The organism is Variovorax sp. Soil_C_17 (genome assembly GCF_057657265.1).
Map to the genome: position 1 here is coordinate 224,129 of NZ_JBDGIT010000003.1, position 54,386 is coordinate 278,514.

At 68.5% G+C, this 54,386-nt stretch carries 58 protein-coding genes (2 of these 58 running past the window's edge); 21 read left to right on the forward strand and 37 right to left on the reverse strand.

Going from position 1 to position 54,386, the window contains the following annotated elements:
• The 18 genes from AC3A6Y_RS16145 to AC3A6Y_RS16230 all read right to left on the reverse strand — a co-directional run.
• Positions 1-42, reverse strand: the beginning of a protein-coding gene (locus AC3A6Y_RS16145; RefSeq protein WP_487869252.1) for a hypothetical protein. It extends 228 nt beyond the left edge of the window; the window shows 42 of its 270 coding nt (coding positions 1-42); its start codon is at positions 40-42; its stop codon lies beyond the left edge, outside the window.
• Positions 39-659, reverse strand: coding sequence for a formate dehydrogenase FDH3 subunit beta (gene fdh3B, locus AC3A6Y_RS16150; protein WP_487869253.1), 621 nt, complete (start codon positions 657-659; stop codon positions 39-41). The genes AC3A6Y_RS16145 and fdh3B overlap by 4 nt, the downstream gene beginning before the upstream one ends.
• Before the next feature lie 98 nt (positions 660-757).
• A complete protein-coding gene (locus tag AC3A6Y_RS16155) occupies positions 758-3,745 on the reverse strand; it encodes a formate dehydrogenase subunit alpha (protein ID WP_487869254.1) in 2,988 nt (995 codons plus the stop codon).
• 10 nt (positions 3,746-3,755) lie between these two features.
• On the reverse strand, positions 3,756-3,980 hold the full coding sequence (locus AC3A6Y_RS16160; RefSeq protein WP_487869255.1) for a formate dehydrogenase: 225 nt from the start codon (positions 3,978-3,980) through the stop codon (positions 3,756-3,758).
• Between the two features lie 113 nt (positions 3,981-4,093).
• Positions 4,094-4,711, reverse strand: coding sequence for a TorD/DmsD family molecular chaperone (locus tag AC3A6Y_RS16165; protein ID WP_487869256.1), 618 nt, complete (start codon positions 4,709-4,711; stop codon positions 4,094-4,096).
• 114 nt (positions 4,712-4,825) lie between these two features.
• Entirely contained in the window at positions 4,826-6,904 is a 2,079-nt protein-coding gene (locus AC3A6Y_RS16170; RefSeq protein WP_487869951.1) for a 4Fe-4S binding protein, read from the reverse strand.
• Positions 6,864-7,496, reverse strand: a complete 633-nt coding sequence (locus tag AC3A6Y_RS16175; RefSeq protein ID WP_487869257.1) for a DUF3306 domain-containing protein — start codon at positions 7,494-7,496, stop codon at positions 6,864-6,866. The genes AC3A6Y_RS16170 and AC3A6Y_RS16175 overlap by 41 nt, the downstream gene beginning before the upstream one ends.
• Complete coding sequence (locus AC3A6Y_RS16180) at positions 7,489-8,076, reverse strand: DUF3305 domain-containing protein (protein ID WP_487869258.1); 588 nt, start codon at positions 8,074-8,076, stop codon at positions 7,489-7,491. Before AC3A6Y_RS16180 ends, AC3A6Y_RS16175 begins: the two co-directional genes overlap by 8 nt.
• A 70-nt stretch (positions 8,077-8,146) precedes the next feature.
• Positions 8,147-8,566, reverse strand: a complete 420-nt coding sequence (locus tag AC3A6Y_RS16185) for an FHA domain-containing protein (RefSeq protein WP_487869259.1) — start codon at positions 8,564-8,566, stop codon at positions 8,147-8,149.
• A gap of 143 nt (positions 8,567-8,709) precedes the next feature.
• Positions 8,710-10,965 (reverse strand): LamG-like jellyroll fold domain-containing protein, encoded by a 2,256-nt coding sequence (locus AC3A6Y_RS16190; protein WP_487869260.1) that lies wholly within the window; start codon positions 10,963-10,965, stop codon positions 8,710-8,712.
• Positions 10,966-11,136: 171 nt separating this feature from the next.
• Positions 11,137-14,064 carry a formate dehydrogenase subunit alpha gene (fdhF, locus tag AC3A6Y_RS16195; RefSeq protein ID WP_487869261.1) on the reverse strand — a complete coding sequence of 976 codons (2,928 nt, stop codon included), beginning with the start codon at positions 14,062-14,064 and terminating at the stop codon, positions 11,137-11,139.
• Entirely contained in the window at positions 14,061-15,860 is a 1,800-nt protein-coding gene (locus tag AC3A6Y_RS16200) for an NADH-ubiquinone oxidoreductase-F iron-sulfur binding region domain-containing protein (protein ID WP_487869262.1), read from the reverse strand. The genes fdhF and AC3A6Y_RS16200 overlap by 4 nt, the downstream gene beginning before the upstream one ends.
• A 90-nt stretch (positions 15,861-15,950) precedes the next feature.
• Positions 15,951-16,907: a LysR substrate-binding domain-containing protein gene (locus tag AC3A6Y_RS16205; protein ID WP_487869263.1), complete on the reverse strand. Its 957-nt coding sequence runs from the start codon at positions 16,905-16,907 to the stop codon at positions 15,951-15,953.
• A gap of 10 nt (positions 16,908-16,917) precedes the next feature.
• A complete protein-coding gene (gene apbC, locus AC3A6Y_RS16210) occupies positions 16,918-18,009 on the reverse strand; it encodes an iron-sulfur cluster carrier protein ApbC (RefSeq protein WP_487869264.1) in 1,092 nt (363 codons plus the stop codon).
• 66 nt (positions 18,010-18,075) lie between these two features.
• The gene (locus tag AC3A6Y_RS16215; RefSeq protein ID WP_487869265.1) at positions 18,076-18,570 is read right to left on the reverse strand and encodes an RES family NAD+ phosphorylase; all 495 of its coding nucleotides are present in this window, start codon (positions 18,568-18,570) and stop codon (positions 18,076-18,078) included.
• Positions 18,567-19,136, reverse strand: a complete 570-nt coding sequence (parS, locus tag AC3A6Y_RS16220) for a type II RES/Xre toxin-antitoxin system antitoxin (protein ID WP_487869266.1) — start codon at positions 19,134-19,136, stop codon at positions 18,567-18,569. Before parS ends, AC3A6Y_RS16215 begins: the two co-directional genes overlap by 4 nt.
• Before the next feature lie 180 nt (positions 19,137-19,316).
• Complete coding sequence (locus AC3A6Y_RS16225) at positions 19,317-19,856, reverse strand: DUF1697 domain-containing protein (RefSeq protein ID WP_487869267.1); 540 nt, start codon at positions 19,854-19,856, stop codon at positions 19,317-19,319.
• Positions 19,857-19,866: 10 nt separating this feature from the next.
• On the reverse strand, positions 19,867-20,541 hold the full coding sequence (locus AC3A6Y_RS16230) for a YceH family protein (protein ID WP_487869268.1): 675 nt from the start codon (positions 20,539-20,541) through the stop codon (positions 19,867-19,869).
• A 115-nt stretch (positions 20,542-20,656) separates the two neighbouring features.
• On the opposite strand from AC3A6Y_RS16230, the gene metG reads away from it, so the two are divergent.
• The 3 genes from metG to AC3A6Y_RS16245 are packed head-to-tail and all read left to right on the forward strand — an operon-like array spanning position 20,657 to position 24,697.
• Positions 20,657-22,735, forward strand: coding sequence for a methionine--tRNA ligase (metG, locus tag AC3A6Y_RS16235; protein WP_487869269.1), 2,079 nt, complete (start codon positions 20,657-20,659; stop codon positions 22,733-22,735).
• A gap of 26 nt (positions 22,736-22,761) precedes the next feature.
• Positions 22,762-22,971, forward strand: coding sequence for a hypothetical protein (locus AC3A6Y_RS16240; RefSeq protein WP_487869270.1), 210 nt, complete (start codon positions 22,762-22,764; stop codon positions 22,969-22,971).
• A gap of 49 nt (positions 22,972-23,020) precedes the next feature.
• Positions 23,021-24,697, forward strand: coding sequence for a SulP family inorganic anion transporter (locus AC3A6Y_RS16245; protein WP_487869271.1), 1,677 nt, complete (start codon positions 23,021-23,023; stop codon positions 24,695-24,697).
• Here AC3A6Y_RS16245 and AC3A6Y_RS16250 read toward each other — a convergent pair.
• Positions 24,694-25,203 carry an outer membrane protein assembly factor BamE gene (locus AC3A6Y_RS16250; RefSeq protein WP_487869272.1) on the reverse strand — a complete coding sequence of 170 codons (510 nt, stop codon included), beginning with the start codon at positions 25,201-25,203 and terminating at the stop codon, positions 24,694-24,696. The genes AC3A6Y_RS16245 and AC3A6Y_RS16250 overlap by 4 nt on opposite strands.
• 168 nt (positions 25,204-25,371) lie before the next feature.
• Here AC3A6Y_RS16250 and AC3A6Y_RS16255 point away from each other — a divergent pair, with 168 nt between their 5' ends.
• The 8 genes from AC3A6Y_RS16255 to AC3A6Y_RS16290 all read left to right on the forward strand — a co-directional run bounded on the left by AC3A6Y_RS16255 (position 25,372) and on the right by AC3A6Y_RS16290 (position 31,519).
• Positions 25,372-25,578 carry a DUF3460 family protein gene (locus AC3A6Y_RS16255; RefSeq protein ID WP_487869273.1) on the forward strand — a complete coding sequence of 69 codons (207 nt, stop codon included), beginning with the start codon at positions 25,372-25,374 and terminating at the stop codon, positions 25,576-25,578.
• Between the two features lie 108 nt (positions 25,579-25,686).
• Complete coding sequence (locus AC3A6Y_RS16260) at positions 25,687-26,484, forward strand: segregation and condensation protein A (protein ID WP_487869952.1); 798 nt, start codon at positions 25,687-25,689, stop codon at positions 26,482-26,484.
• A 21-nt stretch (positions 26,485-26,505) separates the two neighbouring features.
• Entirely contained in the window at positions 26,506-28,092 is a 1,587-nt protein-coding gene (nadB, locus tag AC3A6Y_RS16265; RefSeq protein ID WP_487869274.1) for an L-aspartate oxidase, read from the forward strand.
• Between the two features lie 161 nt (positions 28,093-28,253).
• The gene (panD, locus tag AC3A6Y_RS16270) at positions 28,254-28,655 is read left to right on the forward strand and encodes an aspartate 1-decarboxylase (RefSeq protein ID WP_487869275.1); all 402 of its coding nucleotides are present in this window, start codon (positions 28,254-28,256) and stop codon (positions 28,653-28,655) included.
• A 74-nt stretch (positions 28,656-28,729) separates the two neighbouring features.
• Positions 28,730-29,614 (forward strand): 3-methyl-2-oxobutanoate hydroxymethyltransferase, encoded by an 885-nt coding sequence (gene panB, locus AC3A6Y_RS16275; protein ID WP_487869276.1) that lies wholly within the window; start codon positions 28,730-28,732, stop codon positions 29,612-29,614.
• Positions 29,615-29,622: 8 nt separating this feature from the next.
• Positions 29,623-30,453 (forward strand): pantoate--beta-alanine ligase, encoded by an 831-nt coding sequence (panC, locus tag AC3A6Y_RS16280; protein ID WP_487869277.1) that lies wholly within the window; start codon positions 29,623-29,625, stop codon positions 30,451-30,453.
• A 7-nt stretch (positions 30,454-30,460) separates the two neighbouring features.
• Entirely contained in the window at positions 30,461-31,099 is a 639-nt protein-coding gene (queE, locus tag AC3A6Y_RS16285) for a 7-carboxy-7-deazaguanine synthase (protein ID WP_487869278.1), read from the forward strand.
• 42 nt (positions 31,100-31,141) lie between these two features.
• Positions 31,142-31,519: a 6-carboxytetrahydropterin synthase gene (locus tag AC3A6Y_RS16290; RefSeq protein ID WP_487869279.1), complete on the forward strand. Its 378-nt coding sequence runs from the start codon at positions 31,142-31,144 to the stop codon at positions 31,517-31,519.
• A 114-nt stretch (positions 31,520-31,633) separates the two neighbouring features.
• On the opposite strand, the gene pabB is transcribed toward AC3A6Y_RS16290, so the two are convergent.
• From pabB to AC3A6Y_RS16325, 7 genes are all read right to left on the reverse strand, one after another.
• A complete protein-coding gene (pabB, locus tag AC3A6Y_RS16295; protein ID WP_487869280.1) occupies positions 31,634-33,415 on the reverse strand; it encodes an aminodeoxychorismate synthase component I in 1,782 nt (593 codons plus the stop codon).
• Positions 33,415-34,542, reverse strand: a complete 1,128-nt coding sequence (nadA, locus tag AC3A6Y_RS16300) for a quinolinate synthase NadA (protein ID WP_487869281.1) — start codon at positions 34,540-34,542, stop codon at positions 33,415-33,417. Before nadA ends, pabB begins: the two co-directional genes overlap by 1 nt.
• A gap of 3 nt (positions 34,543-34,545) precedes the next feature.
• Entirely contained in the window at positions 34,546-35,424 is an 879-nt protein-coding gene (gene nadC / locus AC3A6Y_RS16305) for a carboxylating nicotinate-nucleotide diphosphorylase (RefSeq protein WP_487869282.1), read from the reverse strand.
• A 40-nt stretch (positions 35,425-35,464) separates the two neighbouring features.
• Positions 35,465-36,460, reverse strand: coding sequence for an NAD(P)H-dependent glycerol-3-phosphate dehydrogenase (locus tag AC3A6Y_RS16310; RefSeq protein WP_487869283.1), 996 nt, complete (start codon positions 36,458-36,460; stop codon positions 35,465-35,467).
• 28 nt (positions 36,461-36,488) lie between these two features.
• Positions 36,489-36,953, reverse strand: a complete 465-nt coding sequence (secB, locus tag AC3A6Y_RS16315) for a protein-export chaperone SecB (RefSeq protein WP_487869284.1) — start codon at positions 36,951-36,953, stop codon at positions 36,489-36,491.
• Between the two features lie 115 nt (positions 36,954-37,068).
• Positions 37,069-37,329: a glutaredoxin 3 gene (gene grxC, locus AC3A6Y_RS16320; RefSeq protein WP_487869285.1), complete on the reverse strand. Its 261-nt coding sequence runs from the start codon at positions 37,327-37,329 to the stop codon at positions 37,069-37,071.
• Between the two features lie 47 nt (positions 37,330-37,376).
• On the reverse strand, positions 37,377-37,784 hold the full coding sequence (locus tag AC3A6Y_RS16325) for a rhodanese-like domain-containing protein (protein ID WP_487869286.1): 408 nt from the start codon (positions 37,782-37,784) through the stop codon (positions 37,377-37,379).
• A gap of 73 nt (positions 37,785-37,857) precedes the next feature.
• Here AC3A6Y_RS16325 and gpmA point away from each other — a divergent pair, with 73 nt between their 5' ends.
• The 3 genes from gpmA (at position 37,858) to AC3A6Y_RS16340 (ending at position 40,961) form a co-directional block, all read left to right on the forward strand.
• Entirely contained in the window at positions 37,858-38,601 is a 744-nt protein-coding gene (gene gpmA, locus AC3A6Y_RS16330; protein WP_487869287.1) for a 2,3-diphosphoglycerate-dependent phosphoglycerate mutase, read from the forward strand.
• 103 nt (positions 38,602-38,704) lie between these two features.
• Positions 38,705-40,147 (forward strand): S41 family peptidase, encoded by a 1,443-nt coding sequence (locus AC3A6Y_RS16335; RefSeq protein WP_487869288.1) that lies wholly within the window; start codon positions 38,705-38,707, stop codon positions 40,145-40,147.
• Positions 40,148-40,199: 52 nt separating this feature from the next.
• Positions 40,200-40,961 (forward strand): HesA/MoeB/ThiF family protein, encoded by a 762-nt coding sequence (locus AC3A6Y_RS16340; protein WP_487869289.1) that lies wholly within the window; start codon positions 40,200-40,202, stop codon positions 40,959-40,961.
• A 38-nt stretch (positions 40,962-40,999) separates the two neighbouring features.
• Here the strand turns inward: AC3A6Y_RS16340 and AC3A6Y_RS16345 are convergent, their stop codons facing one another.
• Both AC3A6Y_RS16345 and AC3A6Y_RS16350 read right to left on the reverse strand, forming a co-directional pair.
• Positions 41,000-42,988 carry an AsmA family protein gene (locus tag AC3A6Y_RS16345; RefSeq protein ID WP_487869290.1) on the reverse strand — a complete coding sequence of 663 codons (1,989 nt, stop codon included), beginning with the start codon at positions 42,986-42,988 and terminating at the stop codon, positions 41,000-41,002.
• A 26-nt stretch (positions 42,989-43,014) separates the two neighbouring features.
• Positions 43,015-43,221 carry a hypothetical protein gene (locus AC3A6Y_RS16350; protein WP_487869291.1) on the reverse strand — a complete coding sequence of 69 codons (207 nt, stop codon included), beginning with the start codon at positions 43,219-43,221 and terminating at the stop codon, positions 43,015-43,017.
• A gap of 340 nt (positions 43,222-43,561) precedes the next feature.
• Between AC3A6Y_RS16350 and AC3A6Y_RS16355 the strand changes: the two genes are divergently transcribed.
• The gene (locus AC3A6Y_RS16355; RefSeq protein ID WP_487869292.1) at positions 43,562-43,966 is read left to right on the forward strand and encodes a response regulator; all 405 of its coding nucleotides are present in this window, start codon (positions 43,562-43,564) and stop codon (positions 43,964-43,966) included.
• 71 nt (positions 43,967-44,037) lie between these two features.
• On the opposite strand, the gene AC3A6Y_RS16360 is transcribed toward AC3A6Y_RS16355, so the two are convergent.
• Complete coding sequence (locus AC3A6Y_RS16360; protein WP_028249172.1) at positions 44,038-44,670, reverse strand: response regulator; 633 nt, start codon at positions 44,668-44,670, stop codon at positions 44,038-44,040.
• A gap of 107 nt (positions 44,671-44,777) precedes the next feature.
• Here AC3A6Y_RS16360 and AC3A6Y_RS16365 point away from each other — a divergent pair, with 107 nt between their 5' ends.
• The 6 genes from AC3A6Y_RS16365 (at position 44,778) to AC3A6Y_RS16390 (ending at position 48,329) form a co-directional block, all read left to right on the forward strand.
• Complete coding sequence (locus AC3A6Y_RS16365) at positions 44,778-46,154, forward strand: CHASE3 domain-containing protein (protein ID WP_487869293.1); 1,377 nt, start codon at positions 44,778-44,780, stop codon at positions 46,152-46,154.
• Positions 46,155-46,325: 171 nt separating this feature from the next.
• Entirely contained in the window at positions 46,326-46,487 is a 162-nt protein-coding gene (locus AC3A6Y_RS16370) for a DUF1328 domain-containing protein (protein WP_083944504.1), read from the forward strand.
• Positions 46,488-46,545: 58 nt separating this feature from the next.
• Positions 46,546-46,920, forward strand: a complete 375-nt coding sequence (locus tag AC3A6Y_RS16375; protein WP_106556537.1) for a hypothetical protein — start codon at positions 46,546-46,548, stop codon at positions 46,918-46,920.
• 38 nt (positions 46,921-46,958) lie between these two features.
• Positions 46,959-47,339: a hypothetical protein gene (locus tag AC3A6Y_RS16380; protein WP_487869294.1), complete on the forward strand. Its 381-nt coding sequence runs from the start codon at positions 46,959-46,961 to the stop codon at positions 47,337-47,339.
• Positions 47,329-47,787, forward strand: a complete 459-nt coding sequence (locus AC3A6Y_RS16385; RefSeq protein WP_487869295.1) for a hypothetical protein — start codon at positions 47,329-47,331, stop codon at positions 47,785-47,787. The genes AC3A6Y_RS16380 and AC3A6Y_RS16385 overlap by 11 nt, the downstream gene beginning before the upstream one ends.
• Positions 47,784-48,329, forward strand: coding sequence for a ferritin-like domain-containing protein (locus tag AC3A6Y_RS16390; protein WP_487869296.1), 546 nt, complete (start codon positions 47,784-47,786; stop codon positions 48,327-48,329). The genes AC3A6Y_RS16385 and AC3A6Y_RS16390 overlap by 4 nt, the downstream gene beginning before the upstream one ends.
• Before the next feature lie 87 nt (positions 48,330-48,416).
• On the opposite strand, the gene AC3A6Y_RS16395 is transcribed toward AC3A6Y_RS16390, so the two are convergent.
• From AC3A6Y_RS16395 to AC3A6Y_RS16430, 8 genes are all read right to left on the reverse strand, one after another.
• Positions 48,417-49,238 carry a DUF429 domain-containing protein gene (locus AC3A6Y_RS16395; protein WP_487869953.1) on the reverse strand — a complete coding sequence of 274 codons (822 nt, stop codon included), beginning with the start codon at positions 49,236-49,238 and terminating at the stop codon, positions 48,417-48,419.
• Between the two features lie 24 nt (positions 49,239-49,262).
• Positions 49,263-49,685, reverse strand: a complete 423-nt coding sequence (locus AC3A6Y_RS16400) for a BLUF domain-containing protein (protein WP_487869297.1) — start codon at positions 49,683-49,685, stop codon at positions 49,263-49,265.
• A 5-nt stretch (positions 49,686-49,690) separates the two neighbouring features.
• The gene (gene folE, locus AC3A6Y_RS16405) at positions 49,691-50,425 is read right to left on the reverse strand and encodes a GTP cyclohydrolase I (protein ID WP_487869298.1); all 735 of its coding nucleotides are present in this window, start codon (positions 50,423-50,425) and stop codon (positions 49,691-49,693) included.
• Positions 50,426-50,494: 69 nt separating this feature from the next.
• Positions 50,495-51,268: an endonuclease/exonuclease/phosphatase family protein gene (locus AC3A6Y_RS16410; RefSeq protein WP_487869299.1), complete on the reverse strand. Its 774-nt coding sequence runs from the start codon at positions 51,266-51,268 to the stop codon at positions 50,495-50,497.
• Complete coding sequence (nudB, locus tag AC3A6Y_RS16415; RefSeq protein ID WP_487869300.1) at positions 51,265-51,741, reverse strand: dihydroneopterin triphosphate diphosphatase; 477 nt, start codon at positions 51,739-51,741, stop codon at positions 51,265-51,267. Before nudB ends, AC3A6Y_RS16410 begins: the two co-directional genes overlap by 4 nt.
• 23 nt (positions 51,742-51,764) lie before the next feature.
• Entirely contained in the window at positions 51,765-53,576 is a 1,812-nt protein-coding gene (gene aspS, locus AC3A6Y_RS16420) for an aspartate--tRNA ligase (protein WP_487869301.1), read from the reverse strand.
• A 31-nt stretch (positions 53,577-53,607) separates the two neighbouring features.
• Positions 53,608-54,228, reverse strand: a complete 621-nt coding sequence (locus AC3A6Y_RS16425; protein WP_487840639.1) for a DUF502 domain-containing protein — start codon at positions 54,226-54,228, stop codon at positions 53,608-53,610.
• Positions 54,229-54,243: 15 nt separating this feature from the next.
• Positions 54,244-54,386: the final stretch of an FmdB family zinc ribbon protein gene (locus tag AC3A6Y_RS16430; protein ID WP_487869302.1), read on the reverse strand. It continues 223 nt past the right edge of the window; 143 of the gene's 366 nt are visible here — the last part of the coding sequence; the start codon falls outside the window, past its right edge; it ends in the stop codon at positions 54,244-54,246.

Below are 54,386 nucleotides of genomic sequence, written 5' to 3' on the forward strand. Positions count from 1 at the left end.
CACGGCCGCCGCCATGGCCGCGAACCGGGTCGCGCGCCTCATTTCGTGCTCCCGTTGGTCGGCGTGCCGGCCTGCTTCGAGCCATAGGCCGTGCCCCAGCCCCACACCTCCGCGCCCTTGCCGCGGTGCAGCACGCGGGTGCGGAAGATGTCCGCCACCACGTCGCCGTCGCCGGCGAGCAGCGCCTTGGTCGAGCACATCTCGGCGCAGGCCGGAAGCTTGCCCTCGGCCAGGCGGTTGCGGCCGTACTTCTCGAACTCGGCCTGCGAGCCGTTGGCCTCGGGGCCGCCGGCGCAGAAGGTGCACTTGTCCATCTTGCCGCGCGCGCCGAAGGTGCCCTGGGCCGGGAACTGCGGGGCGCCGAAGGGGCAGGCGTAGGAGCAGTAGCCGCAGCCGATGCACACGTCCTTGTCGTGCAGCACCACGCCCTCTTCCGTGCGGTAGAAGCATTGCACCGGGCACACGGCCATGCAGGGCGCGTCGGAGCAATGCATGCAGGCCACCGAGATCGACTTCTCGCCCGGCACGCCGTCGTTGAGCGTGACCACCCGGCGGCGGTTCACGCCCCAGGGCACCTCGTTCTCGTTCTTGCAGGCGGTGACGCAGCCGTTGCATTCGATGCAGCGCTCGGCATCGCAGACGAATTTCATTCTTGCCATGGCAATGCCTCCTGCCGAGCCGCCTCAAAGGAGGCGTGCGCCCCCTCGGGGGGCAGCGAATACACGAAATGATGAGCGTGGGGGCACATAGTCTTGCCTTAGGCCTTTTCGATGTTGCAGACCGTGGTCTTGGTTTCTTGCATCATGGTCACGCTGTCGTAGCCATAGGTCGTCGAGGTGTTGATCGCCTCCCCGCGCACCACCGGCGCCGCGCCCGCCGGGTAGTAGGGCAGCATGTCGGCCCCCTGCCAGCGGCCGGAGAAATGGAAGGGCATGAAGACCGTGTCGGGCCCCACCCGCTCGGTGACCAGCGCCTGCACGTTGAGCTTGGCGCCGGTGGGCGTGTGCACCCAGGCGCGCTCGCCGTTGCGGATGTTCTTCTCGGCCGCGACCTTCGGATTGATCTCGACGAACATCTCCTGCTGCAGCTCGGCGAGCCAGGGGTTGGAGCGGGTCTCCTCGCCGCCGCCCTCGTACTCGACCAGCCGTCCGGAAGTCATGATGTAGGGGAACTTCTCGGCGACCTTGTCCGCGATGTTCTTCTGCTGCACGCTCTTGTAGAGGGTGGGCAGGCGCCAGAAGGCCATCTTGTCGTCGTGCGTCGGGTACTTGGCCATGAGGTCGGGCCGGGTGCCGTAGAGCGGCTCGCGGTGCTGCGGGATCGCATCGGGGAAGTTCCACACCAGCGCGCGCGCCTTGGCATTGCCGAACACGTGGCAGCCGTGGTTCTTCATGGTCACGCGGATGATGCCGCCCGAGTTGTCGGTCTTCCAGTTCTTGCCCTCGGCCTTGGCCTTCTCGGCATCCGTGAGCTCGTCCCACCAGCCGAGCTTCTTGAGCAGCACGTGGTCGAATTCCGGATAGCCGGTGGTGATCTCGGCGCCGAGCGAGTGGGAGCCGTCCTCGGCCAGCAGGTTCTTGCCGTTGCGCTCCACGCCGAAGTTGGCGCGGAAGTTGCCGCCGCCGTCCATCACGTGCCTGGAGGTGTCGTAGAGATTGGCGCTGCCCGGGTGCTTGAGCGCAGGCGTGCCGTAGCAAGGCCAGGGCAGGCCGAAGTAGTCGCCCGACAGGTCGTAGCCGTTGACCTTGTCCTTGCCCGACTTGGCGCGCAGGGTCCGCACGTCGAAGGCGCCCATGTTGCGCATGTGGGCCTGCAGCCGCTCGGGGCTTTGTCCCGTGTAGCCGATGGTCCAGCAGCTGCTGTTGATCTCGCGCAGGATGTCGTCGGGGATGGGCTCGTCCATGCCCTTGACCTTCTGCATCTTGTAGTTCTTGCTGAGCTCCTTGCCGAAGCCCAGCCGGTCGGCGAACTGCTGCATGATCATGTGGTCGCTGCGGCTCTCCCACAGCGGCTCGATGACCTTCTCGCGCCACTGCAGCGAGCGGTTCGAGGCGGTGACGGAGCCGCTGGTCTCGAACTGGGTGCAGGCCGGCAGCAGGTAGACCGCGCGATTGGGATTCAGGTCCTCGGGCCGGCCCGGCATGGCGGCCATGGCCGCGGTCGCCGAGGGGTACGGGTCGACCACCACCAGCAGGTCCAGCTTGTCCATGGCCCGCTTCATCTCGAGGCCGCGGGTCTGCGAGTTGGGGGCATGGCCCCAGTAGAAGACGCCGCGCAGGTTGGCGTCCTGGTCGATCAGCTCGTTCTTCTCGAGCACCCCGTCGATCCAGCGCGAGACCGTGATGCCCGGCTTGCTCATCATCGCGGGCGAGGCAAACTGCTTCTTGATCCACTCGAAGTCCACGCCCCAGACGGAGGCGAAGTGCTTCCAGGCGCCCTCGGCGATGCCGTAATAGCCGGGCAGCGAATCGGGGTTGGGCCCGACGTCGGTGGCGCCCTGCACGTTGTCGTGGCCGCGGAAGATGTTGGTGCCGCCGCCCGACTTGCCGACGTTGCCCAGCGCCAGCTGCAGGATGCAGGAGGCGCGCACGATGGCATTGCCGATGGAGTGCTGGGTCTGGCCCATGCACCAGACGACGGTGCCGGGCCGGTTCTCGTTGAGCCAGGTCGCGACCTTCAGCACCTGGGCCTCCTTGACGCCGCAGGCCTCCTCGACCTTGTCGGGCGTCCACTTGGCCATCACGTCGGCGCGCACCTCGTCCATGCCGAAGACGCGGTCATGGATGTACTTCTTGTCTTCCCAGCCGTTCTTGAAGATGTGGTACAGGATGCCGAAGAGGAAGGGGATGTCGGAGCCCGAGCGGATGCGCACGTACTCGTCGGCCTTGGCTGCGGTGCGGGTGAAGCGCGGGTCGACCACGATCACCTTGCAGCCGTTTTCCTTTGCGTGCAGCAGGTGCAGCATGCTCACCGGATGCGCCTCGGCCGCGTTGGAGCCGATGTACATCGCCACCTTCGAGTTGCGCATGTCGTTGTACGAATTGGTCATGGCGCCGTAGCCCCATGTATTCGCAACGCCCGCGACGGTGGTCGAGTGGCAGATGCGCGCCTGGTGGTCGCAGTTGTTGCTGCCGAAGAAGCTGACGAACTTGCGCAGCAGGTACGACTGCTCGTTGTTGTGCTTGCTGGAGCCGATCCAGTAGACCGAATCGGGCCCGCTGGCCTGGCGCAGCTCCTTGAGCCTGGCGGTGATCTCGTCGAGCGCCTGATCCCAGCCGATGCGCTGGTACTTGCCGTCGACGAGCTTCATGGGATAGCGCAGCCGGTACTCGCCGTGGCCGTGCTCGCGCAGCGCGGCGCCCTTGGCGCAGTGGGCGCCCAGGTTGAGCGGCGAGTCGAACACCGGCTCCTGCCGGACCCAGACGCCGTTCTCGACCACGGCGTCGGAGGCGCAGCCGACCGAGCAGTGGGTGCAGACCGTGCGCCGAACCTCGATCTTGCCGGCGCCGACGGCCGCCGGCTTGCCCTCGGCGGCCTGCGTCTTGCGCATCAGCGTGAGCTGGCCGGCGGCCAGGCCGACGCCCACCCCCAGGCCCGAGCGCCGCAGGAAGGCACGCCGGTCCATGGTCGGCAAGGCGTTCGCGAGGCCGCGCCGCAGGCTGTGGACGAAGGGCGAGGCAGCGGATGAAGAATGAAGCGGTTCGCCGTCGCGCGGGACGGCGGTCGACTTGCGTGTCAGCAGCATGGTGGTGTCTCTAGGCCGAAGTGGTCTGGTAGTAGCGCTTGACGTGTTCGCTCAGCGTGTAGCCGCCACCCTTCTCGGGCGCGGGCTTGGGAGCGGGAGTGGCGGCGGAGGCTGGCGCCTCGACGACCTTGGGCAGCACCGTGACGGCTGCTGCGGCTGCGCCGACGGTGGCGGCGCCCAGAAAGAAACCTCGGCGGGATGCCGGCTTGGCGCCGGCGATTTGGCTGTCCTGCATGTCGACTCCAGGAATGGCTCGGTAAAACGAGATATGAAACCAGTTACATATCTTTGGATACTAGTCCAGACCCTAATAGGGCGGCAAATACGACACTTCAAAGCCCCTCGGGGCTAAGTCAGCATGTCGAAGCCCTGGGCCTCGACCTCGGCGAAGGCCCGGGTCAGCGCCGCCAGCGCGGCATAGAAATTCGCCTTCGGATGCTGCGCCACCGCATCGCACATGGCCGGCAGCCAGGGCTGCACGTGGGCGGCGAAGAAGGCTTGCTGCTGCGTGAGGTTGGCCACCGCCACGTCCTCGCCTGCAATCAGGTAGCGCATGACCTCGAACAGGCAGGCCACGTGGTCTTCGGTCTCCGGGACCGCCTGCTCGCGCGCCAGGCCCAGCCGGTCGAGGTCGGCACGCAGGCGCGCCAACGGCTTGTCGTTGAGGAAGCCGCTCAGGTAGTGCGAGCCGAACAGGTAGACCTCCGGCTTGCCGATGCCGCCGAAGAGCGCGTCGTACTCGTCGCGCGCCGAGGCCGCGTCGAGGCCGCGCGCTGCGCCGACCACCTCGCGCCAGGGCTCCTCCAGGAAGGCGCCGGCGGCCGGCGCCTCGGTGGGTGCGACCTGAAAGGCGGCGAGCAGCTCGTCGTCGGGCGCCGCATACCAGAGCCGCGCGAGCAGCCCATAAAGCTCGGCGCGCGCGAGCTCTTCGTCGAGGGCGGAAGTGGCCGGGAAACTGGCGCTCATCAAAAAACCTCCGCGCAAGGCGCTGCGGTATTCGCCTCGGGAACGGCCCTGCGGATCATTGAGAACCTCCGCGCAAAAGCGCTGCGGTATTCGCCTTGGGAACGGCCCTGCGGCTCATAGCTGCGTGATCTTCATTTCGTCCGCGGCGCTGTACAGGTCGATGACCCGGCAGTCGCTGCACATCTTGAGGCGCTCCAGCGCTTCGCCCTGGAACATCGCATGGCCGGCCAGCTTGCCGAGCATGGCCTCGATCGCCTTCTCGGTGCCGAAGGGCTTGTCGCAACGGATGCAGCGCCAGGGCTTCGCCTCGTTGAGGACCACCGGCTGGCTGCGCTCGGGCGCGACGAGCAGCCGGGGCACGAGCGAGATGGCGTCCTCGGGGCAGGTGCCGGCGCACAGGCCGCACTGCACGCAGTTCTTCTCGACGAAGCGCAGCTGCGGCGCGTTGGGGTTGTCCTGCAATGCGCTGGCCGGGCAGGCGCTCACGCAGGCCAGGCACATGGTGCACTTGTTCTTGTCGACCTCGATGGCGCCGTAGGGCGAGGCCGCCGGCAGCGCGATGGCCAGCGGCGCCTCAGGGGCGGCCTTCCTCGCCGGCGCGGCATCGACCAGGTGATCGAGCGCCAGTTCGAGCGTGCTGCGCTTCTCGGCGCCGACCGCGTAGCGCGCCGGCACCGCCGGCCGCTGAGGCTGCGCGCGGGGCAGCTCGGCCAGCGCGCTGTCGAGCGCCGCGGGCCGGCTCGCCTCGATCAGCCGGAAATGCGTGCCGGCGTAGCCCAGGCCCGCGAGCACGGCCTGCGCGATCGCCATCTGCTCGCGCAGCGCCTCGACGTAGGCCGGCGCCTCCTCGCCGGTCGCCAGCACCGCCACCTGCGAGGCGCCGAAGGCGATGGCGCTCAGCCACAGGTCGATGCCGGTGCTGGCGGCATGCCACAGGCCGACCGGGATGACCTGGGCCGGCACGCCCCGCGCACGGCCGAGCCGCGCCTCGCGGCCCAGCTGCTCGATGAGGGCCTGCCCGCCTTCCCGGCCATGCAGCAGCAGCACGGCATCGCGCCCGCCTGCCACGGCATAGGTGGCAAGCAGCGTGCGCAGCTTCGTGCCCTGGTCGGGCGCATGCGGGTAGGCGTAGGCCAGCGCGCCGGTCGGACACACGGTGGTGCAGGCGCCGCAGCCCACGCAGAGGTTCGGGTTGACGACGATGCGCTGGCGCGCCTTGTCGCTGCTCACGGCATGGGCCGAGCAGACCTCGATGCAGGCCTTGCAGCCCACCTGCTCGTTGCGGCTGTGGGCGCAGAGCTTCTGCCGGTAGTCGAAGAACTTCGGCTTCTCGAACTCGCCGACCAGTTCGCGCAGCTGCAGCAGGGTCGAGGGCGCCTGCGCATTCGCCAGGCCGCCGCGCAGGTGGAAGTAGCCCTGCGGCGGCGCGTGCCAGTCGATCAGCGGCGCCTCGCCCAGGTCGAGCACCAGGTCGAAGGCGCCCTCGAGGGCTTCGGCGGGGCGGCTGAAGTCGATGGCGCCGGCCACGGTGCAGGCCCGCTCGCAGTCGCGGTGCGACTGGCACTTTGCGTTGTCGATCTGGTAGTCCAGGCCGATGGCCTGCTCGGGACAGGCCGCCACGCAGGCGTTGCAGCGGGTGCAGAGATCGAGATCGATGGCGTTGTCGCGCGTCCAGCGCAGCTGGAAGGCGCCGAGCCAGCCGGCGAGCGCATCGATGCGGCCGGCGACCACCGGCCAGCGGCGCTCCTGCGCGCCGCCCGCGCTGCCGGGGCCGCGCGAGAAGATCGTGACTTCCAGCGTGTCGGCCAGCAGCGCCGCCACGCGCTCGGCCTCGTCGAGCGCGCCGACCACCAGCAGCCGGCCCTGGCTCTTGTAGCTCACGATGCCGACCGGCTCGGGCTCGGGCAGGCGGGCCTGCGCGAGCAGCGCGGCGATCTTCGGGCTGGCGCTCGCCGCATCGCGGCTCCAGCCGCCGGTCTCGCGGATGTTGACGAAGCGGATCGGCGACTCGGCCCCGGGCGTCTGCCGTGCGAGCTCGCCGAACAGGCGCTTCTCCTGCGTGCAGGCCACGATCACCTCGTCGCCGGACTGGATCGCACGCTGGAAGGCCGGCGCCTCGCGGCGGCACAGGGTGGAGTGGAGGGGCAGTGTCTCAGCCAGGGCCGCGCCGAGGGTCTTCGGCTCGAGTGGCATCGTCTTGTTGCAGTCGCAGATCAGCGTGGTGGTCATCGGTTTCTTGGCTGGCCGGCTGCGCATCGGTGGCAACCGGTTGGCTGGGAACGGGGTCCGTGGAGACCGACTCTGCCACGTCCGCGCTTGCGTTGTTCTCAGGGTCTTTGTCAGGCTGCTCGTCGAACAGCTTCATGAATTTCGCGCTGGCCATCTGGCGCAGCACGCTCTCGGGCACCGGGGTCGAAACGGAATAGTCGTCGATGTAAGTGTCCAGACCATCCATGACGTTGAAGTGCGGGTCGGCGAACAGCTTCCTGAGGGCGGCGTTCTTGACCTCGGGCGCGACGTTGCCGGCAAGAAAAGGCTTGAAGTCGGATTCGGGCGTGAGCGCCTGTGCATCGGTCAAGGTCGGTGCCGGCGGCAGTTCCCCCTCCCCCTCCGAGGGAGGGTTGGGGTGGAGGTGCGCAGCCTCCGCAGCGGGCGCAGCCTCGGCAACAACGGGCACAGGCTCCGCACGCGCTTTCACCGGCACGACCGGCTCCTCCGGTACCGCCTCCCCTTCCTTCACCTGCTGCTTGCGCCGCGACCACCGCTCGAAGAAGCCCTCAGACATCGCCCGCCCCCCGCCCGCGCTTCTTCTCCGTGGACACGCTCGCCGCATTGCCGAAACGATCCACCAGCGGCTTGAAGCTCTGCGGCCGCTGCCGCCGCCTGGGCTCGGCCTCGTGGTGCTCGTCGACCCAGGTGCGCAGCCATTCCACCACTTCGGGCGGCGCCGGCACTTGCTCGACCGTCTCCTGCGCATCGAGCCAGCGGCCCGCCTCGCTGTAGCTCAGCGTCACCACCACCGGCCGGGCGATCGGCTCCGCGGCCACCGTGGCCTCTTCTTCGAGGCGCCAGAGCACGAACCAGCCGGGCGCCGGCGTCGTCGCGTTGAGCCGGTAACCGTCGGTGTCATCGCGAAACAATTCGACCTTGAAGCCCGGGTGCAGCCAGCGCTGCACCTCGTCGTCCTGCTGCAGCAGCCGGGGGACGCTGCCGAAGCCCGGCTCGTCGGGCATGACCCCCTCGAGCATCCAGCGCCAGGGCTGCCAATGGCTGGAGGGCCCGTGCAGTCGCTCGCGCCGCATCACGACGGCGACGTCGAGCGAGGGGCGCGTGCCGTCATCGGCAGGGCTGGTGGGCGGATTCATGCGCCTGACGATAGCTCAACCGCCGCGTGGACACGCCGCTGCGGCTATTGGCCGTCGGGAGGCCGCCCATTCAGGGCAGCAGGGACAAGGACTCGCGCTTGCGCGGGCGCACCCAGGTCCGGCGCGGCTCCGCATCGAGCTTGTGCAGGTCGCCCGGCATGGTCACCAGCCGCAGCGCCTCGGCCGGCGGCAGCATGGTGGTGCTGTAGAGAAAGCGCAGCTGGCAATCGCCGATCGTGATCGCATCGCCGTTGCCGAGCGGCCGGGTGCCGATCACCCGCTCGTCGTTGAGGTAGGTCCCGTTGCGGCTGCCGAGGTCGGCGAGCAGGTAGCGGTCGCCCGTCCATTCGATGAGCGCGTGCCGGCGGCTCACCGTGTCGCTGTCGATGCACACGTGGTTGCCGGCGGCGCGCCCGATGGTCGCGGACGGGCCGGCGATGTTGACCTGACGCACGCTGCTGTGGCGGGCCAGGACGATGAGTCTGGGCATCCTTTGCTCCTGTTATTCGTTCAACTGCCAAGGAGCTTAATGGCCGGGCGCGATCTCGATGCCTGCAAACAGAAGCATCAAAACCCCCTACTTCGGTCTTGGTTCGTACCCGCGTGAAGAAGTTGGCGCGCGCCGCTCGCGGCTCAGGCGGCGAGCACCGCGATTTCTGCGGCGCTCAATGCGCCGCTGTGGATGCGCAGGTCCTGCATGCGCCCGTTGAAGCAGGGGTCGGCGCCGTACTGCGAGCGGCCAAGCCAGTTCTGCGTGGTGTCGCCGAGCTGCCAGGGCGCGAGCGCGATCGCGTTGTTGCTGCCGGCGGCCACGCCGTCGACGTACAGCGTGCCGGTGGTGCCGGACAGCGTCACGGCGAGATGCACCCAGCGCCCGGTGGGCAAGGCGGGCGCCAGGATGTTCTGCTCGCCGTACCAGGTGGTGCCGGTGACGGTGAAGCGCATCGCGCCGCCACTGTCGCGCGGCAGCAGGGCGAGGTAGGCGATGTCGCTGGAGCCGAAGTCGAACACGCGCGTGTTGGTGGCGGCGGTGTTCCAGTAGACCCACAGCGCGATGGTGAAGTCGCCGAGGTCGGAGAGCACGCCGGTGGGCAGCGCAAGGTGGCCGCTGCTGCCGTCGAGCGCCAGTGCGTTGCCGCTGCTGCGGCCTGCGCCCCAGCTTGCGCCTGGCTTCAAACTGCCGTGCCGGGCATTGCCGCTGACATCGATGGCCGTGGTTCCGCTGGCCGCGTTCAGCGGCAACTGCACACGCAGCTCGGTCGGCAGGGCTGCACGCGCCACGTTGGATACGCTGCTTTCGCCGCCGGCGCTCACCGCCGTGACGACGTAGTACCAGACGCCGTGGCCCGGCGTGTCGGTGCAGGTGCAAGGGTCGGCGACGCTGGCGACGGTGGCGAAAGGCCCGTTCGCCGAGCTGCCGCGCTTGACCTTGTAGCTCGTCGCACCCGCGCTGCCCCACCACGACATCAGCACCTGGCCGGCGGTGACATGGGCGCTGAGGCCGCTCGGCGGCGTGCCCGCCGCTGCGGGGTCACGGCTGTAGGTCAGCGTGCCGAAGCTCGGCTGGTCGCCGCCCCACTCGCTGCGCTCCGGACGGATCTGGGCGGCGATGGCGGCCACCCAGGGCGCTGCCAGGCCCTTGCGATTGACGTAGTGGTTGTAGATGGACTCCCAGGCCGGGCGCAGGTTGGGCTGCCCAGCCGTCGACACCACGGTGAAGCTGCCCTGGCGGTTGACGTAGGTCGAGAAGGGCGGCGAGTAGTACTGGCCGTTGCCGTCCTGCAGGTTCGACTTGGCCACGTACTCGGCGCCGGCCAGGAAGCGGTTGTTCCAGTATCCGTACAGATCTTCGCCCTGGTTCCACGCCATCTCGCACAGCAGTCCGGTCAGGGCCATGCCGAGCGTGGCGTGGCCCTGGTCCCGGCCGCTTTCCTGCCACTGGCCCAGATAGCCCGGATGGAGCATGTAGACGTTGTGCGCCGCGGCGCCATTGCCGCGGCCGGTCTTGTAGTAGGCGATGGCCTCGTCGTGGAGATCCTTGCGATCGCAGAAGACGCCGATGGCCAGGATGCCGCAGATGTTGCAGAGATCCCAGTTGGCCCAGTAGTTGGTGATGTTCGCGCCGTTGTGGTCGAGCAGGAAGCTGTGGCACAGCGGATAGAACACCTCCAGCAGCAGCTTCTGGAAGCGCGCCACGCCTTCGGCCGTCCAGCCCGCGTAGCCGCGCATCATCTCGGCCGCATTGGCCCATTGGTAGCCGTAGATGCCTGCGGCAAGGAAGCGGTCGGCATTGCCGGTGAGCGTGGTCATCGTCGACGACCAGGCATCCAGGTACTGCACAGCCAGGTCCGCATAAGCGGTGTTGCCGGAGACCTTCCAGCGCAGCGCGAACTGGTAGGCGCGCTCCATGTCCTCGACCATCGTGCGGTGGTTCTCGCCGTCGCCGCCCCGCACCACGGTGGCCAGCGGCACGGGCGCGCGGCCCAGCTGGGCACGGCTGCTGGCGGTGAGCGCGTTCCAGCCGCTGAGCCAGGGCTGGGCGCCGGCCGCCACCTTGGTTCGCATGCGTTCGAAATCGGCGTCGGTGTGCAGCAGGCCGGGGTGGACGAACTTGCGCGCCTCTGCGAGGGGCTCGGAACTGTTGGTGGCCGTGGCTTCGGTGGCTCCGGTGGTCCCATTCGCTTCGGTTGCGGTGGTTCCGGCCGTCGAGGTCGATGGGGTCGCCGTCGTGTTCTGCGCGGCCGTGGCGCCGGCGCTCACGCCGAATCCCCCGCTCCCACCCCCATCGCCGCAGGCCGCGGTCCCCAGCGCGGCGAAGCTGGCTGCGCCCACGCAAAAGATGCGGCGGTTCAATGAAACGGTGTCGTCGTCGTTTTCGGGCTGGTGCACGTTGGGCTTGGCATGGTTATGCTGGATAAGTTACTCCCAGCAACATACATGCCACCGCGGCCGCCATGGTCGACGCCCACCGAAGCGCGCATGGCACGCATGCCGCGGCGCGACAGGCAGCGTCAGAAAGACGCTCGATACGCCAAAAATGTCACAGCAGCATGCCGCTTTTCACAGCACCGCCGGCGTTTCCGTTCTTTCGACCGCCCCGGTCCCGTAGCCCGCGGCGGCCACCGGCTCGCCGCCCGGCAGCACCTGCACCGCGCAGTACTTGAACTCGGGGATCTTGCCCATCGGATCGAGCGCGGCATTGGTCATCAGGTTGGCGGCGGCCTCGTAGTAGGCGAAAGGCACGAAGACCGTGCCGTTCGGCGTGCCGTCGTCGCGCCGCACGTGGATCGCGACTTCGCCGCGGCGCGAGCGGATGGTGATCACGTCGCCGGCCTGCAGACCCAGCGCATCGAGGTCGCCCTGGTTCATCGAGGCGGTGGCCATGGGCTCCAGCGCATCGAGCACCGTGGCGCGTCGCGTCATGCTGCCGGTGTGCCAGTGCTCGAGCTGGCGGCCGGTGATCAGCACGAAGGGGTACTGCGCATCGGGCCGCTCGTCGGCCGGGATGATGTCCGCCGGCACCAGCTTCACGCGGCCGTCCGCGGTGGGAAAGTGGTCGATGAAGACGGTCGGCTGGCCCGGGTCCTCGTCAGTCAGGCAGGGGTAGGTCACGCTGGACTCGCGCTGCAGCCGCTCCCAGCTGATGCCGCTGATCGCGGCATGCATGGCCTGGCGCATCTCTTCATAGACGGCCGCCACGCCGCATTCCTCGCCTTCGTAGTTCCACCTCAAGCCCATGCGCTGCGCGATCTGCTGGATGATCCAGAGGTCTGGCTTCGCCGCACCCGGCGGGTCGAGGGCGCGCCTGCCCAGTTGCACCATGCGGTCGGTGTTGCTCACCGTTCCGGTCTTCTCGGGCCAGGCGCTGGCAGGCAGCACCACGTCGGCCAGCCACGCGGTCTCGGTCATGAAGATGTCCTGCACGACCAGGTGCTCCAGGCTCGCGAGCGCATGGCGCGCATGGTTGAGGTCCGGGTCGCTCATGGCCGGGTTCTCGCCCATGATGTACATGCCGCGGATCTTGTGCGGATCGTCCTGCGGCGCCAGCGCCTTGTGCATGATCTCGACCACCGTGTAGCCGGGCTTGTCGTCGAGCGGCACGCCCCAGAAGTTCTCGAACCACGCGTGCGCGCCCGGTTCGTCCACCCGCTGGTAGTTGGGGAACATCATCGGAATCAGCCCCGCATCGCTCGCGCCCTGCACGTTGTTCTGGCCGCGTAGCGGATGCAGGCCCGAACCGGGCTTGCCGATCTGGCCGGTGACCGTGACCAGCGCGATCAGGCAGCGCGCGTTGTCGGTGCCGTGCACATGCTGGCTGATGCCCATGCCCCACAGCACCATCGCGCCTTTCGCGGTGGCGAAGGCCCGCGCCACCTCGCGCAGCGTCTCGGCGGGGATGCCGCAGATCGGCGCCATGGCCTCGGGGCTGTAGCCCTTGACGTTCTCGCGCAGGGCCTCGAAGTTGCTGGCGCGATCGCGCACGAAGGCTTCGTCGACCAGGCCCTCGTCGATCACCGCGTGGATCAGCGCGTTGAGCATGGCCACGTCGGTGTCGGCCTTGAACTGCAGGGTGCGCCAGGCGTGCCGGCCGATGTCGGTGACGCGCGGGTCGGCCAGCACGATCTTCGCGCCGCGCTTGGCGGCGTTCTTCATCCAGGTGGCGGCCACCGGATGGTTGGCGGTGGGGTTGGAGCCGATGACGAAGATCAGCTCCGCATGCTCCACGTCGTTGACCTGGTTGCTCACCGCGCCCGAGCCCACCCCTTCGAGCAGCGCCGCCACGCTGGAGGCATGGCACAGCCGCGTGCAGTGGTCGACGTTGTTGCTGCCGAAGCCGATGCGCACCAGCTTCTGGAACAGGTAGGCCTCCTCGTTGCTGCCCTTGGCGGAACCGAAGCCGGCCAGGGCCTTGTTGCCGTGCGTGTCGCGCAGGTCCTTGAGCTTGCCGGCCGCGAGGGCGAGCGCTTCTTCCCAGGTGGCCTCGCGGAACGCGTCTTGCCAGTCGCCGGGCCGCGGCGCATCGCTGAAGTCCTTGGGCACGCCGGGCTTGCGGATCAGCGGCACGGTCAGGCGCTGCGGATGGTGCGCATAGTCGAAGCCGAAGCGGCCCTTGACGCACAGCCGGCCATGATTGGCCGGGCCGTCGCGGCCGTCGACGCTGACGATCCGGGCCTGTTCATCCTTGATGTTGTAGGTGATCAGGCAGCCCACGCCGCAGAAGGGGCAGACCGAATCGACCTTGCGGTCGACCCGCTGCGAGCCGATGTGGCTCTTGGGCATGAGCGCGCCGGTGGGGCAGGCCTGCACGCATTCGCCGCAGGCCACGCAGGTGCTGTCGCCCATGGCGTCGTCGAGGTCGAAGACGATCTTCGAGCCGGCGCCGCGCAGGGCGTAGCCGATGACGTCGTTGACCTGCTCCTCGCGGCAGGCGCGCACGCAGCGGTTGCACTGGATGCAGGCGTCGAGGTTGACGGCCATGGCGGGGTGGGAAAGGTCGGGCTGCGGTTGCTCGCGGCGCAGGGCCTGGAGGGCGGGGCGGACCTCCACCTGAAGACGCTCGGCCCATTCACTGAGTTCGCCGTGCTGGCCGACCGGCGGGAGCGTGCCCCCACCCCGACCCTCCCCCTCCGCAACATCCGCATCGTTCCACTTGTAGCCTTCGTCCGGCATGTCCGACAGCAGCATTTCCACCACCATCCGCTGGCTCTTCAATGCCCGCTCGCTGGTGGCCTGCACCTCCATCCCGGCGGTCACGTTGCGGCAGCAGCTCGGCGCCAGCACGCGCTCCCCCTTCACCTCGACCACGCAGGAGCGGCAATTGCCATCCGCCCGCAGCCCTTCCTTGTAGCAAAGCCGCGGGATCTCCACCCCGTGCCGCTGCGCAGCCTGAAGGATGCTCTCCCCCTCGAAGGCCTGCACCGCACGCCCGTCGAGTTTGATCTCTACGGTCTGCGGCATCAGTTCGGCAAGTTTGGCCGGCGCGTTCATGCGATCTCCCCGGGAAAGTACTTCTGCACGCAGCGAATCGGATTCGGCGCCGCCTGCCCCAATCCGCAGATCGAGGCATCGCCCATGACCTGCGCCAGGTCTTCCAGCGTGGCCTGGTCCCACACCGGCGCCTCCATCAGCGCCGCCGCCTTGGCGGTGCCGACGCGGCAGGGCGTGCACTGGCCGCAGCTCTCGTGCTCGAAGAAGCGCATCACGTTGCGCGCCGCGTCGCGCGCCCGGTCATGCTGGCTCAGCACGATGACGGCGGCCGAGCCGATGAAGCAGCCGTGCGGCTGCAGGGTGTCGAAGTCCAGCGGGATGTCGCCCATGCGGGCCGGCAGGATGCCGCCCGAGGCACCGCCGGGCAGGTAGGCGTAGAGCTCGTGGCCGTCCAGCATGCCGCCGCAATACTCGTCGATCAGTTCCCGAACCGTGATACCCGCGGGCGCGAGCTTGACGCCGGGCTGCTTCACCCGCCCGCTCACGCTGAAGCTGCGCAGCCCCTTGCGCCCGTGGCGGCCGAAGCCGCTGAACCACTGGGGGCCCTTCTCGACGATGTCGCGCACCCAGTAGAGGGTCTCGAAGTTGTGCTCCAGCGTGGGCCGGCCGAACAGGCCCACCTGCGCGATGTAGGGCGGGCGCATGCGGGGTTCGCCGCGCTTGCCCTCGATGCTCTCGATCATTGCGGACTCCTCGCCGCAGATATAGGCGCCGGCGCCGCGCCGCAGCTCGATGCGCGGCAGCTCGCAGGGCGGATCGGCCTGAAGTTTCGCGAGCTCGGCCTCCAGCAGTGCGCGGCAATCGTGGTATTCGTCGCGCAGGTAGATGTAGCAGGCCTGCGTGCCCACCACCTGCGCTGCGACCAGCACGCCCTCGAGGAAGCGGTGCGGATCGCGCTCCAGGTAGACGCGGTCCTTGAAGGTGCCGGGCTCGCCCTCGTCGATGTTCACCGCCATCAGACGCGGCGCCGGCTGCTCGCGCACGATGCGCCACTTGCGCCCGGCCGGAAAGCCGGCCCCGCCGAGTCCGCGCAGGCCGGAGTCTTCCATCGCCTGGAGCACGGCCTCGGCTTCCCGCTCGCCGTTGACCAGCGCAGCCGCGAGCGCATAGCCCCCGTTGGCGCGGTACGTGGCGTAGTCGGTGAAGGCCGGCAGCGCCTGCACCGCATCGAGCGGCGGCGTCACGCTTTTCTCGGTGAAGGCCGCGGGCAGGAAATGCCCGGTCTCGCGCGGCGCCGGCATCGATTCGAGCGCCTGCAGGATCTTGTCCGCGTCGGCCATCGGCACGGCGCGCTGGTGCACCGCCGCGGCGGGCGCCTGCTCGCAGCGGCCGATGCAGGGCGCAGCGATCACGCGGACATCGTCGCGGCCGGCGGCGCCCAGCAGCGCGGGCAGCCGTGCCAGCAGATCCTGCGCGCCGGCCAGCTCGCAGGCCAGGCCGTCGCACACGCGCACCGTGATGCGGGGCGCCTGCTCGTCGCCGCGCAGGATCTCGAAGTGGTGATAGAAGGTCGCGACCTCGTAGACCTCCGCCATCGGGATGTTCGTCAGCGAGGCCAGCGCCACCAGGTGCCGGTCGTGCAGGCCGAGGCAAGCGTCGTTGAGCCGGTGCAGGTGCTCGATCAGCAGGTCGCGCGGGTGGCCGCCTTCGGGCCTGGGGCCGATGAGTGCGCGCACCTCGTCGAGCGCCGCGGCCTCGGGCTGGCGCCCCTTGAGCTTGCTCTTGCGGCGGATGCGCTCGCGCAGCTGGTCAGGGGTGGCGAGGGGGATCGCCGTGATCGCATTGGAAGAATTCATTGCCTGGTCCGCCGACACGGATTGGGTGTGCCTGCCCGACTGTGGCGCGCCTTGCCGTTTTCGGCAAATTGCATCGGCGCATGGGGCGATTCAAGAAATAAATGATGCGGTGCCGCGGAGCGACCCGCTGTGCGCCGCCACTTCCTGCTGCCATTCGGAGCTCTGGATCAGCGCCAGCGCCGCCTCCAGGGCGCGCGAAGGCCGCACCGCCGTCTGGGTCATGAAGCCGATGGGCGTGCGCACCTCCGGCGCCACCAGCGGCAGCGCTTCCAGCCCGCCGTGGCTGCGGATGGCATCGACCATCGCGCCGGGCAGCACCGCGCAGACCTCTCCGGCGCCGACGCTGAGGGCCAAGGTCAGCACCGAATTGGTCTCGATGGCGGGCGTTACCGTCACGCCCGCCGTCGCGAAGGCCTGGTCGAGGATGAAGCGGTTGTGCATTTCCGGCGTCAGCAGGCACAAGGGCAGCTTCGCCGCCTCGGCCCAGCCGATGGGCTCGCCGATTTGCAGCGCCTGCGTGCGGGCCGAGCGGCGCACCAGGAAGTAATGCTCGATGCTCTGCGGCCAGGCCGTGAGCTTGACTTCGCGCACGTGCATGCGCTCGGTGTAGCCCAGGGCGATGTCCAGCGACAGGCTTTCCAGCCCGGTCTCGAGCTCGACGGAGCTCATCGACAGCACGGTGGGCGCGATGCCCGGATGGCGCGCCTGCAGCCGCCCGGCAAAGCGCGTGAGGATCGGGATCGCCGTGGGCACGGCAGCCATGCGCAGGCCGCCGCGCGGGTGCGCCTCCTCGCTCTTGAGCAGCTGCTGCAGCACCTCGTTCTCGTGCAGCATGCGGTGCGCGGCGGCCAGCACCGCCTCGCCTTCGTGCGTGAGGCCGGCGTAGGTGCGCCCGCGCTTGACGATCACCACGCCGAACTCACCCTCCAGCGCCCGCAAGGCGTTCGACAGGGCCGGCTGCGTGATGTAGCAGGCCTGCGCGGCGCGGCCGAAATGGCGGTGCTCGCTCAGCGCGACCAGATAGCGCATCGAGGCGAGCAGGTTCATGCAGGCAGCATCAAGTGTTCTTGCTGACGGTGATGGTCGGGAACTTGGCGGAGAAATCCTTGGCCTTCTCGGCGATGCCCACCGCGACCCGGCGCGCGACCGCCTTGTAGATGCCCGCGACCTCGCCGTCGGGATCGGCCACCACCGTCGGCTTGCCGCTGTCGGCCTGCAGCCGGATGTTGATGTCCAGCGGCAGCGCGCCCAGGTAGGCCATGTCGTATTGCTCGGCCATCTTCTTGCCGCCCTCGGCGCCGAAGATGTGCTCCACGTGGCCGCAGTTGGAGCACACGTGCACCGCCATGTTCTCGACGATGCCGAGGATGGGCACGCCCACCTTCTCGAACATCTTGATGCCCTTCCTGGCGTCGAGCAGCGCGATGTCCTGCGGGGTGGTCACGATCACCGCGCCGGTCATCGGCACGCGCTGCGACAGCGTGAGCTGGATGTCGCCGGTGCCGGGGGGCATGTCGACGATCAGGTAGTCGAGGTCCTTCCAGTTGGTCTGGCGCAGCAGCTGCTCCAGCGCCTGCGTGGCCATCGGGCCGCGCCAGATCATGGCCTCGTCCTGGTCGACCAGGAAGCCGATGGACATCACCTGCACGCCGTGGTTCTCCAGCGGCTCCATGGTCTTGCCGTCCTCGCTCTCGGGGCGGCGCGAGATGCCCAGCATCATCGGCTGGCTGGGGCCGTAGATGTCGGCATCGAGCAGGCCGACGCTGGCCCCCTCGGCCGCCAGCGCGAGCGCGAGGTTGGCCGCGGTGGTGCTCTTGCCGACGCCGCCCTTGCCCGAGGCCACGGCGATGATGTTCTTGACATTGGGCATCAGCTGCACGCCCCGCTGCACCGCATGGCTGATCACCTTGGTCGCGATGTTGGCCGAGACGTTCTCCACGCCCGGCACGGCCTTCGCCGCCGCCACCAGCGCCTTGCGCAGCGCCGGCAGCTGGCTCTTGGCGGGATAGCCGAGCTCGATGTCGAAGGAGACATCGCCCTCGTGGATCTGGAGGTTCTTCAGCGCCTTGGTGCTGACGAAGTCCTTGCCCGTGTTGGGGTCGAGGACGGTCTTGAGCGCTTCGGTGAGCGCCTGGGGTGTAACGGTCATGGGGGCTCCTGATGGCCGGTAGTCTAGTGCGGCGCCGGGGCGACGCTCGGCAGCGACGGCTTCACCCTACAGGGAAGCGGACGCTCGGACGCCCAGGCGCTGGTCGAAGAACCAGGGCCTGAGCTTGGTCGCCTCGAGCTTGCCGGCGTCCGGATGCCTGGGATTCACGAGGACGTTGAACTCCTCCGGAACGATCACCGACGGGACCAGCAGCAGCGCCGACTCGAGGCCGGCCAGCCACCGGTCCCCGGCCTGCACGGACACACGGCCCTCGGGGATGGCGCTCCAGCCGACGGGCAGCGCGTCGGGCGCCAGGGACTGGCGTTTTGCCCAGACCTCGTCGGGCACGTCGATCCTGACCAGGAAGCGATTCAAGGGGAAGCCGGACAGGTTCAGGTGGACGATCGTTTCCAGGCAGGCCAGCGCAATCGAGCCGGCGCCATAGACGACCGGGGTCCCTGGCCTGTTCCAGCGCCCGCCTGTCTTCTCCGCGCCCTTGCCGCCCATGTCGTCGGCGGTGTACTCCCGGGTGTCGGCTGCGATCCGCCAGACCGGCGTCACGAATACGCGCCCGACACGGCGCGGTCGAGCAGGTTCGAGACGATCGCCTGGCCCTCGGCAGTGTCCATGAGCTCGCCCGGCTTGCGGCCCCCGAGCGCGCCCAGCGGCTGGGCCAGCCACTGGCCGACCCATTCGGCCGCATTGAAACCGGCCGGGTCCCCCGACTCCTCCACGATCGCCTGGGCCTGCCCCACCAGCCGGGCGATGCCCAGGACGCGCGAGGACTCGTCGCTGGACAGGGCCTTGCCCTCGCGGAGCTTGCGATCGATGGTGGCCCGGGGCAGGCCCAGTGTCTGGTAGAGGCTGTCCTTGCTGATGCCCATGGCCTTGGCCACGGTCACGGCCATCTGCGCCGGCACGCCGGCCTTGACGAGTTGGACGCGCTCCAGGGGGTCATAGCGGAATACCGTGTCGAAGTACCTGGGGCCGCCCGTGCCCCTGCCGACAAAGGCGGTCATCTGTCGCTCGCGCGCCTGCACGACCGTGGCCTTGGCCGTGGCGCCGTAGCGGAACCGTGATTGCCGGACCTGTTTGGTCCCGGCAGCGGCCATGCCTTTCGTCGTCATGATTGCGCTCCTTTGAGCAGAGATTATTGCTCAAACGGGCGCCATGGGAACCAGAGACAACGCTCCTTCGAGGCGAGTTCGCCGGGATGGCGACGGGCGCTGGTGGCGTTCAACTCGCCGAGGTCGGGCGCCTCTTGCGTGGAGCAACGCGCGGCGCGTTGCCGAGCGCTCCGGGGGCAGCTAGCCGTAGCGCGCGACCAGCCGCACGACCGTGTTCCACGCCCGCGTGCTCGCCGGCGTTCCCAACAGTTTTTCCAGGAAGGCATTGGGGCTGCCCGGCGTACTGCCGACGACGCGGGAGACGCTGAAAACCTCACCCTCGGTCGCGCTCAGCAACACGACGTCCTCGCGCCTGGAGACCAGCGGCAACGCAGGCAGTGCCGGATGCTTCGCATCCAGGAAGGTGATGCAGACCTCGTAGACGCTCTCGCGATCGACATGCGCAAAGTGGTCGAGATCGACCAGCCCCGCCAGGTGCTCGACGCTGCGCAGGAAGCCCGGCTCGCGCAGGCCGCATTCGCCGGCCATCGTCTGCGAGGCCTGGGCCAGCACCTTGCGCGCCGTGGTCTTGTTGCGCGCCTCGAAAACCAGCGTGCCGTTGGTGAGGAAGGAGGCAGCCGCCTCGGCGCCGGCCGCCAGGAAGGCGGCTTCGAACTGCGCCCGTGTGGGACAGCGCGGTCGGCCCAGGTTGAGGTTGCGGAAGAAGACCGCGTGCTTCATGCGCGGGGCTTCAGGCCTGGTCCGCGATGCCAAGTTCCGAGCAGATGCGCGCGGTCAGCGCCTTGAGGGCCGCGATCTCGGTCTCGAGCCGGGCGACGTTGAGCTTCAGGGCTGCCACTTCGCCGAGCGAAGCATCGCCGCGACTCGCCGGCGCTCCCCCCGTCTCCAGCATCTGCTCCGACGGCGGGCCGGAGAGCAGGTGCATCCAGCGGTTCTCGCGCGCCCCCGGCAAGCGGCCCAGCTTCACGACCAGCGCGCCGGCCGGCCGCTCGGCCAGCTCGTCGAGGAAGGCCTCGACCGAGGAGATGTCGGCGAAGTTGTGCATGCGCTCGCTGGCGATGCGCAGCTCGCCGGCGGTCTGCGGGCCGCGCAGCATCAGCACGGTCAGCAGGATGGTGGACTGGGAGGGCACGCGCAGCACGCGCTCGATGTTGTGCTCGTAGCGCGAGACGCGCCCGCCGCTCGACTCCATGACCAGGCTGTAGCCCTTGAGGCTGTCCAGCGCCGCCTGGGCATCGCTTTCGGTCAGCTCCATCAGCGGGTTTCGGCTGGTCTTCTGGTTGCAGCCGGCCACCAGGGTGTTGAGCGTCAGCGGGTAGCTGTCGGGCACGGTGCGCTGTTTTTCGGCGAGCACGCCGAGCACGCGGGTTTCGATGGCAGACAGGATCGGCAGGGCGGAGGTCATGGCAGCGGCTCGAAAAGGGGGCCAAAGTGTAAGCGCCGGGCGCCGCCTAAAATGCCCCTCCCGCCGGCCGCACGGCCGCGGCTTTCGTCAGATCCCCCCAGAAAGCGCCCCTTCGATGTCCCAGCGCAAGCTCTTCGTCACCACCGCCCTGCCGTATGCCAACGGCAAGTTCCACGTCGGCCACATCATGGAGTACATCCAGGCCGACATCTGGGTGCGGTTCCAGCGCATGCAGGGCCACATGGTGCATTTCGTGGGCGCCGACGACGCGCACGGCGCGCCGATCATGATCGCGGCCGAGAAGGCCGGCAAGACGCCACAGCAATTCGTCGGCGAGATCGCGGCCGGCCGCAAGGAATACCTGGACGGCTTCCACATCCGCTTCGACAACTGGCACTCGACCGACAGCGCCGAGAACACAGAGCTGGCCCAGGGCATCTACAAGCGCCTCAAGGCGGGCGGCATGATCGCCACGCGTACCATCGAGCAGTTCTACGACCCGGTCAAGGGCATGTTCCTGCCCGACCGCTACATCAAGGGCGAATGCCCGGTGTGCCACGCCAAGGACCAGTACGGCGATTCCTGCGAGGTGTGCAGCAGCGTGTACGCGCCCACCGAGCTGATCAGCCCCTATTCCACGCTGACGGGCGCGGCGCCCGAGCTGCGCAGCTCCGAGCACTTCTTCTTCAAGCTCTCCGACCCGAAGGTGGTCGACTTCCTCAAGGGCTGGACGCAGGACGGCAAGCTGCAGCCCGAGATGGCGAAGAAGGCCAGCGAATGGTTCGAGGCCGGGATGGCCGACTGGGACATTTCGCGCGAAGCGCCCTACTTCGGCATCGAGATTCCCGACGCGCCGGGCAAGTACTTCTACGTCTGGCTGGACGCGCCCATCGGCTACCTGGCCAGCCTGAAGAACCATTTCGACAAAGGCCAGGCCGCGCAGCACTGGCACGCGCCGTCGCAGACCCGGCAAAGCTTCGACGAGTTCGTGGCCGACCCCGCGGTGGAGCAGGTGCATTTCATCGGCAAGGACATCGTCTACTTCCACACCCTGTTCTGGCCCGCGATGCTGCAGTTCAGCGAGCGCAAGACGCCCAGCCAGGTGAACGTTCACGGCTTCATCACCGTCTCGGGCGAGAAGATGAGCAAGAGCCGCGGCACCGGCATCGATCCGCTCAAGTACCTCTCGATCGGCATGAACCCGGAGTGGCTGCGCTACTACATCGCCGCCAAGCTCAATGCCAAGGTGGAAGACGTCGACTTCAACCCCGACGACTTCATCGCCCGCGTGAACGCCGACCTGATCGGCAAGTACATCAACATCGCGAGCCGGGCCGCCGGCTTCATCGCCAAGCGCTTCGGCGGCAAGCTGGGCATCGTGAGCACCGATGGCGCGACGCTGCTGGCGACGCTGCAGGAAGCCGCGCGCCCGCTGGCCACGCTGTACGACGGGCGCGACTTCGCGCGTGCCCTGCGCGAGATCATGGCGCTGGCCGACAAGGTCAACGAGTACGTGGACCAGAACAAGCCCTGGGAGCTGGCCAAGCAGGCCGGCATGGAGGCACGCCTGCACGACGTGTGCACCACCTGCATCGAGGCCTTCCGCCTGATGACCATCTACCTGAAGCCGGTGCTGCCCGCGCTGGCGGCGCAGGTCGAGGGCTTCCTGCGCAGCGAGCCGCTGGTGTTCGCCGATGCGGCGCATTTGCTCGGCGAGGGCCATGCCATCGCCGAGTACAAGCACCTGATGCAGCGCGTCGATGCCAAGCAGATCGACCAGCTGTTCGAGCCGCCGGAGCCCGCGCCCGAAGCCGCCGCTGCCACCGCCCTTCCGGGCGGCGAAGGCATCGCTCCCACCATCACCATCGACGACTTCGCCAAAATCGACCTGCGCATCGCGCAGATCGTGGCCTGCCAGAAGGTCGAAGGCTCCACCAAGCTGCTGCACCTGACGCTCGATGCCGGCGAAGGCCGCACGCGCAACGTCTTTTCCGGCATCGCCTCGGCCTATGAACCCGAGCAGCTGGTGGGCAAGCTCACCGTGCTGGTCGCCAACCTGGCGCCGCGAAAGATGAAGTTCGGCATTTCAGAAGGCATGGTGCTGGCCGCCAGCCATGCCGACGAGAAGGCCGAGCCCGGCATCTACGTGCTCGAGCCCTGGCCTGGCGCCAAGCCCGGGATGCGGGTACGCTGACGCGCCGCCACCATTCGGACCCTTCGATGAAACGCACCGCCCTGACCGCTGCCCTCGTCCTCGCCCTGATCCTGCCGCTCGGCGGCTGCGCCGTGGTCACGGTCGCCGGCACCGCGGTGAGCGTCACCGCCGGCGCGGTGGGCCTGGCGGCCGACGCGGCGATCGGCACCGCGCGCATCACCGGCAAGGCGGTGGGCGCCGCGGCCGATGCGGTGCTGCCCGGCAACGACGAATGACGGGCAGCCGGGGGCAGGCCACGCTTCAAGGCGCATTCACAATAGCGCCATGAGTTCGCCCCTGCCGATTGCACGCTTCCGCCCCCGATTGATCGACGCGCTGGCAGACTACGACAGGCAGCGCTTTCTCAAGGACCTCGGCGCCGGCGTCACGGTGGGCATCGTGGCGCTGCCGCTGGCGATGGCCTTCGCCATTGCCTCCGGACTCAAGCCCGAGGCCGGCATCTGGACCGCGATCATCGCCGGCTTCCTCATTTCCGCCCTCGGCGGCTCCGCGGTGCAGATCGGCGGGCCGGCCGGCGCCTTCATCGTGATCGTCTACGGCATCGTCGAGCGCTACGGGGTGGCCAACCTGCTGATCGCCACCGCCTGCGCCGGCATCCTGCTCTTCCTGATGGGGCTGTTCCGGCTCGGCACCCTGGTGCGCTATGTGCCGGTGTCGATCGTGATCGGCTTCACCAACGGCATCGCGACGCTGATCCTGATCTCGCAGATCAAGGACTGGCTGGGGCTCGCCATTCCGAAGATGCCGGCCGACATGTTCTCGCAGCTGCACACGCTGGCCACGAACCTCGGCAGCTTCAATCCCTATGCCTTCGGCCTCGGCCTGGCCTGCCTCGCGGGCCTGTTCATCTGGCCGACGCTGCTGCACGACAAGACGCGCTTCGGCTACGCGGTGCACCTGGTGCTGGGCCGCATGGCCGAGCTGCGTGCGGTGCGCGCCGGCTCCCGCGTGCCGGGGCCGATCGTCGCGCTGGTCACGCTCACGCTGGTGTCCTGGGGCTTCGGCCTGCCGGTGGAGACCATCGGCACGCGCTTCGGCGGCATCCCCGAAGGCGTGGCGAGCTTTGCCCTGCCCGAGTTCTCGTGGGAAACGGTCAAGCAGCTGGTGACACCCACTCTCACCATCGCGCTGCTCGGCGCGATCGAGTCGCTGCTGTGCGCACGCGTGGCCGACCAGGCCAGCGGCCAGCCGCGCCACGACCCGAACCAGGAGTTGATGGCGCAGGGCGTCGCCAACCTGGTCACGCCCTTCTTCGGCGGCATGCCGGCCACCGGCACCATCGCGCGCACCGTGACCAATGTGCGCGCCGGCGCGAACTCGCCGGTCGCGGGCATGGTGCACGCCGCCACGCTGCTGGTGGTGGTGCTGCTGGCCGCACCGCTCGCGCAGCACGTGCCGCTGGCGGTGCTGGCCGGCATCCTGGTCTTCGTGGGCTGGAACATGGGCGAATGGCACGAGTTCTCGCCCTACATGCTGCGCCGCTTCAGCCGGCACTACCGGCTGCTGATGCTGGGCACCTTCTTCCTCACCGTGGTGTTCGACCTCACCGTGGCAGTGCAGGCGGGCATCGTGCTGGCCTGTGCGCTGTTCGTGCGCCGCATGAGCCAGCTCTTCAGCATCGAAATGGTGTCGCTGCAACCGCCGGTGCTGACCTTCAAGCTCTATGGCGCCCTCTTCTTCGGGGCGGCCGCCAAGCTCGATCCGACGGTGCAGGCGATCGAGCGGGCGCCGCGCGGCATGACGGTGGTGTTCGATGCGATGCACCTGATCTCGCTCGATGCCACCGGGCTGGACGCGCTGCGGCAGGTGCACAGGGCGGTGCTGGCGCGCGGCGGCGTGTTGCGCTTCGAGTCGGTGCAGGCGCAGCCGCTCGAGGTGATGGAGCGCTCGGGCTTCGTGGAAGAGCTGCGCACCGGCAGGCCCGCGGCGGCGGCCGATTAGTTGGCGTTCGCCTCGGCGCTGCGATCGGGCGAGGAGCCCGCGCTCACCACCCGCTGATCGTCGTTCAACGTGGCGATGAACACCATTGGCGAATTCGGCGGCTGCATCCAGCGCCATTCCCAGGCGGTCTCGTTCTTGAGCGGATAGGGCGTGCGCCGCGCCGGCTTGCCCAGCAGCTTGCGCAGGTCTTCCATCGGCATGCCGGGCTGCACCCGCGCGAAGTTCTCGGGCGTGAGCACCTGGCGCAGCGCAGCCATCTTGCCGTCCGGGCCGATGGTGATCATGTAGTTCTTCTGGCCCTGCGGCTGGCGGTTGTATTCGAAGACGCGGCCCGCGGGCGAGTCCCAGATGTTCTCGGGCTCGCCGAAGCGCGCGCGCACGTCGGCTTCGGTCGAAACGCCTTCTTCCAGCTCGCTGATGCGCTTCGGGTCGCAGCCCGCCAGCCAGAGTCCGGCGGCCAGCAAGGCGGCCACCGCGCTCCTGCGCCCGATTCGTCGTTGCACCATGCGACCCCCTTCAGTTCAAGCAGGGGTCGAGTCTATGCGTTCGGTTCATCCGCGCTCCGGCGTTGAGCCCGGTGCGATCATTGTGGTGCGCGATGGCCGGACCCTCGCCGCTCTTCGGGGATTCGGCCCCGGTAAAATTCGCCACCCAAGGTCCAACGGTCCCACGCCATGTCCATCTTCGCCCGCCCCCACTACACCTCGGAAATCACCGGCTTCATCGAGGAGATGAAGCAGAAGAAGCCAACGCTCGAAGCCGAGCAGCGCGCCGGCCGCGCCCTGCTGTGGGACAAGCATCTCGACCGCAGCGCGCTCGAGGAATACCGGCAAGCCCGGGTGCCGCAGCAGCCCTACGTCTACCAGACGCGCGTCAAGTAAGTGCCCATCCGGCCTGTTGCAACCCACCGGGATGCGAGCGCGGGCGAGGAAGCCAGCGCCGCCGGGCCCGAGATCGTCGTGGACGAAGACGCGCCGCCGATCGGCCCCATGCCCGAGGTGATCGACCAGGTCGCGCTGGCCCGGCTCTACGGCGAGCCCCTGTTCGCGCTGCCGAACGACCTCTACATCCCGCCCGAGGCGCTGCAGGTGTTTCTCGAGGCCTTCGAAGGGCCGCTGGACCTGCTGCTCTACCTGATCCGCAAGCAGAACTTCAACATCCTCGACATCCCGATGGCGGGGCTGACGCGCCAGTACCTGGCCTATGTCGACCAGGTGCGCCAGACCAACCTCGAGCTGGCGGCCGAGTACCTGCTGATGGCGGCGATGCTGATCGAGATCAAGTCGCGCATGCTCCTGCCGCCCAAGAAGACGGCCGAAGGCGAAGAGGTGGAGGACCCGCGCGCCGAGCTGGTGCGGCGCCTCCTCGAATACGAACAGGCCAAGCTGCAGGCCGCTTCGCTCAGCGCCATGCCGCAGGCCGGGCGCGATTTCTGGAAGGCGCAGGTCTACATCGAGCAATCGCTCAAGCCGCGCTTTCCCGACGTGAACGTGGTCGACCTGCGCGACGCCTGGGCCGACATCCTGCGCCGCGCCAAGCTCGTTCAGCACCACAAGATCTCGCGCGAGGAGCTCAGCGTGCGCGAGCACATGAGCATCGTGCTGCGCCACCTGCAGGGCCGGCAGTTCGTGGAGTTCGAGAAGCTGTTCGACGTCAGCCGCGGCACGCCGGTGTTGATCGTCACCTTCATCGCGATGCTCGAGCTGGCAAAAGAAACGCTGATCGACATCACACAGGCCGAGGCCTTCGCCCCCATCTACGTCCGGCTGGCCTACGCGCCGGCCTGAGCTCCCCACCCTCCCTCTCCCATGGCATCCCACGACTTCGACGTTCTCATCGTCGGCAGCGGGCTCGCCGGCCTCAGCGCCGCGCTGCACCTCGCGCCCACGCACCGCGTGGCGGTGATCACCAAGCGGGCCCTGGCCGACGGCGCCAGCCAGTGGGCGCAAGGCGGGATCGCCGCGGTGCTGGGCGAGGACGACAGCCTGCAGTCCCACGTGGACGACACGCTGGTCGCCGGAGCCGGCCTTTGCGACCTGGCAGCGACCCGCTTCGTGGTCGAGCATGCGCCCGAGGCCATCGCCTGGCTGCGCGAGCTCGGCGTGCCCTTTTCGCTCGAGAACGGCGAGCTGCACCTGACGCGCGAGGGCGGCCACAGCCAGCGCCGGATCGCCCACGTCACCGATGCCACCGGCGCCGCGGTGCAACGCACCCTGATCGACACGGTGCGCCGCACGCCCGCCATCACGCTGTTCGAGCAGCACACGCTGGTGGACCTGATCACCGGCAGCAAGCTGGGCCTGAAGGAGCCGGCCTGCCTGGGCCTCTATGCGCTCGACGAGGCCACCGACGAGGTGCTCACGTTCCGCGCGCCCCACACCATCCTGGCGACCGGCGGCGCCGGCAAGGTCTATCTCTACACCACCAATCCGGACACGGCCACCGGCGACGGCATCGCCGCCGCCTGGCGCGCAGGCTGCCGGGTCGCGAACATGGAGTTCATTCAGTTCCATCCGACTTGCCTGTACCACCCGCATGCCAAGTCCTTCCTGATCAGCGAGGCGGTGCGAGGCGAAGGCGGCCTGCTCAAGCTGCCCGATTCGGCGGGGGGCACCCGTTTCATGCCCGCGCACGACGAGCGGGCCGAGCTCGCCCCGCGCGACGTGGTGGCGCGCGCCATCGACTTCGAGATGAAGAAGCACGGGCTGGACTGCGTGCACCTGGACATCTCGCACCAGAGCCCGGCCTTCCTGCACGAGCATTTCCCCAACATCCTGGCGCGCTGCGCGGAGTTGGGCATCGACATCACGCGCGATCCGATCCCGGTGGTGCCGGCGGCGCATTACACCTGCGGGGGCGTGCTCACCGACCTCGCGGGCCGCACCGACGTACCGGGCCTGCACGCCATCGGCGAGACCGCCTGCACCGGGCTGCACGGCGCCAACCGATTGGCCAGCAACTCGCTGCTGGAATGCATGGTGTTCGCGCGCGCCGCGGCGCAGGCGATCGCCCGAGCGCCGGTCCGTGCCGATGCCGCGCTGCCGGCGTGGGACGACAGCCGCGTCACCGACGCCGACGAGACGGTGGTCATCTCGCACAACTGGGACGAGCTGCGCCGCTTCATGTGGGACTACGTGGGCATCGTGCGCACCAACAAGCGGCTGGAGCGCGCGGCCCACCGCATCGCGCTGCTGGAGCGCGAGATCCAGGAGTTCTACGCCCATTTCCACGTCACGCGCGACCTGCTCGAGCTGCGCAACCTGGTGCAGGTGGCCGAGCTCATCGTGCGTTCGGCGCAGGCGCGGCGCGAAAGCCGCGGGCTGCACTTCAGCCGCGACTACCCTTCGCTCGCCGCGCCGGCGGCGCCGACCGTCCTCGTACCACCGGCCGCCTGAGTTTGGGCGGCCTCACAGGCGAGCGCAAAGTTCCTGAGCGGAATTTTTCTTTGAATGGTTCTCCACTAGCATTCGACGCCTTTTCCCGCCACCGCCCACCGCCCGCCGGCCTTCCGGCCATCAGCGGGACTTCCCCCACCAACTCTTCGCATATCCCCCTCATGTTCCGTACCTTGCTCAAGTCCAAGATCCATCGTGCAACCGTTACCGATTGCGAACTGCATTACGAGGGCTCCTGCGCCATCGACGAAGACCTGCTGGACGCCGCCAACCTGGCCGAGAACGAGCAGATTCACGTCTGGAACATCAACAACGGCGAGCGCTTCGTGACCTACGCGATCCGAGGCGAGCGCGGCAGCGGCATCATCTCGCTCAATGGCTCGGCCGCGCGCCGGGCGTCCGTGGGCGACCTGGTCATCATTGCCGCCTTCGGGCTGGTTCCGGAAGACCAGGTGCGCGGCCATCAGCCGAAGCTGGTGTTCATGGACGATGCCAACCGCATCAAGGAAGAGCGAGCCCACATTCCGGTGCAGGCCGCCTCGGGCGAAGCCGTTCCGGCCTGAGCGCAATTGCCGCGGCGCGTTGCCGCGTCCGTCCCCCCCGACCCGGCCTGCGGCCGATACGGAGAAGCCCGACCATGCCATCCTCGCCTGCCGCCAACGCGGCAACGCCCTACGGCACCCTGCCGCCCGCCTCGGCGCCCGCCCAGCGCAAGCCGCTGAGCCTGCCGCGCCTGGCCGACATGCACGCGCGCGGCGAAAAGATCACCATGCTGACCGCCTACGACGCCACCTTCGCGGCCATGGCCGACGCGGCCGGCGTCGAATGCATCCTGGTCGGCGATTCGCTCGGCATGGTCTGCCAGGGCCTGCACAGCACGGTGGGCGTGACGCTGGAAACCATGCGCTACCACACCGAGAGCGTGTTTCGCGGACTGCACCGCGTGCAGGGCACGGCCTGGCTGATCGCCGACCTGCCCTTCGGCAGCTACCACGAGTCGCGCGAGCAAGCGCTGCGCAGCGCCACGGTGCTGATGCAGGCCGGCGCCCACATGGTCAAGCTCGAAGGCGGCGGCTGGACCACCGACACCGTGCGCTTCCTGGTCGAGCGCGGCATTCCGGTCTGCGCTCACCTGGGCCTCACGCCGCAAACGGTGCACGCGCTGGGCGGCTACCGCGTGCAGGGCAAGGGCGACGAGGCCGCGGCCCGGCTCAAGCGCGAGGCCCACGCCTTGCAGGATGCGGGCGCAGCCATGCTGGTGCTGGAGATGGTGCCGGCCGCGCTGGCGGCGGAGCTCACCGGCGAGCTGAAGCATTGCGCCACCATCGGCATCGGTGCCGGCCGCGGCACCGCCGGCCAGGTGCTCGTGCTGCACGACATGCTGGGCATGAACCTCGGAAAGATGGCGAAGTTCGTGCGCAACTTCATGCAAGGCGCCGACGGCATCGGGCCGGCCATGGAGGCCTATGTGCGCGCTGTCAAGGACGGCAGCTTTCCCGACGACCGGCTCCACGCCTGGTAGGACACCCCATGCACATCGCACGCACCCTTCCCGAACTGCGCGAATTCCTCGGCCGCTACAACCGGCCCGCCTTCGTCCCCACGATGGGCAACCTGCACGATGGCCACCTGGCGCTGGTACAGCAGGCCAAGCCGCTGGGCGACGTCACGGTGGCCAGCATCTTCGTCAACCGCCTGCAGTTCCTGCCGCACGAGGACTTCGACACCTACCCGCGCACCTGGGACAGCGACTGCGAGAAGCTGCGCTCGGTGGGCTGCGACCTGCTGTTCGCGCCGGACGAGAAGACGCTCTACCCCGAGCCCCAGACCTGCAAGGTGCATCCCGATCCGGCGCTCGCCGACATCCTCGAAGGGCATTTCCGGCCCGGCTTTTTCATCGGCGTGTGCACCGTGGTGATGAAGCTCTTCGGCTGCGTGCAGCCGCGCTTCGCGATGTTCGGCAAGAAGGACTACCAGCAGCTCATGACGATCCGCCACATGGTGCGGCAGTTCGCGCTGCCGATCGAGATCGTCGGAAGCGAGACGCGGCGCGCCGAGGACGGCCTGGCGCTGTCCTCGCGCAACGGCTACCTGAGCGAGGCCGAGCGGACCGAGGCGGTGCAGCTGTCGAAAGCGTTGCGCGCCATGGCCGATGCGCTGCGCTCCGGCGAGCGCGATCTCGCGGCGATCGAGGCGCGTGCGATGCGTTCGCTGCAAGCGCGTGGCTGGCAACCCGACTACATGGTGCTGCGCCGCCGCGCCGACCTGCAGGCGCCGGCCGCCGGCGAGCCATTGGTGGCACTCGCGGCGGCCCGGCTCGGCAAGACGCGGCTGATCGACAACCTGGAAATCGACGCCTGACTTCCGGATGAGCTACAGCGTCAAGGAAATCTTCTACACCCTGCAGGGCGAGGGCGGGCAGGCCGGCATGCCCGCCGTGTTCTGCCGCTTTGCCGGCTGCAATCTGTGGAGCGGCCGCGAGCAGGACCGCGACAGCGCCGTCTGCCGCTTCTGCGACACCGACTTCGTCGGCATCGACGGCACGCTGGGCGGCAAGTTCGCGAGCGCCGCATCGCTGGCCGACGTCATCGCCGCGCAATGGCCGGCCGGGGACGCCGAGCATCGGCTGGTGGTGCTCACCGGCGGCGAGCCGCTGCTGCAGGTGGACGCCGACCTGATCGCCGCGCTGCACGGGCGCCGCTTCCGCATCGCGGTGGAGAGCAACGGCACCATCGCCGCGCCAAAGGGCATCGACTGGCTGTGCATCAGCCCGAAGGCCGGCGCGCCCTGGGTCCAGCGCAGCGGGCAGGAGCTCAAGGTCGTCTGGCCGCAGCCCGGCCTCGAACTCGACGCACTGGAGGCCCACGGGGAGTTTGCACACCGCTTCCTGCAGCCGATGGACGGCCCGGCCCAGTCCGAGAACACGGCGCTGTGCATCGACACCTGCATGCGCCGGCCCGGCTGGCGGCTGAGCCTGCAAACCCACAAGCTGACCGGCATCCGCTGAAGCACATCCCCGGGCGGCGCGCAGCGCCCCCACCTGCATCCGATGTCCCCACCGCAACTCACCCTCAGCCAACGCTTCTTCTTCGACGCCGCCCATACGCTGCGGCGCGAGATCGAGTCCGAAGGCAGCCGCCGAATCCACGGCCATACCTACCACGCGGAGGTCTCGGTCCGCGGCCCGCTCGATCCCGCGACCGGCATGGTCATCGATCTCGGCCTGCTGCGCGAGCGCCTGCAGGCCGTGCGCGCGCGGCTCGACCATCATCTGCTCGACGACGTGCCGGGCCTGGGCATTCCGACGCTGGAGAACCTCTGCCTGTTCATCTGCCGCGCGCTGGCCGACCTGCAGCCGCCGCCTTCGCGGGTGCGTGTCTGGCGCGATGCGCTGGGCGACGAGTGCCTGCTCGAGCTCGGCGCGTGAGGGCTGATACCGACTCGCGTTCGATCGACAAGAACCGTTCGGGCTGAAAGCGTGAACGGATTGATTCTGTAGAGCGCGCTTTGGTATGAGGGCTGAGCGGCAGCAGTCGCCGGCTCAGGCGATCGGCGGCGCGTCCAGCTCCGCGTCGATCCAGCCCCGCAGGCTGTTCACGAATGCCAGCGCTTCCAGCCGCGGCAGATCCTCCAGGCGCACCACGGACTCTGCGAGCCGCCCTTCGCGCAGCCAGCGCTCGCGCCCGATGCCGCCCAGCAGCCCACAGGCCAGCGGCGGCGTCACCCATCGGCCATCGATGCGAAAGGCCACGTTGCCGCGCGTGCATTCCGTCAGCTCGCCGCGTGCATTCCACAGCAGGGTGTCGAACACGCCTTCGCGCGTCGGTGCAAAGGCCTCGTAGTGCGCGCGGCGCGTGGTCTTGAAGCGCACGAACTCGCTGTCCGAGGCGTCGAGGGGACGGTCGGCCAGTTGCAGGCGCACGCGCGGCGGCGCGGCGTCCTGCGCGTGGGCCTGTGCCTGCACGCGGCCGCGCTGGTCGAGCAGAAGGCGAACGCGCCAGCGCCCCTGCGGGTGCGCCTGGCGCAGCTGTTCCAGGCGCTGCGCCGCAGCCTGCTCCGGCCAGGGATAGCCGAAATGCGCCGCCGCGGCCGCCATGCGCGCCAGGTGGGCCGGCGCATCGCGCAGCCGGCCGTCTTCCAGCGCGAGCGTCTCCAGCAGCTCGAAGGGCGCACTGGCGCGATCCAGGAAGGCGCGCTTGTGCTGCCATTCCTGCCATTCGCCATCGGAGCGCGACTCGGCGACGATGCCGCTTCCGATGCCGCAACGGGCCACGCCGCCGCGCAGCGTGACGGTGCGGATCGGCACGTTGAAGGTGGCATCGCCGCCGGGGCGGACCAGGCCCACGGCGCCGCAATAGACGCCGCGGGGCTCGCGCTCCAGCTGCCGGATCATGCGCATGGCGCCGACCTTGGGAGCGCCCGTCACCGAACCGCAAGGAAACAGCGCCTCGAACACGTCGCCCAGCGTGCAGCCGGACCGCGTCCGCGCCTCGACGTCGGAGGTCATCTGCCAGACGGTCGGCAACGCTTCGACATGGAAAAGGCGCGGCACGCGCACCGAGAAGGGCTCGGCGAGGCGCGACATGTCGTTGCGCAGCAGGTCGACGATCATGACGTTCTCGGCGCGCTCCTTGGCCGAATGGCGCAGCCGGGCGGCGGCCTGGGCGTCCTGCTGCGCGGTCGCGCCGCGCGCAGCGGTGCCCTTCATGGGGCGCGCGAGCAGCCGGCGCGCGCGCCAGTCGAAGAACAGCTCGGGCGAGGCCGACAGCACCTGCTCCTCGCCATCGTCGATGTAGGCCGCGTAGCCGCCGGGCTGCGCGCGCTGGAGTGCCGCAAACAGGGCGCGCGCGGCAGCGTGCGGATCGGCGCCCGCAGTACCGTCGAGACGGCCGCGCAGCGTCGAGGTGTAGTTGACCTGGTAGAGCTGACCGGCGGCGATGGCCTCGTGCAGTTGCGACAGCGCGAGGTCGAACTCGCGCCGGGACAGCGCCTCCTCCCACGCCAGCGCGGGCTGCGCCGCGTCGCCCTCGCCGGGGGGCCAGGGCAGCGGCCCGTCGTGGACACCGAACCAGGCCAGCGGTCCATCGGGATCGCGCACCGCCAGTGCCGGATCGAATGCGCCGGCCGCCTCGTAGCGCAAATAGCCCACGCACCAGCGTCCTTGCCGCGCCTGCGCCTGCACGGCATCCAGCAACGGCCGGACCTCGGTCGCCGCGCGCGCCTGCAGGACCTCGCGCGGCGCCCCGAAGGCATGCCGCAGCCGGGGCGCGTCGCCTGTTTCGCCGGGAGAAGAAAAGTCGATGAGCGCGGAGACCGGCACCATCAGGCCGCGCCGATGCCGGCCACCAGGCTGCCCGCCGGCTGGCCTTTCCTGAGCCCGGCGGTGAAGGCCAGCATGCGGTCGATCGGCACGCGCGCGCGCAGGCCCAACGCCGGATCGACATGCACCTCGCCCTCGCCCGTCTCCAGCACGCGGGCCAGGCCGGCCAGGCCGTTCATTGCCATCCAGGGGCAGTGCGCGCAGCTCTTGCAGGTGGCGCCGTTGCCGGCGGTGGGCGCCTCGATGAAGGTCTTGCCGGGGTTGAGCGTGCGCAGCTTGTGCAGCAGGCCGGTGTCGGTGGCGACGATGAACTCGCGCGCATCCATGCGCTGCGCGGCGGCGAGGATGCCCGAGGTGGAGCCCACGGCGTCGGCCAGCGCGATCACCGATGCCGGCGATTCGGGGTGCACCAGGACCTTGGCGCCGGGATGGGCCTCGATCAGCAGTTCCAGCTCGAGCGACTTGAATTCGTCATGCACGATGCACGCGCCGTCCCAGCTCAGCATGTCGGCACCGGTCTCGCGCCGGATGTAGTCGCCCAGGTGCCGGTCGGGCGCCCACAGGATCTTGCGGCCTTGCGCATGCAGTGCGCGCACCACGTCGAGCGCGCAGCTGGAGGTGACCAGCCAGTCGGCGCGCGCCTTGACGGCGGCGCTGGTGTTGGCGTAGACGACGACGGTGCGGTCCGGGTGCTGGTCGCAGAAGGCGCTGAAGGCGTCGACCGGGCAGCCGAGGTCGAGCGAGCAGGTGGCGTCCGGGTCGGGCATGAGCACGCGCTTCTCGGGCGACAGGATCTTGGCCGTCTCGCCCATGAAGCGCACGCCGGAGACCACCAGCGTCTGCGCCGCATGGTCGCGGCCGAAGCGTGCCATCTCGAGCGAGTCGCTGACGAGGCCGCCCGTCTCCTCGGCCAGGTCCTGCAGGTCCGGATGCACGTAGTAATGCGACACCATCACCGCATTGCGTTCCAGCAGCAGGCGGCGGATGCGCGTCTTGAGCGCCTCGCGCTCGGCCGGCGTGGGCTCGGACGGCACGCGGGCCCAGGCATGGCGCGTGTTGCAAACGGCGCCGGAAACCGGCTGCAACACCACGGGCTGCTCGTAATCGACGCTGATGACCGCTGATGTCATGGCTCAGGCTTCCTGGAAACGCATCGAGAAATCGATCGCCTCGATGTCCTTGGTGAGTGCGCCGACCGAGATGCGGTCCACGCCCGTCTCCGCGAGGGCGCGCACGCCGTCCAGCGTGACGCCGCCCGAGATCTCGAGCACGGCGCGGGCATCTCCGGCCGCATCGTTGCGCCGTACGGCCTCGCGCAGCATGGGCAGGTCCATGTTGTCGAGCAGGATCATGCGGGCACCGTGGGCCAGGGCCTCGTCGAGCTGGGCCAGGGTCTCGACCTCGATCTCGACGAACTTCGCCCGGCGGCCTGCCTGTGCCGCGGCTCGCAGCGCGGCGCCGACGCCGCCGGCCGCGGCGATGTGGTTTTCCTTGATCAGGATGGCGTCGTAGAGGCCGATGCGGTGGTTGGTGCCGCCGCCCGTGCGCACCGCGTATTTCTGCGCCAGGCGCAGGCCGGGCAGGGTCTTGCGGGTGTCGACGATCGCGGCGCGCGTGCCGCGCACGGCCTCCACGTAGCCGGCGGTGCGGGTCGCCACCGCGCTCAGCAGTTGCAGGAAGTTCAGCGCGGTGCGCTCGGCGGTCAGCAAGGCGCGGGCGTCGCCCTCGATCTCCAGCACCACTTGGTCGGCCGCGCAACGCCCGCCTTCGTCGCCATGCCACGCGATGCGCGCCTGCGGGTCGAGCTGCCGCACGACGGCCTCTGCCCAGGGCGCGCCGCACAGCACGGCGGGCTCACGCAGCAGCACGCGGGCGGTGGCGCGCGTGCCGGCCGGCACCAGGGCGGCGGTGAGGTCGCCGTCGCCCGCGTCCTCGCGCAGGGCGCGCGCAGCATCGGCGGCGGCCAGTTCGGCGATCCGGGCCGAGGAAAAGTCGAAGAAGTTGTCGTCCATTGCGTGTCGTTCTGTCTGTCGCGAGCGGCTGCGACGGGCTTCAGGGGGTCTCCAACCCCGGCTCGCGTTTCATCAATTCGGCCACGGCCTCGGCGGGCCGCACGCGGCCGTCAAGCAGGGCCACGACGCTCTCCGCGATGGGCATCTCGACGCCCAGATGGCGGGCGCGCTGCACGACCGTGCGCGCGCAATAGACGCCCTCGGCCACGTGGCCGAGCGAATCGACCGCCTGGGCGAGGGTCTGCCCCTGGGCCAGCAGCAAGCCGACCCTGCGGTTGCGCGAGAGATCGCCGGTGGCGGTGAGCACCAGGTCGCCCAGGCCCGAGAGCCCCATGAAGGTGTCGGCCCGGGCGCCCAGGGCCAGGCCCAGGCGCGTCATCTCGGCCAGGCCGCGCGTGATCAGCGCGGCGCGTGCATTGAGGCCCAGGGCCAGGCCGTCGGCCAGGCCGGTGGCAATCGCAAGCACGTTCTTGACGGCGCCGCCGACCTCGACGCCCACGATGTCCTCGTTGGCGTAGACGCGCAGGCTGGGGCCATGGAAGGCATCGACCAGCGCGTCGCGCAGATCTGCGTGGAAGCTGGCGGCGACCAGCGCGGTCGGCCGGCCCTGCGCGACCTCCTGCGCGAAGCTGGGGCCGCTGAGCACGCCGGCCACGAGGGTCGGCGCCACCTGGGCCTGGACTTCGTGGGCCAGCAGCCCGTCGGCGCCGGCCAGGGCGGGCTCCACGCCCTTGCAGAGCCAGGCCACGGGGCAGGCTGCATCGCGCAACAACAGGAGCTGCTCGCGCAGCGCGGCCATGGGAGTGGCGATGATCGCGAGTTCCGCATCGGCGATCGCGGCGAGCGCAGGGCCGCCGCGCAGGACGAGAGAAGACGGGAGCGGGATGCCGGGCAGGTAGCGCGTGTTCTCGCGCGCTGCGGTCATGGCCTGCACCTGGGCCGCGTCGCGCGCCCAGAGGCTGACCGCATGGCGGCCCGCAGCATTGACTGCCAGCGCCGTTCCCCAGGCGCCGGCACCGAGCACGCAGATCTTCATCGGCGGCGGCTCAATGCGCTCTGGCGTCTTACTGGGTGACGATCGGCGAAGCCTGGCCGGCCGCCTGGGCCTGCTGTTGCTCGAACATGGCCTGGAAGTTGATCTCGGCCAGGTGCACCGGCGGGAAGCCGCCGCGCTGGATCACGTCGGCCACATTGCCGCGCAGGTAGGGGTAGACGATCTGCGGGCAGGCGATGCCGAGGATCGGGCCCATCTGCTCTTCGGGCAGGTTGCGGATCTCGAAGATGCCGGCCTGCTTGGCCTCGACCAGGAACACGGTGCGGTCCTGGATCTTGGTCTGCACGGTGGCCGAAACGGTGATCTCGAAAATGCCGTCGGTCACCGGCTGGGCGTCGACGCCGAGCTGGATGTCGACGGTGGGCTGCTCCTGCTCGAGCAGGATGGCCGGCGAGTTCGGCTGCTCGAGCGACAGGTCTTTCAGGTAGACGCGCTGGATCTGGAAGACGGGGTCTAGGGCTTGCTGGTCGGCCATGGCTGAACTTTCGAAAGTCAAAACAACGCCCGCCGGGGAGAAAGGTGTCCCGAGGGCGGGCTGGAGCGTTGGGATGGAATGGAGAGGGGCGATTATCGCCCCGCGGCGCAGCCTCTCAGGCGCCCTGCAGCAACGGCACCAGGCCGCCGCGGCTGTCGAGCGCGATGAGGTCGTCGCAGCCGCCCACGTGGGTGTCCCCTATGAAGATCTGCGGCACGGTGCGCCGCTGGGTAATGTTCATCATCGTGATGCGGGCCTGCGGATCGCCGTCGATACGGATTTCCTCGATATGGTCGACGCCCTTGGCTTTGAGGATTTGCTTCGCGCGAATGCAGTAGGGGCAGACGGCGGTGGTGTACATCTTGACGGCTTGCATCGTGCTCATGTTCGGGAAGGTCTGGGAGTTCAGGCCTTTCTGGGAGTTCAGGCCTTTTCAACCGGCAGGTTAGCCTCTTTCCAGGATTTCAGCCCGCCGGCCACGGCTTGGGCTTGCTCGTAGCCGAGCTTCTTGGCGACGGCGACCGCGCGCTGGGCCCGAGACCCGGTGGCGCACACCAGCAACAGCGGCACCGCCTTGTTCTTGACCGCGGCGGTGAGCTTTTCCTCGAGCTGGTTGAGCGGCACGTTCTTGGCGCCGGTCATGTGGCCGGCGGCAAATTCCTCCGGCTCGCGCACATCGACCACCACGGCGCGCTCGCGATTGATCAGCTGCACCGCGCCCTGCGCCGTCAGCGATCCGGAGTTGGCCCCGCGCAGCAGTGGCCAGGCCAGCATGCCGCCGGAGCTGAGCGCAATCAGGATCAGCATCCAGTTGTCGACGATGAATTTCACGGAGTTCCTCGGTTGGGCAAACGCGAGATTTTAGAATGTCGGGTTTTGGCAAGCGTTCCCAAAGGCCTCCCCCATGCACAAACTGGTACTGATTCGCCATGGCGAATCGACCTGGAATCTCGAAAACCGCTTTACCGGCTGGACCGACGTCGACCTGACCCCCCTGGGCATCGAGCAGGCCAAGCAGGCCGGCCGGCTGCTCAAGGCCGAGGGCTACGACTTCGATGTCGCCTACACCAGCGTGCTCAAGCGCGCCACCCGGACGCTGTGGCACACGCTCGACGAGCTCGACCGCACCTGGCTGCCCGTGGTGCACTCGTGGCGCCTCAACGAGCGCCACTACGGCGCGCTGCAGGGCCTCAACAAGGCCGAGACGGCCAAGAAGTACGGCGACGAGCAGGTGCTGACCTGGCGCCGCAGCTACAGCGTGCCGCCGCCGCCGCTCGAGCCCAACGACCCGCGCAGCGAGCGCGGCGATCCGCGCTACGCGAAGCTGGCGCCGGAGCAGGTGCCGCTGACCGAGTGTCTCAAGGACACCGTGGCGCGCGTGCTGCCCTTCTGGAACGAGTCGATGGCGCCGGCGATCCGCGCCGGCCGGCGGCTGTTGGTGTCGGCGCACGGCAATTCGATCCGAGCGCTCGTCAAGTACCTGGACGGCATCTCCGACGACGACATCGTCGGCCTCAACATCCCGAACGGCATCCCGCTCGTCTATGAGCTCGACGACGAGCTCAAGCCGCTGCGGCACTACTACCTGGGCGATGCCGCGGCTGCCGAGAAGGCCGCCGCCGCAGTGGCCGCGCAAGGCAAGGCCTGAAGACCGGAAAATCTGCCGCGCCACCCTCGGGTACGCAGAACTTCGGCAGACAACCACCTTCGAAGCTGTGTATATTCGTTTGACAGGCGACAAGGACATCTACATGGGCCAGAAACTCAAGATCACCGGCTGGGTCGCAGCCGGCGCCGTTGCCGGCGCGCTGACCACCGTCTCGTTGCAAACTGTTGCACGAGGTTCACTGGCTCCCCTCCCACTCGAAGAACTGCAGCAGCTTGCCGCCGTGTTCGGCATGGTGAAGAGCGACTACGTCGAGCCGGTCGACGAGAAGAAGCTCATCTCGGATGCGATCTCGGGCATGGTCGCCGGGCTCGACCCGCATTCGCAGTACTTCGACAAGAAGTCCTTCAAGGAATTTCGAGAGGGCACCACCGGACGTTTCGTCGGCGTGGGCATCGAGATCTCGCAGGAGGACGGCCTGATCAAGGTCGTGTCGCCTATCGAAGGCTCGCCCGCCTTCCGCGCCGGCCTCAAGCCGAACGACATGATCACCCGGATCGACGACACCGCCGTGCGCGGGCTGACGCTCAACGAGGCGGTCAAGCGCATGCGGGGTGAGGCCAACACCAAGGTGCTGCTGACCATTTTCCGCAAGGACGAGAACCGCACCTTCCCCGTGACCATCACGCGCGAGGAGATCCGCACGCAATCGGTGCGCGGAAAGGTGATGGAGCCGGGCTACGGCTGGATTCGCCTGTCGCAGTTCCAGGAGCGCACGGTCGACGACTTCGTCAAGAAGGTCGAAGAGATCTACAAGCAGGAACCCAATCTCAAGGGACTGGTGCTGGACCTGCGCAACGACCCGGGCGGCCTGCTCGACGCGGCGGTGGCCATCTCGGCCGCTTTCCTGCCCGAGAACGTCACGGTGGTGTCCACCGACGGCCAGCTGGCGGAGAGCAAGTCGGTCTACAAGGCCGCGCCCGAGTATTACCAGCGACGCGCGGGCAGCGACCCGCTGCGCAACCTGCCCGCCGGCCTCAAGACAGTGCCGCTGGTGGTTCTGGTGAACGAAGGCTCGGCCTCCGCCAGCGAGATCGTGGCCGGGGCGCTGCAAGACCACAAGCGCGCCATCGTGATGGGCAGCCAGACCTTCGGCAAGGGCTCGGTGCAGACGGTGCGCCCGCTCGGCCCGGACACGGGGCTCAAGATCACGACGGCACGCTACTACACGCCCAGCGGCACCTCGATCCAGGCCAAGGGGATCGTCCCCAACGTGCTGATCGACGAGAGCGCCGAGGGCAGCCCCTTCGCGGCACTGCGCATGCGCGAGGCCGACCTCGAGAAGCACCTGGCGAGCGGCCAGGGGCCCGAAGCCAAGGACCCGGAGCGCGAGAAGGCCCGCGACGAGGCCCGCAAGCGCCTCGAGGAAGAAGCCAAGAAGCCGCCGCAGGACCGCAAGGTGCCCGAGTTCGGCAACGAGAAGGACTTCCCGCTGGTGCAGGCATTGAACCGGCTCAAGGGCCAGCCCGTGCTGGTGAGCAAGACCCAGGTGATCGTCGAGAACAAGGAAGAGAAGAAGGAAAACTGATCCCGGCCAGGCTCCCTGAACGTGGGAGCGCCGGTATCGGCCCGCGCGGCGCATGGAAGACCAGGACCTGCTGCGCTACTCGCGCCACATCCTCCTCGAGGAATTCGGCATCGACGGCCAGGCGCGCGTCAGCGCCGGCCATGCGCTGGTGATCGGCGCCGGCGGGCTGGGCTCGCCGGTTGCGCTGTATCTGGCGGCGGCCGGCGTCGGCCGCATCACGCTGGTCGACGACGACGAGGTCGACCTGACCAACCTCCAGCGCCAGATCGCCCACAGCACGGCCCGCGTCGGCCAGGCCAAGGTCGAATCGGCGGCCGCGGCGATGCGGGACATCAACCCCGAAATCCGCATCGAGACCCACGTTGAGCGCGCCGACGAGGCGCTGCTGGACCGCCTGGTGGCCACGGCGGACGTGGTGATCGACTGCAGCGACAACTTCGCCACACGGCACGCGGTGAACCGGGCCTGCGTGGCGCACGCCAAGCCCCTGGTGGCCGGTGCGGCCATCCGCTTCGACGGCCAGTTGAGCGTGTACGACACGCGCGATGCCGCCTCCCCGTGCTATGCCTGCCTGTTCCCGCCCGACGCCGACTTCGAAGAGACCCGCTGTGCCGTGCTCGGCGTGTTCGCGCCGGTGGTCGGCACCATCGGCACGCTGGAAGCCAGCGAGGCCCTGAAGCTGCTTGCCGGCATCGGCCCCTCGCTGGCAGGCAGCCTTCTGATGTTCGACGGCCGGCGCACGGCCTTCGATACCCTGCGGGTGGCGCGCGATCCGGGCTGCAGCGTCTGCGGTCACCGCCCGGCGGCGGGCTGAGCGCCCTCGCCCACGCCCCCACCCTACGGCTGCTGTAGCTATTGCTTCTTGGCCTTGGCCGCGCCAGCCGCCGCCTCGCGCGAGGCCGGCCGCTTGGCCAGGGCCAGGACCTCCTGGCAGTCGGCGTCGGTACCGGGACCCGTTTCCACCGTGGCGGCAAGCGCCAGCAAGGGATTCAGGGCTCCCAGCACCAACGCTGCGGCGCCGCGCGTCGCCAGCGAGCCGGGCTCCAGGCCTGCCCTTGGGGCGGCAAAGGTGCCGCTGACGAGCAGCGGCGTGCGAAGCGACAGGATGCTCTTGTCCTTGGGCTGAGGCCGAACGACGAAATCCAGCGTTTCGTTCGACAGACTGGCCTGGCCGCTCACATTGAAGATGGTGTCCTCGGTGTCCAGAACGACGCTGCGGCTGTGCATGGTGCCCTTGTCGACATCGAAAGCCATCGCGGCGCAGCGCATCACCACGTTCTTGTCCCCGCGCAAGAGAAACTTGATGACCTCGCCGCCATCGAGCCCCATGACCTCCAGCAGCAGGTTGCTGAATTCCCCCCGGCCCGTGAGCGCGGCGACGTCGCCGGACGCATGGCCCAGCCAGCTCGCCACCGAGTTGCCGCGTCCGGAGAGATTGATCCGCCCATCGAGCTTGCCGAAGCTGGTGCGCATGGTTTCGATCTTCGGGATCAGACGACTGAGCTGCATTCCGCGCACGTCCAGTGCCGCACGGATCTCGGCCGGATTCTGGGCGCCGTCGATGCGGATCGCGCCTGCGACCGTTCCGCTGGCCAAGCCCACATTGAGGGGATCGAGCGTCAGGACGCCGTCCTTCAGCCTGATCTGCACGCTGCCCTTGTCCAGCGGCAGCTCGCGCACGTTCCGGATGCGCTCGGCAGCGTACTTCACGTCGGCGTTCATGGCACGCAGGCGCTCGAAGTCCAGCGTGGCGTCGGGCAACACCTTCCGACCGCGGTCGCGGCGCGTGCGCTTGACCTCATCGATGCTCGGCGGGGGCGCCACGCCTTCGATGGCCTTGGCCGAGCGCTCGGTCGGCGGCAGGCCGATCAGCGGACCGAGGTCGTCCATGTCCATCACGCGCGAACGCAGGGTGCCCGAGAGGTAGGGAATCTTCTGCGACTGGTCGAATTTCATGTCGCCGCCGATGTCGGAGAGGCCCAGCTTTCCCTTGAGCCCCGCCGCTTCCCACAGCTTGGCGCGCTTGCGCAGCTCGCCGCTCAATGAATAGGGCGAAGTCTGGGGCAAGGCGATCCCGAGCAAGCCGTACAGGTCGCCCAGGTTCCGGCCCTTGAGATCGAATCGTGCATCGATGCCGTCCAGGCTGGCCAGCTCCGCCACCGTGCCCTTGGCCTTCAGCCGCGTGTGGCCGGCGGCCGCATCGATCTCCAGCGGGAACGGCGGCTGGCCGGCAGCGTTGAGCTGGAGCACGTTGCCGGTCCGGCCCTGGGCCGTCAACGGCTGCCGCTGATAGCGTCCCTTGATGCGGAAGTCCAGCGGCATCTCGCCGCGGCTGCTGTCGTAGCTGAAGTCGGCGTGCAGATCCACGCCGAGGTGCTCTGCCAGGAAGTCGAGCGTGCCCCGGTCGACTTCCATCAGGCCGATGACCGGCACCGAGCCCTCGTCCGAGGTGTTCTTGCCCAACGCCCAGGTGCGCCGGCCGTCCTCCTCCATCTGCAGGCCCAGCGTGGGGGATGTCAGGGCCAGGCGGGGGATCACGACGCGCCCGGACAGCAAGGGCCACAGCCGGATATCGAAGGCCGCATGCTCGGCGCGCACCAGGTAGGGCTCGCGGGCCCATGACGGATTGGCGAACTCGACGCCGTCGAGCTTCACGGCGGCGCTGCGCCAGCCCAGGTCGACGTCCAGCCGGCGGGTGATCTCGAACTTGCGCCCGGTACGCTCGCTGACGTAGCGATTGACCGGCTCGCGCAGGGCGTCCCAGGGGAACAGGGCCAGCAGCAGCAAGAGCGCCGCGAACAGCCCCAGCAGGACGACGCCGACCCGCATCCCGAGGGACATTCGCGGCTTGCGGGCAGGCGATGGGGTCACGGTACGCTGGTCTTGTCAGGCGTCGCGGTGATGGAGGCTGGGGACGCGAGGAAACCCAAAGCCGTCGTGCCGACATCCGCGGCGGCGTGAGCGGCGGACTCGGCCAGCTTCAGCTCGGCGCTGGCGGGCTCGCCGGTCGCCACCACTGCGGCGGCGGCTAAGGTCAACAGAGCGATGGCCCCGTAATTCCACATCATCTTCATCTCTGCACCTCGGCGACGGGGTTGAAGCCGTGGCAGGGAAGCGCCGCGGCTCGATGGTCCGAGCCTAGAGGGTGCGGCGTCGCGCCAGGGTCGGCGCCCGACAGCACCCACTGTGGGGCGCAGCCTACGGGCAACCGAAGCGCGCGAACGGATGGGGCTCGGCAGGGGCTTCGACAGCTTCTCAGCCCACAAAATTCGTAAGAACGAGCCTACAAACGCAACACGTCGCAGCGGGCATCATGCCGGCTGATCCACCGCAGCAGCATTTACAACAATAGCTATCATCGCGTTCATCCGTTAAGGTCGCGAAGTTTCATTGCAGGCAGACGCGCGGTTCTCCATGGACCCCAGATTGAAAACCTACATCGTCGAAGACAACGTCACGATCCGCGAGAACCTCGTCGGCACTCTGGAAGAACTCACGTGCATTTCGGCGGTCGGCTTTGCCGAGACCGAGGCGGAGGCGGTTCGCTGGCTGGCGGAGAACAGCGAACAGTGGGAACTGGCGATCGTCGACCTGTTCCTGAAGCAGGGCAGTGGCTTGGGCGTGCTGCAGGCCGTGAGTACACGCCGGCCCGAGCAGAAGATCGTGGTGCTCAGCAACTACGCCACGCCCGACATCCGCAAGCGCTGCGCCCAGTTCGGCGTGGATGCGGTCTTCGACAAGTCGAACGAGATCGACGCACTGATCGACTTTTGCATCGAGCAGTCCTCGACGCTTCGGCAGACATCGGGCTCGAGCTGAAGCCCTCTACCCCGGTCGCGCCGATGGCCCCGTTCGTGCGGCGCCCCCTCTGCGGGGGCGCCTCGCGCCGCTCAGTCGATCAGCTTGTTCTTCAGCGCGTAGTAGGTGAGGTCGCTGTTGGAGGAGAGGTTCATCTTCTCCATGAGGCGCGTGCGGTAGGTGCTGACCGTCTTGACCGACAGCGACAGGGTCTTGGCGATGTCCCCCGCCGTCTCGCCCTTGGCGAGCTTGAGGAAGACCTGGAACTCGCGTTCCGACAGCTGCTCGTGCGGCGCCGCGTCGTCCTTTCGGTCGAGCTGCCGCGCCAGCAACTCGGCGACCGCGGGCGTGATGTAGCGACGGCCCAGGGAAATCGTGCGGATGGCGTTCACGATTTCGATCGGGTCGCATTCCTTGTTGAGGTAGCCGCTCGCGCCCTGCCGGATCAGGTTCATTGCGTAGTGCTCCTCGGGGTAGCCGCTGAGTATGAGAATGCCCACGTCCGGGGCCTTGGCGCGGATCATCGCCAGCGCGTCGATGCCACTTTGCCCGGGCATCGAGAGGTCCATCACCAGCACGTCCAGCTCGGTGGTGCGCACCAGCTCGATGGCCTCGCGCCCGCTGGCCGCCTCCCCCACCACGCGCAAGTCGACATGTTCCGAGAAGAACTGCCGCAGGCCGGAGCGCACGATGGCATGGTCATCCACAATTCCGATCTTGATCATCTGGTACCTTCTTTGTCGTGTCGCGGCCTTTTGCGTCGCAGCAAACTGCCCCCTGGTTCACGTCGATTATTCCTGAATTTGTTCTGTTCGCGTCGCGCGGAGACCCCATGCGCTGGTTAGCTTTCCCGAAGATGGCCGCCGGCCTCACGCTCGCGATGCTCGCGGCGCTCACGCTCGTGGGTATCAACGAGGCGGGCTACCGACAGTCTACGCAGGCGCTGACCGAGATCGGCGAAGCGCAGCGCATACGGGTCGCACTCAATTTGCTGCTCCAAAGCATCGTCGATGCCGAAACGGGCCAGCGCGGCTACCTGTTGACGGGAGAAGCGCGCTATCGCGAGCCCTACGACAGCGCGGTGAAGAAAGTCGATGGCCAATTGGCCGCCCTCCAGTCGCTCTACGCCCGGCGCCCTGCCGAGGCCGCGCGCCTGGCCGAGCTCGCCAAGCACGTCTCGCGCAAGCTCGCCGAAATCGACATGAGCGTGCGGCTGCGGCAGGAAGGCAATGACGACGCCTGGAAATTCGTGATCACCACCGACGTCGGCCGCGAGGAGATGGAAGCCATCCGGCAACAGGCCGGCGAGCTCGTCGAGCTCAGCAACGAGGCCTTGTTGCGGGGGCAGGCACAGGTTGCCAAGTCGCTGAGCTTCGCCCGCATCGGCATCGGGCTGGTGGCGCTGGCGGGGCTGGCCGCCTTCTACCTCTACCTGCGCCAGACGCATGCGCTGCGCTCGGCCGGCGAGCGCCAGCAGGAAGCCCTGCAGCGCGAGCGCAACGCGCTCGAGGACGAGGTGCGGGAGCGGACCGCCACGCTGGCCGAGCTCGCCACCCACCTGCAGGAAGTGCGGGAGACCGAGCGCGGCTTCCTCGCACGCGAGCTGCACGACGAGCTGGGCTCCCTGTTGACGGCGGCCAAGCTCGATGTCGCGCGGCTGAAGTCGCGCCTGGCCGATTTGCCGGATGCGATACAGCGGCTGCAGCACCTGAACGAGCTGCTCAACAGCGGCATCGCGCTCAAGCGCCGCATCATCGAGGACCTGAGGCCCTCCTCGCTCTCCAACCTGGGCCTCATCGCTTCTCTGGAGATCCTGGGCCGCGAGTTCGCCGAGCGCTCCGGCGTCGAGATCGAGATGGTGCTGGAGCCGGTGGCGCTCGACGAGGCCAACGAGCTCACCGTCTATCGCATGGTGCAGGAGAGCCTGACCAACATCGGCAAGTACGCGCAGGCGTCCGAAGCCAGCATCGTGATGAAGAACTACGGCAACCACGTGGTGGTCGAGGTGAGCGACAACGGCAAGGGATTCGATGCCCAGGCCCCGCGCGTCGCCTCCCATGGCCTGGCGGGCATGCGTCATCGGGTGGAGACCGCCAAGGGCAGGCTGACCGTCTCGTCCGCGCCCGGCCAAGGGACACGCCTGAGCGCCAGCCTGCCTTCTTCCGGTGCCACGCCGGCCGCCCCTGCGCCGGCCCGGCAGCGGGCCTGAGCGACAGGCGTCGCCGCGGGGCGCGGCCGCGATTCGGCCCTCTCCTACGCCCCCAGACCTTGGCTGCTGACAGGTTCGGGCGGGGCGCTCATCTAATGTCTTCTCCATGCTCTTCGCGCCGAGCGCAGGGCCGTGATCCACAACAACGAGACACGCGAAAAGGAGTCCAGCATGTTGTATTACGCAGTCGTGTTCCTGGTCATCGCACTGATCGCCGCGGTCTTCGGCTTCGGCGGCATCGCGGCCAGCGCCGTTGGCATCGCGAAGATTCTCTTCGTCATCTTCATCGTGCTGGCACTCGCCAGTTTCATCGCGGGCTTGATGCGACGATGACAGCATCGTTACGATGAGCGGGCTCTCGCACTATTTCTCTTCCGGAAGGACTTTTTTCATGAGCACGATCAAGACCCCGTCGCAGCTGGCAGAAGAGGCACGTCAAACTGCCAGCGATGCCATCGACAGCACCCGCGCCTATGCGCAGAACGCGGTGAATGCCGCCGGCGAGAAGGTTCGCGACCTGCGCCGCGAGGCTGAACCCACGGTAGAACAGCTGGCCGCCCGCGTTCAGCAGGCGGTGCAGCGCGGCCTCGACGCCGCCTCGACGACCAGCGCCCGCGCCCAACGCCGCCTCGAACAGGCAGCCGATGTGACCGGCCGCTACATCGCAGACCAGCCGGTGCGGTCGGTGCTCATCGCCGCCGCGGCCGGCGCGGCCATCACCGCGCTGATCGTGCTCGCGAGCCGCCGCAGCCGGGACGACTACTGATCTGAGCCGCCCCCTCCCTGCCGCCGCCTGCCGCACCCATGCTCCATCCCATTTTTTCGACGGTGCTCAGGCATCCGGAACTGATCGCCGAACATGCCTCGAACTATGCGGCGCTGCTCAGGCTGGAGACGGCGGAGGCCAGCAGGGGGCTGATTGCACGCCTCATTGCGGGCGTGCTCGCGGCGGTCAGTGCGATGCTGGCCCTTGGCCTCACGGGCACGGCGGTCATGCTCGGCGTTCTCCAGAGCAATTTTCATTGGGTCCTGGTCGCCGTTCCCGGCGTTGCGGCGGTCATCGCGCTGATTGCCGGCTACGTCGCTGCGCGACCCATGGCCTTCCACGGATTCGACGAATTGCGCTCGCAGGTCGATGCCGACGTCCATGCCCTCCGGGCCGCAGGAGAGAGCCGTGGGAGTTGAGCAGGAAGCCTTGACCCCGCAACAGCGATTGGCCGTCTCGCGCCGCGCCCTGGTCGAGCAGTTGCAGGGCCGCGAGCGCCACGCAGATCGCTATGCGACTGCGGATGAGGTGGCCCCAGGAAGTCCGCGGCACGAAACGGTGATCGACCGCATCGCCTGGGCCTCCGTGGCGCGCAACGTGGTACAGCGCTGGTGGCGCCGACATCCGGCCAACGCCGCGGGCCAGCTCGCCCGTCCGCTGCTCGAACGCTATGCGCGCGAGCAGCCGGGCCGGCTCGTGGCGGCTGCGGCCGGGGCCGGAGCGCTGATCGTGCTGATCAGGCCCTGGCGCCTGCTGTCCATCACGGCAGTGCTCGCCGCGGTGCTGAAGACATCCGACGTGGCCGATCTCGTGACCACGCTGATGCACAAGAACCCGGACAGCCCCCCACGAAAGGATCTCCCATGACGAATGCAATCGCAGAGAAACCCCAGCGCCTGATGCTGGACCAGGCCAAGATCGACGCGGCTTCCAGGAGCCTGGACGACGGTGCCGTGACGCCCGGCTACGGGCCCTGGCGCGACGACGTGGTGAAGCTGCTCAATGACGCGCTGGCGACCGAGCTGGTCTGCGTGCTTCGCTACAAGCGCCACTACTTCACCGCGAGCGGCGAGGCCTCTCCGGCGATCGCCGACGAATTCCTGGTGCATGCCAACGAGGAGTCCGCCCACGCGGACAAGATCGCCGAGCGCATCGTGCAGCTGGGCGGCGACCCGGATTTCAACCCGCAGACGCTGCGCGAGCGCAGCCATGCCGACTACGACGAGTCCAAGGACCTGCAGGCCATGGTGCGCGCCAACCTGGTGGCCGAACGCATCGCCATCGAAACCTACCGGCAGATGATCTCGCTCATCGGCGACAAGGACCCGACGACCCGGCGCATGCTGGAGGAGATCCTGGCCGACGAGGAAGAGCACGCCGACGAGTTGAAGGACTGGCTCGGCCACTGAGCACGGCGGGGCGAGCTCCGCGAATGAAAAGCCCGGCGCCGCCGGGCTTTTTCGTTGGACCCGGCCCGTCCTGACCTGTGCAGGACTTCAGGCGGTGACGATCCAGCCTTCCAGCGGGTCCATCGCCGCGGGCAACCCGTAGCCCGGACCGGCGCTCGCCCGGCGGGCCGCGCCCCAGGCAGCCTGGACCAGGCAGAGTGCCGCATCGAGGCAGTCGCCCCGGGCATCGGCGAGCAGCATCTCGCGCTCGGCATCGCCCAGCGCCAGCCCGAGGCCCAGGCGCGTGGCCCCGCCTTCGAGCGCGGCGAGCAATTCGGCGCGCGCGTCGCGCCGCACTGCGGTCTGAAGCGCAGCCTCATCGCTCTTGTAGCTGCGCCGACCGATCAGCTCGCGCGCCAGCAGGCCCGGATAGCCCTCCAGTGCGATGCGCGTACCGGCCTTTTCAGGCACATGCAGGCCGGGCAGCGCCGCGCCGGCCGCCAGCAGGCGCGGCACGCCCGCATGCAGCATGAAGGCCACCGGCGGATTGACCCACTTCATCGACGGGCTGGACCCGGCCGGCGCATCGGTGGCGCGGTGGGCGAATTTCCCGCCCACCGGCCGCGCCGCGCAGAAAGCGGCGAAGGTCTGACGGATCAGGGTGCGATCGAGGCCGGCATAGTGCGCAATCAAGGGCTGCCACTGCATCGGCCAGCCGAGATGCGCGACCAGCTCGCGGGGCAGGCCGAAGGGAAAGTCGAAAGCGCCGATCCATGCGGGCTGGCCGGCCAGCCACCGGCACCACGCCTCCAGCGAGGCGAATCGCTCGAGCCGCGACAGCGCCACGCCGCCAGCCGTTGCATGGCCGAGCGCCAGCACGATGGGCTTGCGCGCGCTCGGCGCACAGGAAAAATCGCAACCCAGCAGCAGGGTCGGCACCGCGGAAATGCGCCCTCAGTGGCGGCCGACGATGGCGGCGGTCGCCATCAGCTCTTCCAGCAACGCGAGGGAGACCTTGCCAGAGACCGAGTAGGGATCGAGCTCCGGCTTTTCCGAGTACTTGAGCAGGGTCGAGACGTTGAGCTTGGACAGGTTGACCTGCCCCATGGTCCAGCCGCCGAAGCGCCGCTCCGAGATTTCCTCGTAGTGCAGCAGCACCACGTCCTTGTGGCGCGGGTCCCTCTGGATATGGCCATAGAGCTCGCTGATCGCATTGCGGCCGCCCTCGATGGCTTGCAGGAATACGCCGGCGCCGTAGCAAAGGATGCCGGTGACGCCGCAGGCCGCGTTGTGCGAGCGCGATTGGGCGAGGATGGCGTCCACCGCGTCGGGGCTGGTGTCGACGGCGCGGCTGACATAGAGCAGTCGTACGAGCATGGTTGTCAGCTCCGGTAGCGCGGGAGCAGCGCGAGGAATTCGCGCCGCAGGTTGGAATCCTTGAGGAAGACGCCGCGCATCACGGAGTTGATCATCTTGCTGTCCATCTCCTTGACGCCGCGCCACTGCATGCAGAAGTGCTCGGCCTCGACCACCAGCGCCAGTCCGTCGGGCTGGGTGCGCTCCTGGATCAGGTCGGCAAGCTGCACCACCGCCTCCTCCTGGATCTGGGGCCGGCTCATCACCCATTCGGCCAGCCGTGCGTACTTCGACAGGCCGATCACGTTGGTCTTCTCGTTGGGCATCACGCCGATCCAGAGCTTGCCGATGATGGGGCAGAAATGGTGCGAGCAGGCGCTGCGCACGGTGATCGGGCCGACGATCATGAGCTCGTTCAGATGCTCGGCGTTGGGAAACTCGGTGAGCGAGGGCTGGGCCACGTAGCGGCCCTTGAAGACCTCGTTCAGGTACATCTTGGCGACACGGCGCGCGGTGTTCTCGGTGTTGTGATCGTTCTCGAGGTCGATGACCAGGGCGTCGAGCACGTGCTTCATCTTGTGCTCGACCTCGTCGAGCAGGCGCTCGAGCTCGCCGGGCTCGATGAACTCGGCGATGTTGTCGTTGGCATAGAAGCGCCTGCGCGCGGCCACCAGGCGCTCGCGGATCTTCACGGAGACGGGTGTGCCCTCGTCCCCGGTGTCCGGCTCGGGACGCTCGGCAGTGTCGATTTTCCTTAGCATCGGCGCATCCTAACAGCGAATGAGTAGTGTCGAATATCCCTGCAGCGCGCTTGCTGTCTGAATATAAAGCTATTGTTTTGATAGCACGAAGTCCGCCACCAGCGGCAGGTGGTCGGACATCCGGGCCCAGATCGGACCGCGCGGCACGGTGGTGGCGACCGCCTGGACCTGCCGGCCGTAGATGAAGTCGAGCTGCGCCACCGGAAGGCGCGAAGGATAGGTCAACGTGCGCGGCCCGCGCAGGTCGCTGGTGTCGCGCAGGCCCATGGCGTTCATGGCGTAGCGCATGCGGGCGCCCCAGTCGTTGAAGTCGCCGGCCACCACCAGCGCTTCGCCCGGCGGGATCTCGCGCTCGATGAACTCGCGCAGCAAGGCGACCTGGCGCACGCGGCTGCCCCGGATCAGGCCCAGGTGCACCACGATGGCATGCACCGGCTGGCCTTCGACCTCGATCGCCACGTGCAGCAGGCCGCGTTGCTCGAAGCGGTGATCGGAGATGTCCTGGTGGGTCTTGCGCAACACCGGCCAGCGGGTCAGCAGCGCGTTGCCGTGCTCGCCGTGGCGCGTGATGGCGTTGGTCTCGTAGATCGCGGTGTAGCCCTCGGGGGCGAGGAAGTCCGCCTGGGGCAGCTCCGGCCAATGGCTGAAGCGGGCAGCGGCCTGGCGGTTCATCTTGCGCACTTCCTGAAGGCAAATGATGTCGGCGTCGAGCTGCTCGATGGCGTGGCCCAGGTTGTGGATCTCGAGACGCCGAATGGGCCCGATGCCTTGCACACCCTTGTGGATGTTGTAGGTGGCGACCCGGAGGTTGCTGCTCGTGCTCGGCGTGCTCGGCGCGTTCATTTCACAAATTTTGGCAGGAGCAGGACCGCTTCGGCATTCGAAGGGGAAAAGCAGGCGTCGGCGGCTTCGTGGTAGGGCAGCCAGCGCCAATCCGTGTGTTCGCGCGGGTCCAGCCGAGGCGTCAGGCGCTCGGGCACGCACAGGCCGAACAGGTGCTCGGTGTTGTGGGTGACGCCCGGCGCATAGCGGGAACGCCAGCGCGGGTAGATCTCGTAGACGTTCTGCAGCTGCCAGTCACGCAGGTGGCACGCCAGCGCGCTACCCTCGCGGCAGTCGATGCCGGTCTCCTCGGCCACCTCGCGCGCCGCCGTGAGCGCCAGCGGCTCGTCGACATCGTCCTTGCTGCCGGTGACCGACTGCCAGAAGTCCTCGGCGTCGGCACGCCGGATCAGCAGCACCTCGAGCGCCGGCGTGTGGATCACGACCAGCACCGATTCGGGGATTTTGAAGCGAGCGGAGCTCTCGGCGCCCATGGTTGCCATCGAGCCCCGACGAATCAGGCGCCCTGTACAGGCTGTTGATTGCGCAACCGGATATGCAGCTCGCGCAGTTGCTTCTCGTCGACCGGGCTCGGCGCCTGCGTCAGCAGGTCCTGGGCGCGCTGGGTCTTGGGGAAGGCGATCACGTCGCGAATCGACTCGGCGCCGGTCATCAGCATCACCAGGCGATCGAGGCCGATCGCGATGCCGCCGTGCGGCGGCGCGCCGTACTGCAGCGCGTCCAGCAGGAAGCCGAACTTGGTCTGCGCATCCTCGGGGCTGATCTTGAGGGCGCGGAATACCTTGCTCTGCACCTCCTCGCGGTGGATACGCACCGAGCCGCCGCCCATTTCGATGCCGTTGAGCACCATGTCGTAGGCCTTAGCAATGCACTTCTCGGGCGCGGTGTCCATGAGGTCCTCGTGGCCGTCCTTGGGCGAGGTGAAGGGGTGGTGCACCGCCGACCAGCGCTGGCCTTCCTCGTCGAACTCGAACATCGGGAAGTCGACCACCCACAGCGGCGCCCACCGGTCCTCGAACAGGCCGTTCTTGCGGCCGAAGGCGCTGTGGCCGATCTTCACGCGCAGCGCGCCGATGGCGTCGTTGACGATCTTTTCCTTGTCGGCGCCGAAGAACAGGATGTCGCCGTTGCGCGCGCCGGTGCGCGCGATGATCTCGGCCAGCGAGGCATCGTTGAGGTTCTTCACGATCGGGCTCTGCAGGCCCTCGCGCCCTTGCGCAGCGTCGTTGACCTTGATGTAGGCCAGGCCCTTGGCGCCATAGATCTTGACGAACTCGGTGTAGGCATCGATGTCGCTGCGCGAAAGGCCGCCCTCGGCGCCGCCGCCGGGCACGCGCAGCGCCACCACGCGGCCGCCCGTCATCCCGGCCGCCTGCGCAAAAACCTTGAACTCGACATTGCGCATCACGTCGGTGAGTTCGGTGAACTCCATCTTCACGCGCAGGTCGGGCTTGTCCGAGCCGTACTTGAACATGGCGTCCGCATAGCTCATGACCGGGAAGGGCGGCAGCTCCACCTGCGCCGCGCCGCGGAACACCTTGCGGATCATGCCTTCGAACATCTCGCGGATCTCGTCCTCGGCCATGAAGGAGGTCTCGATGTCGATCTGCGTGAACTCGGGCTGGCGATCGGCGCGCAGGTCCTCGTCGCGGAAGCACTTGACGATCTGGTAATAGCGGTCGTAGCCGGCCACCATCAAGAGCTGCTTGAAGAGCTGCGGCGATTGCGGCAGCGCGAAGAAGCTGCCGTCGTGCACGCGGCTGGGCACCAGGTAGTCGCGCGCGCCCTCGGGCGTGGACTTGCCGAGCATCGGGGTCTCGATGTCGATGAAGCCGTTGGCGTCGAGGAACTTGCGCACCTCCATCGTGACCTTGTAGCGCAGCATCATGTTGCGCTGCATCGCCGGGCGGCGCAGGTCCAGCACACGGTGCGTGAGTCGAGTGGTCTCCGACAGGTTGTCGTCGTCGAGCTGGAAGGGGGGCGTGACCGATGGGTTGATCACCTTCAGCTCGTGGCTGAGCACCTCGATCTTGCCGCTCTTGAGGTTCTCGTTGACGGTGCCCTCGGGGCGCGCGCGCACGAGGCCCGTGACCTGCACGCAGTACTCGTTGCGCAGGCCCTCGGCGGTGGCGAAGGTGGCAGCCCGGTCGGGGTCGCACACCACCTGCACGTAGCCCTCGCGGTCACGCAGGTCGATGAAGATCACGCCCCCGTGGTCGCGGCGGCGGTTGACCCAGCCGGACAGGGTGACGGTTTGGCCCAGGAGGGCTTCGGTCACGAGACCGCAATAGTGAGTACGCATGGCCATAGTGGATTCCGGCGCCGTCGGGGCGCGTGTTTTATCTGTTCGCGATGGTCGCGGGGCCGCCGGGAACGACCACGCCCATCGACACGATGTACTTGAGCGCGTCGTCCACGCTCATCCTGAGTTCGATGCAGTCACTGCGCCTGAGCATCACGAAGTAGCCGCCCGTGGGATTGGGCGTGGTGGGCACGTAGACGCTGAGGTAGTCGCCGCCGCCCAGTTCCGAGAGCACCTCGCCGCCGGGCGCACCGGTCACGAAGGCGATGGTCCAGACGCCGTCGCGCGGCCATTGGACCAGCACCGCGGTGCGGAAGGCATTGCCGTTCTCGGAGAACAGCGTGTCCGATACCTGCTTCACGCTGGAATAGATCGAGCGCACCACCGGGATGCGTCGCACCACCGCGTCGCCCCAGCCCAGCAGGCGCTTGCCGACGAAGTTGCTGGCGGTCGCGCCGACGACCAGCAGGATCGCCAGCGTGAGCAGCACGCCCAGGCCGCGCACCTTGTGCACGTTGAGCCACTGCTGCCAGTCTTCAGGCAAAAGCCACAGCGTCTGGTCCAGCGTGCCGATGATCCAGTTCAGCACGCCGAGCGTGATGACCAGCGGCACGATGACCAGCAGGCCGGACAGCAACCATTTGCGCAGGGCGAGCATGGATGGAGGCGTCGCTCAGTCGCCCTTGGCGGCCGGCGCAGGCGCAGGCGCGGGCGCCGGGGACGCAGCGGGCGACGCAGCCGCCGCAGGCGCATCGGCGGTGCCGGTCGAAGCGGAAGCGCCTTCAGCCGGCGCGCTTGCTCCCTTGTCGGCATCGC

Bases quoted from the DNA above. Each gene is read 5' to 3' on its own strand.
- AC3A6Y_RS16425 (WP_487840639.1), bottom strand. From the start codon at position 54,228: ATGCTCGCCCTGCGCAAATGGTTGCTGTCCGGCCTGCTGGTCATCGTG.
- panC (WP_487869277.1), top strand. From the start codon at position 29,623: ATGCACATCGCACGCACCCTTCCCGAACTGCGCGAATTCCTCGGCCGC.
- nadA (WP_487869281.1), bottom strand. From the start codon at position 34,542: ATGACATCAGCGGTCATCAGCGTCGATTACGAGCAGCCCGTGGTGTTG.
- AC3A6Y_RS16360 (WP_028249172.1), bottom strand. From the start codon at position 44,670: ATGATCAAGATCGGAATTGTGGATGACCATGCCATCGTGCGCTCCGGC.
- fdhF (WP_487869261.1), bottom strand. From the start codon at position 14,064: ATGAACGCGCCGGCCAAACTTGCCGAACTGATGCCGCAGACCGTAGAG.
- AC3A6Y_RS16155 (WP_487869254.1), bottom strand. From the start codon at position 3,745: ATGCTGCTGACACGCAAGTCGACCGCCGTCCCGCGCGACGGCGAACCG.
- AC3A6Y_RS16180 (WP_487869258.1), bottom strand. From the start codon at position 8,076: ATGAATCCGCCCACCAGCCCTGCCGATGACGGCACGCGCCCCTCGCTC.
- AC3A6Y_RS16185 (WP_487869259.1), bottom strand. From the start codon at position 8,566: ATGCCCAGACTCATCGTCCTGGCCCGCCACAGCAGCGTGCGTCAGGTC.
- AC3A6Y_RS16400 (WP_487869297.1), bottom strand. From the start codon at position 49,685: ATGCTCGTACGACTGCTCTATGTCAGCCGCGCCGTCGACACCAGCCCC.
- AC3A6Y_RS16370 (WP_083944504.1), top strand. From the start codon at position 46,326: ATGTTGTATTACGCAGTCGTGTTCCTGGTCATCGCACTGATCGCCGCG.
- AC3A6Y_RS16250 (WP_487869272.1), bottom strand. From the start codon at position 25,203: ATGGTGCAACGACGAATCGGGCGCAGGAGCGCGGTGGCCGCCTTGCTG.
- folE (WP_487869298.1), bottom strand. From the start codon at position 50,425: ATGCTAAGGAAAATCGACACTGCCGAGCGTCCCGAGCCGGACACCGGG.
- apbC (WP_487869264.1), bottom strand. From the start codon at position 18,009: ATGACCGTTACACCCCAGGCGCTCACCGAAGCGCTCAAGACCGTCCTC.
- nadB (WP_487869274.1), top strand. From the start codon at position 26,506: ATGGCATCCCACGACTTCGACGTTCTCATCGTCGGCAGCGGGCTCGCC.
- pabB (WP_487869280.1), bottom strand. From the start codon at position 33,415: ATGGTGCCGGTCTCCGCGCTCATCGACTTTTCTTCTCCCGGCGAAACA.
- AC3A6Y_RS16225 (WP_487869267.1), bottom strand. From the start codon at position 19,856: ATGAAGCACGCGGTCTTCTTCCGCAACCTCAACCTGGGCCGACCGCGC.
- AC3A6Y_RS16165 (WP_487869256.1), bottom strand. From the start codon at position 4,711: ATGAGCGCCAGTTTCCCGGCCACTTCCGCCCTCGACGAAGAGCTCGCG.
- AC3A6Y_RS16205 (WP_487869263.1), bottom strand. From the start codon at position 16,907: ATGAACCTGCTCGCCTCGATGCGCTATCTGGTCGCGCTGAGCGAGCAC.
- AC3A6Y_RS16365 (WP_487869293.1), top strand. From the start codon at position 44,778: ATGCGCTGGTTAGCTTTCCCGAAGATGGCCGCCGGCCTCACGCTCGCG.
- metG (WP_487869269.1), top strand. From the start codon at position 20,657: ATGTCCCAGCGCAAGCTCTTCGTCACCACCGCCCTGCCGTATGCCAAC.
- AC3A6Y_RS16355 (WP_487869292.1), top strand. From the start codon at position 43,562: ATGGACCCCAGATTGAAAACCTACATCGTCGAAGACAACGTCACGATC.
- AC3A6Y_RS16350 (WP_487869291.1), bottom strand. From the start codon at position 43,221: ATGAAGATGATGTGGAATTACGGGGCCATCGCTCTGTTGACCTTAGCC.
- AC3A6Y_RS16175 (WP_487869257.1), bottom strand. From the start codon at position 7,496: ATGTCTGAGGGCTTCTTCGAGCGGTGGTCGCGGCGCAAGCAGCAGGTG.
- parS (WP_487869266.1), bottom strand. From the start codon at position 19,136: ATGACGACGAAAGGCATGGCCGCTGCCGGGACCAAACAGGTCCGGCAA.
- queE (WP_487869278.1), top strand. From the start codon at position 30,461: ATGAGCTACAGCGTCAAGGAAATCTTCTACACCCTGCAGGGCGAGGGC.
- AC3A6Y_RS16410 (WP_487869299.1), bottom strand. From the start codon at position 51,268: ATGAACGCGCCGAGCACGCCGAGCACGAGCAGCAACCTCCGGGTCGCC.
- panB (WP_487869276.1), top strand. From the start codon at position 28,730: ATGCCATCCTCGCCTGCCGCCAACGCGGCAACGCCCTACGGCACCCTG.
- AC3A6Y_RS16335 (WP_487869288.1), top strand. From the start codon at position 38,705: ATGGGCCAGAAACTCAAGATCACCGGCTGGGTCGCAGCCGGCGCCGTT.
- AC3A6Y_RS16170 (WP_487869951.1), bottom strand. From the start codon at position 6,904: ATGCCACTCGAGCCGAAGACCCTCGGCGCGGCCCTGGCTGAGACACTG.
- AC3A6Y_RS16160 (WP_487869255.1), bottom strand. From the start codon at position 3,980: ATGCAGGACAGCCAAATCGCCGGCGCCAAGCCGGCATCCCGCCGAGGT.
- AC3A6Y_RS16260 (WP_487869952.1), top strand. From the start codon at position 25,687: ATGCCCGAGGTGATCGACCAGGTCGCGCTGGCCCGGCTCTACGGCGAG.
- grxC (WP_487869285.1), bottom strand. From the start codon at position 37,329: ATGCAAGCCGTCAAGATGTACACCACCGCCGTCTGCCCCTACTGCATT.
- fdh3B (WP_487869253.1), bottom strand. From the start codon at position 659: ATGGCAAGAATGAAATTCGTCTGCGATGCCGAGCGCTGCATCGAATGC.
- AC3A6Y_RS16240 (WP_487869270.1), top strand. From the start codon at position 22,762: ATGAAACGCACCGCCCTGACCGCTGCCCTCGTCCTCGCCCTGATCCTG.
- nudB (WP_487869300.1), bottom strand. From the start codon at position 51,741: ATGGGCGCCGAGAGCTCCGCTCGCTTCAAAATCCCCGAATCGGTGCTG.
- AC3A6Y_RS16375 (WP_106556537.1), top strand. From the start codon at position 46,546: ATGAGCACGATCAAGACCCCGTCGCAGCTGGCAGAAGAGGCACGTCAA.
- nadC (WP_487869282.1), bottom strand. From the start codon at position 35,424: ATGGACGACAACTTCTTCGACTTTTCCTCGGCCCGGATCGCCGAACTG.
- panD (WP_487869275.1), top strand. From the start codon at position 28,254: ATGTTCCGTACCTTGCTCAAGTCCAAGATCCATCGTGCAACCGTTACC.
- AC3A6Y_RS16290 (WP_487869279.1), top strand. From the start codon at position 31,142: ATGTCCCCACCGCAACTCACCCTCAGCCAACGCTTCTTCTTCGACGCC.
- AC3A6Y_RS16390 (WP_487869296.1), top strand. From the start codon at position 47,784: ATGACGAATGCAATCGCAGAGAAACCCCAGCGCCTGATGCTGGACCAG.
- AC3A6Y_RS16380 (WP_487869294.1), top strand. From the start codon at position 46,959: ATGCTCCATCCCATTTTTTCGACGGTGCTCAGGCATCCGGAACTGATC.
- gpmA (WP_487869287.1), top strand. From the start codon at position 37,858: ATGCACAAACTGGTACTGATTCGCCATGGCGAATCGACCTGGAATCTC.
- AC3A6Y_RS16245 (WP_487869271.1), top strand. From the start codon at position 23,021: ATGAGTTCGCCCCTGCCGATTGCACGCTTCCGCCCCCGATTGATCGAC.
- secB (WP_487869284.1), bottom strand. From the start codon at position 36,953: ATGGCCGACCAGCAAGCCCTAGACCCCGTCTTCCAGATCCAGCGCGTC.
- AC3A6Y_RS16310 (WP_487869283.1), bottom strand. From the start codon at position 36,460: ATGAAGATCTGCGTGCTCGGTGCCGGCGCCTGGGGAACGGCGCTGGCA.
- AC3A6Y_RS16200 (WP_487869262.1), bottom strand. From the start codon at position 15,860: ATGAATTCTTCCAATGCGATCACGGCGATCCCCCTCGCCACCCCTGAC.
- AC3A6Y_RS16255 (WP_487869273.1), top strand. From the start codon at position 25,372: ATGTCCATCTTCGCCCGCCCCCACTACACCTCGGAAATCACCGGCTTC.
- AC3A6Y_RS16340 (WP_487869289.1), top strand. From the start codon at position 40,200: ATGGAAGACCAGGACCTGCTGCGCTACTCGCGCCACATCCTCCTCGAG.
- AC3A6Y_RS16230 (WP_487869268.1), bottom strand. From the start codon at position 20,541: ATGACCTCCGCCCTGCCGATCCTGTCTGCCATCGAAACCCGCGTGCTC.
- AC3A6Y_RS16345 (WP_487869290.1), bottom strand. From the start codon at position 42,988: ATGTCCCTCGGGATGCGGGTCGGCGTCGTCCTGCTGGGGCTGTTCGCG.
- aspS (WP_487869301.1), bottom strand. From the start codon at position 53,576: ATGGCCATGCGTACTCACTATTGCGGTCTCGTGACCGAAGCCCTCCTG.